We start from the raw sequence: 55,863 nt of genomic DNA, 5'->3' as shown, positions 1-55,863 counted from the left end.
AGCTTATGGCTTTGAGATTAAAAAAGACTTTTTTAAAAGTGCTAATGAAATTATGTTTAAACATATAGAAAGAAGTCTATTTGCTTAAGTAAAATTTTGATAAAATAATAAAAGAATAATTATTAAATAAAGAAAGAAATACATGTCAGAACAAACTTATGAGTTAAGATTTGAATATTTTAATGAAGAAAATGCTACATTATTTTTCCAAAAAATTACAGATTTTTTACTAAGTATTGATAAGTTGAATAATTCATTAGTATCTGTTTTTGGTATAGAAATTGATATAAATATTCAAATTAAATCTATAGAAAAAGGCTCTATAAGAATATGGATTGCTGAAAAACTTAACAAAATAAGCGATGATGATATAAAACATTATATTAGCAATCCGAGAGAATTACTTGCTGATTTACTTATAAAATCTAAAAAAATGATTTTAGAGAAAATACAAGATAAAAAATGCCAAGATATTCCAAAAGAATATAAAAACATTATAGAAAAAAGCGACTTAAAAGATTTTGGATACAACAATAATGAAACCAATCTATTAACCTGTGTATCAGATCTAACACATAAAGCAAAGGAGTTTAAACATAAACCTATGATAATATTTGAAGAAAAAGTATATGGAATAAGTGAAACATTTGATTATAACCCAAAAACAGCTGATGGGGTTAAGGAGCAAATAAGTAAAATGCGAGGTGCGTTTATAATAAAAAAGCCAGATTTAACCGGAGAAAGTAAATGGGAAATTATTAACGACAAGGTTATAAAAGTTAAAATCAATGATGAAAATTTTAAAAACAAACTCAAAGACAGAAGTATAAAACTATCTTACGGGGATAAGATAAAAGGCGTTTTAATTTCTAAAACCTATATTAGCAAAGATTTGGAAGTTTTAGAAAATGAATATTTTTTAGAAGATATCAAAGGCATTATTGAGCCAAGTTATACACAAGAAAAAAGTTTATTTAAATAAAGGAGAATTAATGGAAAACTTAGAAAAATATAGAAAAGAAATATTTAAAGATGATTGAAGTAATTATAGCAATACTTTTATTTTTGATACTTTTAGCTATTCTTGGATATAAAAGAGAAGCTGATAGTCTTTTAGGATGTTTGTTAATGATTCCTATTGGAATTATAAGTTTTTTGTTTGAAATATTATTGCACTTATTATTGAGCCCGATTTACATTATTGCTTTTTTTATGCCATCTAAAGAGAAAAAGGCATTAAGCAAATTAGAAATTATTAAAAAAGAAAACGAAGAACTAAGAATAGAAAATGAAGAATTGCTAAACAAAAGAGACTTATTGCTCAAAAAGATTAATAAAAGGCATAAGTATGAATAAAACATTACAAGAAATAGAGGAAGAGATAAAAGATTATGAAAATGAAAATAATAGACTAATAGAAGAAAACAACAAATTAAAACAAGAAATAGAAATTTACGAGGAAGAAAATGATAAATTATATTTTGAAGCTTTGGATAGAGAAAGGGAGTTATTAAAAAAGAAAAACAAATATGTATTTTTTATAAAAAATAATTACGATAGAATATACATGTGGTTGATTATAATAGCATTAGCTTTTATTATTTATAAATTTATTTAAAGAAAGGAGTAATATGGCAGAAGAGAAAGAAAGTAAGGGGAGTTATAATTTACAGATTAAAATTCCAAATGAGCTAAAAGACAAACTAGAAAAAAAAGCTGAAAAAGCTGGAGTGTCTTTAAACCAGTATATAATGTATCTTTTTATTGATGATATTAAAAACGAACGGATTTAAAATCCGAGCGTTAATCTAATTTCAATGCTACATCATTATTATTTTTATGAAAAAATAATTAAATAGTATTGACAAATCATTATTAATATAGTATTATTTCAATAATTAAACATTGAAAAAGGATTATATTATGAATGATTTAGTTTATTCTTTAAATGGCGGTTTAGTTACAGACCAAAATAAAATTTCTACAATATCTAAAGTAGATATAAATTCCATACAAAGACTTATAAGAAATTACAAGCAAGATTTAGAATGTTTTGGGGAACTAGGCTTTGAACTTCAAAAAATAGCAAAGACTAACAAAAAGATTTATTTCTTAAACGAACAACAAGCAACACTACTTTTAACTTATATGAAAAATAGCGAAAGTGTTAGAAATGCTAAAAAAGTTTTAGTTTTTGCTTTTTATCAAATGAAAGAAAAGCTTAAAAACCTAGAACAAGAGCAAATGCAAAAACTAGCATTTAGGCAAAGCCTAGGTTACAAGTCTCAACTTAAACAACAAAAGGAAAAATATGAAAACAAAATCAAAGCCCTTAAATACGACTTAGAAAAGAAAAAGCAGTTAAGCTTTAAAAGAAAGCTTAGTGAAAAAGAACTTTTGGAGCTTAGGAAAATACTAGCCAAGGATTATGGAATTCTTTGCATAAAAGAATGGGAAATGAGTTTAGTTGCCGAAAAAATAGGAAAAGATACTGTTTTTGAAGCTGTTTTAAATAAATTAGAAAAAGAGCTTAAGTATTGGCAAAATTATGAAAAATACGAAGAAAAATGGAAAAAAAGAATTAAGGAGTTAAAATGGGAATTTTAAAAAGACTTGATGAAACTATCATTATCGAAAATGATAGGAAAAGCGAAAAAGAATTAGTTGAGTGTTGTATTTTAGAAGGGATTTCTTTAAATAATGCAAACTTGGAAAATATAAATTTAAGTGAATTAGATTTTAATAATGCATTTATAAATGGTGCTAGTTTTAAAAACGCTAATTTAAATGATATTTCAAGCAAGAATGCATCTTTTATAGATTGTGATTTCAGCGGAGCAAGTTTTCATTTTTGTAATTTTCTAAGAACAGAATTTGAAAATTGTATATTTGAAAATGTAGATATTAGGGATTGTATAGGAGATATGAAAAATATCTTTAGCGTTGTCTTGGATACCTATGTTATGACTTTTACAAAAACTATGATGAATTTAGGTTGTGATACTAAAACAATAAAAGAATGGCGTAATTTAAGCGTTGATGATTTAGAAGATGAAGAACAGAAATGGCTTTGGAATTATTACAAGGATACTATTTTTGAAATTATAGATAAAAGATTAGGAGTTGAAAATGGTTAAAAAATATTTTAGAGAAAAAGAATTGAGCGAATATTTAGGAGTTAGTATAACATCATTATTTAAGTTAAGACAAGATGGTAAAATACCTTACATTCGCATAGGAAAATCCATAAGATATGAAATAAAAGAAATAGAAAAATGGCTTAAAGCTAAAAGACATTAAAAGCAAAACTCACAAAGAGAGTTTAAGTAATTTCCATACCATTGCATAAGTTTTACTCTTAAATCAATTGCCTTGGCTCTGTTGTAAGCCCTTTCTATTTCATTACCGCTTATATGATGTAATATCATTTCTGCTATATCTTTACTAATACCTTGCTGAATTAACTCATTGCTTTTATTAGTATAAACACTTCTAAAAGTAGAACGATATCCATGTATAGTGTGCTCTAAATTATAAAATTTAAAAAATCTTACAGCAAAATTCTCGCTAATAGTTCCATTATTATTAGCGAAAATATACTTTTTATCTCCATTTAAAATTCTTTGCATATCTAGTATCTTTAAAGCATATTTATTTAAAGGGATAATATTATCACCATTAGTTCTTACTTTCATTTCATCTGCTTTTATAATCCAAAGATTGTTTTCAAAGTCAATATCACTCCATTTAGCAAATCGAATATTTTTACTTCTTTGTGCTGTTAAAAGCGTAAAATAAATTGCATTAATTATAGTTGTATTTGTCCGTGGATGATTTTTATATTCTTTCATACATTCTAACATATTTTTTATTTCTTGTTCTTCTACTATAGCTTTAAAATGTTTAACTTTATTGTGATTTGCTTCATTATAAAATTTCTTTAAATCTTTCAATTGAAGTATTATATCTGTTTTTAAGTCACCTCTTTGCCTACTAATCTCAAATATCCTACATAGCAAAGATATATTTTTCTTTATTGTTTCGTATATTCCTTTTTTCTGCATTAAATCATAAATAGGTAGAAAATCATCTTTTTTCAATTCATTTATATCTTTTTGTCCCAAAGTGGGAATAATATATTTTTTAAAAATTGACTGTTCTTTTTTGATTGTAGCTGAATTTAATTTTTTAGATTTTATATCAACATAAAGAAAATTTGCTTTTTCAAGTGTCATAACCTTATCATTTTTACCGATAAATTTTCCATCATACATTGACTTTAAAAGATCTTTTGCTTTTTCTCTTGCATTTGTAACATTTAAAACACCTTTTTGGCATTCCCCTATTGTTATAAAATTTTTAAATTTTGAAGCTCTTAAATAAAAAACTTTTTTACCCGTTGGATTAACTCGGACATATAATTCTTTTGGTTCTCCTACGCTAATCATATACCTTTTATCTTTTATTTCTAAATTGTCTATATCTTTTTGAGTTAGCATTAAAAAACCTTTTTTTAGTATTTTTGTAGCCAGAATTAGCTTTTTTACTTTGGCTACATAAATGGCTACAGAATTATAAGAAAAAATAGAAAAAATTTCAATCATAATGAAAAATTTTAATGTAGAAAAGTTGTTAAAATAGTGTATTTTGTATCTTAATATTACTTAATGAATTACTACTTGGTGTCCACGGCGAGATTCGAACTCACGGCCTCAAAATTAGGAATTTTGCGCTCTATCCTGCTGAGCTACGAGGACAGAAAGCGGGAAAAATCCCGCTAACAATTTAACCGTTTCTTTTTTTGATGATTTCATCCGCAACATTTTTAGGAACTTCATCATAGTGATCAAATTCCATAGAATAAGTCGCACGACCTTGAGTTTGACTTCTAAGATCAGTAGAATAACCAAACATTTCAGCCAAAGGACAAAATGCTGTAATGATTTTATTTCCGCCACGCTCATCCATGCTATTTACTTGACCGCGGCGTTTGTTAAGATCGCCAATAACATCACCCATATAATCTTCAGGAGTTTCTACTTCAACTTTCATCATAGGCTCTAAGATTACAGCACCTGCTTTTCTAGCGCCTTCTTTAAAGCCCATAGAAGCAGCAAGCTTAAACGCCATCTCAGATGAATCCACCTCGTGATAACTTCCATCATAAACAGTTACTTTAACATCTTCCACAGGATAACCTGCTAAAACACCATTTTGTAATGCTTCTTGAACACCTTTATCAACTGCAGGAATGTATTCTTTTGGAATTACCCCACCTTTGATATCATTAACAAATTCATATCCACTACCTGGCTCAAGTGGTTCAAGGCGTAAGAATACATGTCCATACTGACCACGTCCACCTGATTGTTTAGCGTATTTGTATTCTTGTTCAACAGTTTTTCTAATAGTTTCGCGATAAGCAACTTGTGGTTGACCTACTTCAGCTTCAACTTTAAATTCACGAAGCATTCTATCAACGATAATTTCAAGGTGTAACTCACCCATACCTGAAATGATAGTTTGACCACTTTCTTCATCTGTAGAAACTCTAAAACTTGGATCTTCTTGTGCTAATTTATTTAAAGCAATAGACATTTTTTCTTGATCAGCTTTAGTTTTTGGCTCAACTGCAACAGAAATAACTGGATCTGGAAAATCCATTCTTTCAAGGATTACCTTATCTTTTTCACTTGCAAGAGTATCCCCTGTTAAAGTATCTTTAAGTCCTACAACAGCACCAATTTCGCCTGCGTAAAGCACTTTAATCTCTTCTCTTTTGTTAGAGTGCATTTTTAACAAACGACCAATTCTTTCTTTTTTATCTTTAGTTGAGTTATACGCATAAGAACCACTTTCCAAACAACCGCGATAAACACGCACGAAAGTAAGTTGTCCTACAAATGGATCTGTCATGATTTTAAATGCAAGTCCTGCAAACTCGCCATCATCAGTTGATTTTACAGAAACTTCTGTGCCATCTTCATATTCACCCTTGATATTTGCCACTTCATCAGGAGCTGGTAAATAAGCCACAACAGCATCAAGCAAAGGTTGAACCCCTTTATTTTTAAACGCTGTACCGCAAAGCATAGGAACGATAGAAAGACTTAAACATCCTGCTTTAATCCCTGTTTTAATCTCTTCAAGGCTTAATTCTTCTCCGCCTAAATATTTTTCCATCAACTCATCTGAAGTTTCAGAAACTGCTTCTATCATTTTTGTGCGATATTCTTCTGCCTTTTCTTTAAGTTCAGCTGGAATTTCTTTTTCTACATAATCCGTTGGCTTAGTATCATCTTCCCAAACTAAAGCTTTCATAGTTACAAGATCGATTACGCCTTTAAAATTATCCTCAGCACCAATTGGAATTTGAAGTGGAACTGGATTAGCTTTTAAACGGTTGCGAATTTGATCTTCTACATTGTAGAAATTTGCACCGATTCTATCCATTTTATTTACAAATACTATTCTTGGAACACCATATTTATTTGCTTGTCTCCAAACTGTTTCACTTTGAGGCTGCACCCCACCCACTGAACAAAATACCGCAACAGCACCATCAAGAACACGCATAGATCTTTCAACTTCAATTGTAAAATCAACGTGGCCTGGAGTGTCAATAAGGTTGATTTGATGGTCTTTCCAAAAACAAGTTGTAGCCGCAGAAGTGATAGTAATCCCACGCTCTTTCTCTTGCTCCATCCAGTCCATAGTTGCAGCACCATCATGAACTTCACCGATTTTATGACTCATGCCTGTAAAGAAAAGAATTCTTTCAGATGTAGTCGTTTTACCCGCATCGATGTGAGCAGCAATACCGATATTTCTAACTTTTTTTAAAGGAGTACTTCTTGACATACACACTCCTTCTTACCAACGATAGTGAGCAAATGCTTTATTTGCTTCAGCCATTTTATAAGTATCTTCTTTCTTCTTAAATGAAGCACCTTTGCTATTAGCAGCATCTAAAAGCTCAGCTGCAAGTTTATCAATCATAGTTCTTTCACTTCTTTTTCTTGCAAAAGAAATAATCCAACGAATCGCCAAAGCTTGTTGTCTAGCAGGGCGAACTTCTACTGGAACTTGATAGGTTGCGCCACCTACACGACGAGATTTCACCTCTAATAAAGGCTTGATATTTTCAATCGCATCATTAAAAATATCAATACCTTTTTTCTCGCCACCTTTTTTATCAATAGCTTCCAAAGCACCATACATAATTGTTGTAGCTGTGCTTTTTTTGCCATCATACATTAAAGAATTAATAAATTTTGTGATTACTTTATTACCATAAATCGGATCAGGCAAGACTTCTCTTACCGGAGCTTTTCTTCTTCTCATTATTTTTCCTTCAAATTTTAAATTTTACTCAAACAAAATCAAATCTAACGGATTTGTCTGTATGAATGATTATTTTGCAGCGCCTGCTTTAGGGCGTTTAGCACCATATTTAGAACGAGAAACTGTTCTTTTTGCAACACCTGCTGTATCAAGAGCACCACGAACGATGTGATATTTAACCCCTGGTAAGTCTTTTACCCTACCACCACGCACTAAAACAATGCTGTGTTCTTGCAAGTTATGACCTTCACCGCCGATATAGCTGATCACTTCAAAGCCACTAGTAAGTCTTACTTTGGCAACTTTTCTTAACGCTGAGTTTGGTTTTTTAGGTGTTGTAGTATAAACCCTAGTACAAACTCCCCTTCTTTGTGGACAATTTTTAAGCGCTGGAGATTTAGATTTTTCTAAAACTTTTTTGCGCTCTTTTCTAACCAATTGATTTATGGTAGGCACAATAATTCCTTTCTTTAAAAATGTAATAAACTTTGGATGATATCTAAATTTTGCTTATATTTTAGTTAAAAAGATTGAAAATGAAGAAATATAGCCCAGAAGGGCTATAAAATAGAGTTTTATTCTTGTTCTTTAAGTTTTAAATTTTGTTCACCATAAAGCCCTGTTCCAACAGGTATCATTCTACCTAGAATAACATTTTCTTTTAAATCTTCTAAGTAGTCAAATTTACCCGCTATACTTGCTTCGGTTAGAACTTTAGTAGTTTCTTGGAATGAAGCTGCAGAAATCACACTATCGCTTCCAATCGCTGCTCTTGTTACACCTAAAAGCACAGGCTCAGCAATAGCAGGTTCTCCACCCATTCTAATGATTCTTTCGTTTTCTTCACGGAATTTACGTCTTGAAACCAAATCACCCTCGATAAATTTCGTATGTCCACTATCTACAACTTTTACTTGTCTTAGCATTTGAGAAACGATAACTTCTATATGTTTATCAGAAATCACAACACCTTGTCCGCGATAAACTTGTTGAATTTCAGAAATCAAATAATAATGCAAGGCTTTTTCACCCAAAATTTTAAGCACATCATGACTTGAAACAACTCCATCTGTAAGTTTTTCACCTGCATGGATAAACTCGCCATCTCTTACTTGAATATGTTTTGATTTATCGATTAAATACTCAGCACTTGTTCCATCTTCTGCTTGGATAATGATTCTTTCTTTGGAACGCAAAGGTTTATCAAAACGAACAACACCATCAATTTCTGCAATCACAGCCGCATTTTTTGGTTTTCTTGCTTCAAAAAGTTCAGAAACTCTTGGAAGACCTCCTGTAATATCTTTTGATTTAGCTGCAGCTTTTGGAGTTTTTGCTAAAATATCTGCTTGAGCGATTTTATCACCATCATGAACAAAAATAACGGTTTTTGGTTCAAGCTGATAACGCGCAGCCTTATCACCTTTTCCTGCGATTACCAAAGTTGGTCTAACTCCGCTTGGCAAATACTCATTAATCACTAAAGAACGCTTACCTGTAGCTTCATCAATTTGCTCATCGGCACTATAACCTGCTTCAATATCTTCAAAGCTTACAACACCATCAATTTCTGCAATGATAGTATTATTATAAGCATCCCATTCTGCAATCACTTTTCTTTCTTTTTTAGGAGCACTTGCAATGATAGTATTTGCATCATCGATTTTTTCACTATCGTTAAATTCTATCTTAGATTCTCTTGGAATATAGTGTCTTTTTGCTTCTCTATCATTTTCATCAGCAATCACTACAAAGAATCCTTTTTCTTTAACAATATCACCTTTTTTAACATTTTTTACTCTATCTAAACCATCGCCTTTAAGGATATAAAATTTAAGCGTTCCTTTTTCGCCTGCTTTGATATTTTGTACCACGGGCTCGCCATCTTCTACTAAAATTTCACTCGCAAAAGGGATACGATTTGGTACATTCCAACCCTCTTTAATCACTTCTACGATACTTTCATTTTCTTCTACTTGCATACCGCTTTGATATGGCAAATAAAGTTTTCCATCTATACTGCCACTTACACCTGCTAATTCATTTGGTTTAGCAAGATCGTATTTTCTTAATATGTATTTTACTTCTTGTTTTTTATCTTTAATAGAAACAATCACATCTTCATGAATATTTTCTATATTAATCACACCTTTAAATGGAGTTTTGATTTTTGGCTCCACAAGCAAAATCGCCGCATTTCTACGATTTGCTACGATATTTTTACCTTCTTTGTTTTTATAAGTTTTAAGATTATAAAATCTTATAAAACCTTCTTTTTGTGCGCTTACTTGTCTATCTTGTAAATCCGTACTTGCAGTCCCCCCGCTGTGGAAAGTTCTTAGAGTTAGCTGCGTCCCTGGCTCGCCGATAGATTGAGCGGAAATAATTCCTACTGCTTCACCTGGTTTTACTAATTTACCTTCGCCAAGATTGATACCATAACATTTTGCACAAATTCCTTTTTTAGCTTTGCAGGTAATAGGAGTGCGAATATTGACACTTTTTATACCGCTTTCTCCAAGAATTTTTGCTTTTTCCTCATCCATTAAAGTACCTTCTGCAAAAAGCACAGAATTTGTAATAGGATCGATCACATCTTCAGCTAAAACCCTACCTAAAATTCTTTCTTCTAAAGTTTCTATAATAGAACTATCTGCGGTGATTTCATTGATTTCAACACCTTCATGCGTTCCACAATCTTCAATGGTAATTTTTACATTTTGTGCAACATCGATGAGTTTTCTTGTCAAATAACCCGCGTTTGCTGTTTTAAGAGCGGTATCTGCAAGACCTTTTCTAGCACCGTGGGTTGAAATAAAGTATTCAAGAACATTTAGCCCTTCACGGAAATTCGAAATAATAGGCGTTTCGATAATAGAACCATCAGGTTTAGTCATAAGTCCTCTCATCGCAGCAAGCTGAGAAATTTGAGCCGCACTACCCCTAGCACCAGAATCTGCCATCATATAAATAGAGTTAAAACCTTCTTTATCTTTTTCTACAAGCTTCATCATCTCTTTTGAAAGAACATTGTTTGTACTTTTCCAAATATCAATGATTTTATTGTATCTTTCCCCTGAAGTAATCAAACCGAGATTATAAGAATTTTGAATTTCTCTTACTTGTTTTTTTGCTTCATTGATAGCTTTTTGCTTGTCATTAGGAACAATAATATCTGCAATCGAAATTGAAATACCTGCTTTCGTTGCATACTCAAAACCTAAATTTTTAAGTCTATCCAAGAAACTTGCTGTAATCTCTAAACCACCTTGTTTATAAACATAATCCACAAGCGCGGCAATGTCTTTTTTCTTTAAGACTTTATTCCAACTATTTTCAGGCACAAAATCAGGTAAAATGGATTTAATAATCAATCTTCCTGCTGTAGTAGTAATCTTTCTACCATCTATCATAGTTTGTATGCTCGCATGAATATCCAAACACTTGCTTTCAAGCGCCATCATCACTTCATCAATGCCTGTACAAATTTTATGCGAACCTTTAGCACCTGCTTTTTCCAATGAAAGATAATAAATTCCTAAAACCATATCTTGCGATGGAACGGTTACAGACTTACCGCTTGCTGGCAAAAGAATATTCATTGATGAAAGCATAAGCACTTTACATTCTGCAATAGCCTCTTGAGAAAGCGGTACATGCACTGCCATTTGATCCCCATCAAAGTCCGCGTTAAATGCTGCACAAACCAAAGGATGAAGTTGTATAGCCTTACCTTCCACTAAAACAGGATGAAAAGCTTGGATAGAAAGTTTATGCAAAGTAGGCGCACGGTTTAACATAACAGGATGTCCTTTTACTACCTCTTCTAAACATTCCCAAACTTCATTGGTTTTGTTTTCTATCATTTTTTTAGCTTGTTTTACTGTAGTTGCATAACCTTTTTCTTCAAGCTTAGCTAAAAGATGTGGTTTAAAAAGCTCTAAAGCCATTTTTTTAGGTAAACCACATTGATCCATTCTAAGTTTTGGACCCACAACAATAACACTACGACCTGAGAAATCCACTCTCTTACCTAGTAGGTTTTGTCTAAAACGCCCTTGCTTTCCTTTGATAATTTCACTTAAAGATTTTAATGGGCGTTTATTTGCTCCTTTTACAGCATTGGCACGACGACCGTTGTCAAAAAGTGCATCAACAGCCTCTTGAAGCATTCTTTTTTCATTTCTGATAATGATTTCAGGTGCATCAAGCTCCATAAGTTTTTTAAGACGTGTATTTCTATTGATAACACGACGATATAAGTCATTCACATCAGAAACTGCAAATTTCCCACCATCTAAAGCCACTAAAGGACGCAAATCTGGCGGTAAAACTGGGAGATTTGTAATCATCATCCATTCAGGACGATTTGGTACAGCTTCATCGCTATCGGTATTGGCGTTTAAATTTGAATTTAAGAAATTTTCTACAACTTTTAAGCGCTTAATGATGGTTTTTTTCTTAGCCTCTGAATTTGTAGCCGCCATTTCTTCTTTAAGCTGATTTAAAAGCGCTACAAGATCTAAATTTGCAAGTAAATCACGAACAACTTCTCCACCCATTCTTGCTTTAAAGCCACTATTTTCATAGCGTTGCATTAAATTTTGATATTGCTCTTCGTTTAAAACATCACAATATTCTACTTTTTTAGTACTTTCGTTATCATAGGAAGCATCACCTGGATTTTCAACGATATAAGCTTCATAATAAAGCACACGCTCAAGATCTTTCATCTTAACACCCAAAAGCGTTCCTATACGACTCGGAAGAGAATTAACATACCAAATATGAGCCACAGGAGTTACAAGCTCAATATGTCCCATTCTAGAACGACGCACTTTTGAATTTGCTACTTCAACACCACATTTTTCGCACTTAACACCTTTAAAACGCATTTTTTTATACTTACCACAAAGACATTCATAATCTCTTATAGGTCCAAAAATCTTTGCACAAAAAAGCCCATCTCTTTCAGGCTTTAAGGTTCTATAATTGATAGTTTCTGGTTTTTTTACTTCTCCATAAGACCATGATTTGATTTTTTCAGGACTTGCAAGTCTTAGTTGAAACGCTTCAAAATCCCTAGGTCTTGCATCTTCTTTGATTTCTATTACTTTAAATTTACTCATTATCTTCATCCTTATCAAAAATCTCAACATCTAAAGCAAGAGATTTAAGCTCATTGGTTAATACAAAAAATGTTTCAGGGATTCCCGTTGCTGGAACATTTTCACCTTTTGTCAATGCTTTATAAGCGCTAAATCTACCTTCTACATCGTCTGATTTGATAGTTAACATTTCTCTTAAAGTATGAGCCGCTCCATAAGCTTCAAGTGCCCAAACTTCCATCTCCCCAAATCTTTGTCCCCCAAAGAGTGCTTTACCACCCACAGGCTGCTGGGTAACTAAGCTGTAAGGTCCTGTACTTCTTGCGTGAACTTTCTCATCAACCAAGTGGTGGAGTTTTAGCATATACATACATCCTACATGAACACGCTCTGCGATTTTCTCACCCGTGCGTCCATCATAAAGTTCTGTTTTGCCGTCCATATCTATCTTGGCCATTTCAAAAAGCTTGCTAAATTCTTCTATATTTACACCTTCAAAAACAGGAGTAGCAAATTTAACTCCTTTACTCCAGTCTCTAGCATAGTTTAAAAGCTCTTCATCGCTTAAGCTTTTAATAAATTCTTTTTCGCTTGCAAGTCTTGGAATAGAACAAATTTCAAGCATTTTTGCTCTTAATTCTTTAAGAAAATCTTTTTGCTTTCTGTCAAAAATTTCTTGAATCTGATCTCCAAGTCTAAGTCCAATTAAACCCAAATGGCTTTCTAAAATTTGGCCTATATTCATACGACTTGGAACGCCAAGTGGATTAAGTGCAATATCCACACTTTTACCATTTGGTAAATAAGGCATATCCACTTCAGGAACTATAGTTGAAACTATACCTTTGTTTCCGTGACGTCCTGCCATTTTATCACCGACTTTAAGCTTTCTCTTTGTAGCAATATAAACTTTAACAAGCTTAATTACCCCACTTGGTAAAATATCATCTTTTTCTAAAATTTCAAGCTTTTCATCGTGTTCTGCTTTTAATTTTTTCTTCTCATTTTGGAAATGATTTTTTAAATCATCGTATTCTTTTTGAATCTCTTTAGAATAAGCTTTAATCAAAGTTGTTAAAGTAAAACGATTGATTTTTTCAAGTTCGCTAATATCTGCGGTTTGTCCTTTTTTATAATTTTTATCTCCAATTTTTTGATCGCTATTTAAAGGGGCTTTGGAAAGAAGAGCACAAACACGAAGCATTTCTTCTCTATCCATCATCAAAAGTCTATCATGATGTTCTTTTTCTAAAGCCATTTTTTCCTTATCATAAGATTTTATTGCACGATCATCTTTTTCATAGCCTTTTTTAGTGAAAATTTTAACATCCACAACAACGCCCTCTAAAGAAGCGGTTGCATAAAGTGATTTATTCACAACATGTCCTGCTTTTTCTCCAAAAATCGCTCTTAAAAGTCTTTCTTCAGGAGTTGGTTTAACCTCACCTTTTGGAGAAACCTTACCCACCAAAATCATACCTGGTTTGATATGGGTACCAATTTTTGCAATACCGCTCTCATCAAGATGTGCAACATCTTCTTCTTTTACATTTGGGATATCTTTGGTAATTTCTTCTATACCATCTTTTAGTTCTCTTGCTTCAATTTCTTTTTCATAAATATGCACGCTTGTAAAGGTATCTTCACGAATAATTCTCTCACTTACAACTATAGCATCCTCATAGTTATAACCATTCCAAGGCATAAAAGCGATTAAAGCATTTTTACCTATAGCAAGTTCGCCTTGATCCATAGAAGGACCATCTGCGATAATTTGTCCTGCTTTTACTATATCACCTTTTTTAACAATAGGATGTTGAATATAATTTGTATTTTGATTGGTTCTTAAATTTTTCTCCATAGTGTAATGGTCAATAAATGGACCTTTATCATCTTCACCTAAAATGAAAATGCTTTTATTATCCACTTTCTCAACCACACCGCCACGCTTTGCTTTAACAGCTTCCCAAGCATCACGCGCAATAATTTGTTCCATACCTGTTCCTACTATCGGAGCTGAAGCAGTAAGAAGTGGCACAGCTTGACGTTGCATATTTGAACCCATTAGTGCTCTGTTTGCATCATCGTGCTCTAAAAACGGAATCAAAGAAGCTGCAACCCCAACAACCATACCTGAGCAAAGATCGATTAATTGCACTTCTTCGCGTCTTGCAAGTATAGTTTCACCATCTTGTCTAGCCTCAACAAATTCTTCTACTATATTGCCTTTAGCATCAACCTTAGTTGAAGCTGGTGCGATAAACAAGCCTTCTTCTTGTGTCGCTGTAAGATAAACAACTTCATTAGTCACTTTACCATTTACAACTTTTCTATATGGTGCTTCAACAAAGCCAAGTTCATTTACTTTTGCATAAGTAGAAAGAGTGTTAATCAAACCAATATTTTGACCTTCAGGTGTTTCAACTGGACAAATTCTACCATAATGCGTCGCGTGAACATCACGCACTTCAAAACCTGCTCTTTCTTTTACAAGTCCACCTTCACCAAGCGCTGATAAACGACGCTTATGAGTAACCTCGCTTAAAGGGTTGGTTTGATCCATAAATTGCGAAAGCTGACCTCCTGTAAAAAATTCAATGATAGTTGTAGTAATCATTTTAGGATTGATTAAATCATAAGGCATTACTTTATCAAGATCCGCATTTAAAGAAGTAAATTTATCTCTGATCGCCTTTTGCATTTTTGCAAGACCTAAATGAAGTTCATTGGCTAAAAGTTCACCTATAGAACGGATACGACGATTTCCTAAATGATCTCTATCATCAATATGTCCTTTACCATTTTTTACTTTAATTAAATATTTTGCAGTTTTAATAATATCTTCATTAGTCAAAACAGTAACATACTCAGGCACTTCAAGACCTAACTTATGGTTCATTTTCATACGACCTACCTTGGTAAGATCGTATCTTTCAGGATTGAAGAATAAATCATTTACAAAAGCCTTCGCTGCATCTTTTACCACAGGTTCACCTGGGCGCATAACTTTGTAAATTCTAATCGCAGCTAAATCATTTTCATCATCGATATTTTCACTTTGTTTAAGAAGTTTTAGAGTTTCTCCATCTTGAGCAAAGGAGTTAATAATCGCCGCATCAACGCCATTAGCCAAATCATTTGCTATATCAAAACTTTTTTGCTCTTTAATCTTAGCAAGCTTACTCTCATCTAACAAAGTTAAAGAATCAAATAAAACCTCTCCACTTTCTTTATCAATAATAGGATTTGCTAAATAACGATTAAGTAAAATTTCTACAGGATATTCTATCCATTTTAAACCGTCTTTAATAAGCTGTTCTGCTTTTTTCTTTGTAAGTCTTTTTCCAGCTTGATGAACGATTTTTCCTTTTTCATCTTTAATATCATATTCTATTCTATCCATAAAATCATTTGGATTAAATTCTGTTAAAAATTTATCTTTTTTCACATGTATAGTCTGAATAGGATAAAACAACTTAATAATATCTTGTTTTTTATACCCTAAAGCTCTAAAAAGCATAGTTACAGGAACTTTTCTACGCTTATTGATTCTTACATACAAAACATCTTTGGCATCGTATTCAAAATAAAGCCACGAACCACGATCAGGAATAATTTGTGCTGTATAAACAAGCTTATTTGCAACCGTTGAACTTTCTTCTTCTTTAAAAATAACACCAGGGCTTCTATGTAATTGATTTACAACCACTCTCTCAACCCCGTTAATGATAAAAGATACACGATCTGTCATTAAAGGAATTTCGCGGATATAAATTTCTTGTTCTTTAATATCTTTTACGCCAACTTTTTCCCCTGTTTTTTCATCTTTTTCATGCAGAGTAAGACGGATTTTCATTTTTAAATTTACAGAATAAGTCAAACCTCTTTCCATGCATTCGCGAATGGTATATTTTGGCTTGCCTATTTCACTACTAACATATTCAAGACTCAATCTATTTTGCGGATCATGAATAGGAAAAATTGATTTAAAAACTTTTTCTATACCACTTTCACCATTATCAAGATTTAAAAAATAATCAAAACTCTTTTTTTGTAATTGTAGAAGATTTGGGATTTCTATTTGTTTTGAAATGTTTGAGAAGTCTACTCTTAAACGATTTCCTAATTTATTATCTAACATATCGCACATACCTCATGGTAAATTTTGTAAATTTAAAAAAGAAGACCTAAAAATTAGGTAAAAATAAAAAAAGAAGACTTGCCTTGGCAAATCTTCTTCTAACTTTAAAGCTTAAAATTACTTAAGTTCTACTTTAGCACCAGCTTCTTCAAGTTGTTTTTTAGCTTCTTCAGCTTCAGCTTTAGCCACACCCTCTTTTAGAGTTGAAGGAGTTTGCTCAACTGCATCTTTTGCTTCTTTAAGACCAAGGCCTGTAAGAGCACGAACGATTTTAATAACTTCAATCTTTTTAGCACCGCCATCAGTTAAAACGATATCAAATTCAGTTTTTTCTTCAGCAGCAGCTGCAGCACCACCAGCTGCAGCACCACCAGCCACCATTACAGGAGCAGCAGACACACCAAATTTTTCTTCAAATTCTTTTACAAGTTCTGATAACTCAAGAACACTTAAATTTGAAATATATTCTAATACATCTTCTTTAGAAATTGCCATTTTTTATCCTTTTATTTAATTTATTCAGATTCTTTTTTATTTTTAAGCGCATTTAAACCTATTGTGAAATTGGTAATTGGCGCATTCCAAACTTGCAAAAGCATAGCAAGCAACTCATTGCGTGAAGGCATTTTAGCAAGAGCTTTAACCTTAGCAACATCTGCAACTTCGCCTTCAATATGAGCTGTTTTGATTTCAAATTTATCGTTATTTTCTTCAAATTTAGCAGCTACTTTTGAAACACTTAGCTGATCTTCGCCCCAAAGATAAATATTTGTATCTTTAAGAACTAGACCTGTTTTACCGGAATTGTTAAGAGCAATGTTAGCCAAAGTATTTTTAACAATTTGAACTTTTACATTGTTTTCTCTTGCATTATTTCTAAGCTCTTCTAGTTTTTTTGTGCTAAGACCTCTGTAATTACAAACTACAATAGCTTCACTAGCTTTAAAACCTTCTTCAAGTTTAGCAATAATCTCAACTTTTTCGCTTCTAGTCACATTTTCTCCTTTCCGATTGAGATTTCAAGTAGAGTGGAAATCCAATTAAGCTTACGCCTCGACTATCTTCAATCTAAAATAAACATCTCAAAAAATCAAAAATTTTTTCAAATGTTTATTTTAAAACAAAAGAGTTGCAAAAAAGCAACTCTTATTTCATATCAAGCAATTCTTGTGTTTCAAGCTTTACAGAAGGGCTCATTGTCAAAGATAAAGCCGCATTTTTAATATATCTACCTTTAGCTGCGGCAGGTTTGTGTTTGTTAATTGCCTTTACAAAAGTGCTAACATTGTCCCATAATTGTTCTTTGGAAAAACTTACTTTACCAAGACCTGCATGGATATTTCCTTGCTTATCAACACGGAAATTTACCTGACCACTTTTTGCATTATTAACTGCTTGAGCAACATCCATAGTCACTGTTCCGGTTTTAGGATTTGGCATTAAACCTTTTGGCCCTAAAATTCTACCAACTTTACCAACAAGTCCCATTAAATTTGGAGTAGCAATCAAAACATCAAAATTCATATTACCTTTTTGAATTTCTTCTACTAAATCATCGCTACCCACAATATCTGCACCAGCATTTTTCGCCTCATCAGCTTTTGCGTCTTTTGCAATTACAGCAACGCGAACTTTTTTACCCGTTCCAGCAGGTAAAACAACAGATCCTCTTACCATTTGATCTGCATGTCTTGGATCAACATTGAGTTTTAAAGCAATTTCTACAGTCTCATCAAATTTAGCAGACTTTAAAGTCTTTATTGTATCAATTGCATTGCTTAAAGCATACTCTTTATTTGAATCAATTTTTTGTGATAATTCTTTTAATCTTTTTGCTATCTTAGCCATTTATTTTCTCCGCATTTTAAAGTGCTACCGCCTTTTACCTTGGCGGTGAAAGGATTAATCTACGATTTCAACACCCATAGAACGAGCTGAACCTGCAATAATTTTAGCAGCTTGATCTCTATCTTTAGTATTTAAATCTGCAATTTTCTTATCTACTATTTCTAAAACTTGAGCACGGGTTAACTTGCCTACCTTATTTTTAAGTGGATTATCCGTACCTTTAGAAATTCCAGCTGCTTTTTTGATCAAATCCGTAGCTGGTGGTTGTTTTGTAATAAAAGTAAAACTTTTATCTGCATAAACAGTGATGACAACAGGGATATTAAAACCTGCCATATCTTTTGTTCTTTCATTAAAAGCCTTACAAAACTCCATAATATTAACACCTTGCTGACCCAAAGCAGGACCAACAGGTGGTGATGGGTTTGCTTTTGTGGCAGCAATTTGCAATTTAATTTCGCCTACGACTTTTTTAGCCATAACAAATCTCCTTACTTGATATAAATTAAATTATTTTCTCAACTTGAGAATATAAGATCTCCACTGGAGTTGAGCGTCCAAAAATAGAAACATTTAATTTTAATAAACCACGAACCATATCATACTCTTCTACAATTGCAGTAAAGTTTGCAAATGGCCCTTCTGTGATTCTCACATTTTCCCCTTCTTCAAAAGAAATCTTTGGTTTAGGCGCTGCACGATTGTGAACTTTTTCCAAAATCAAATTAATATCTTTTTCTGTTAAAGGGGTTGGCTTTTTGGATTCTCCAATAAAACGACCAACCTTTGGAAGAGATTGAATGCGATGCCAAAGCTCTGTATTTAAATCAAGAAGTGCAAAAACGTATCCTGAATACAAACTTCTTTCGCTAATCTTCTCCTTTCCATTCTTAAATTCAATAACATCTTCAGTTGGAACAACAATTTCTTTAAGTTGTTCTTCAATTCCGTTATCTTTTACTAAATTTTCAATGGCTCTTTTAACTGCCATTTCACTGCCAGCATAAGTTTGAATTGCATACCATTTATGAGTACTCATTTACTCTCCTTATACGATCGCAGAAACAATAGAGGACATAAGCCAATCCACTAACGCCAAAAACAAAGAAATTACCGCAACAACCACAAAAACTGTAATATAGGCATTTCTTACCTGTTCTTTTAAAGGAAAAATTACTTTCCTTAATTCGGCTTTTGATAATTTAAAATAAGTTATTAATTTTTCCATTTATTTAAACCTTAATTATGGCAGGGCAAGAGGGATTCGAACCCCCAACCATCGGATTTGGAATCCGGTGCTCTACCGTTGGAGCTATTGCCCTAAGGGCGCAAGCTTAACTTTTTAGCTTAACTTCTTTGTGAAGTGTATGTTTTTTTAATCTTGGGCAATATTTTTTTAATTCTAATTTTTCAGTAGTATTTTTACTATTTTTATAGGTGCTATAATTAATATCACCACATTCTTCACACTTTAAACCAACTTTAATTCTCATTTCAATTTTCCTTAAAAAATTAAAGCCAAGCTTTTAACTTGGCTTTATTAAATTATTTAATAATTTTAGAAACAACACCTGAACCAACAGTTTTACCACCTTCACGAATAGCAAAACGAGTTCCTTCTTCAAGTGCTACTGGAGCGATCAAGCTTACAGTAATTCTCACATTTTCACCTGGCATAACCATTTCAACACCATCAGCTAATTTAATCGAACCTGTAACATCAGTTGTTCTTACATAAAACTGTGGTCTATAGTTGTTAAAGAATGGAGTATGTCTACCACCTTCATCTTTATTTAAGATATAAACTTCAGCTTCGAAATCAGTGTGTGGAGTAATTGATTTTGGTTTAGCAAGAACCATACCACGGATAACTTCTTCTTTTTTAGTACCACGAAGAAGAACACCTACGTTATCTCCTGCTTCACCTTGATCCATTTCTTTTCTGAACATTTCAACACCTGTTACAGTTGTTGTTTGAGTATCTTTAATACCAACGATTTCGATAGTATCACCTACTTTTACAACACCTTTTTCAATTCTACCTGTAACAACAGTACCACGACCTGAAATTGAGAAAACGTCTTCAATTGGCATCAAGAAGTCTTTTTCAGTATCACGAGTTGGAGTTGGAATATAGCTATCAACTGCAGCCATAAGATCCATAATTTTTGCTGACCATTCACCATCTTGTCCAGCTTTAGCTTCTTCAAGAGCTTTTAAAGCAGAACCAGAAATAATAGGTGTATCATCGCCTGGGAAATCATAAGAGCTTAATAATTCTCTAATTTCCATTTCAACTAACTCTAGAAGTTCAGCATCATCAACCATATCTGCTTTATTCATAAAAACAACAATATATGGAACGCCTACTTGACGAGAAAGAAGAATGTGCTCTCTAGTTTGTGGCATAGGGCCATCTGCAGCAGAAACAACCAAGATCGCTCCATCCATTTGTGCAGCACCTGTAATCATGTTTTTAACATAATCTGCGTGACCTGGGCAGTCAACGTGTGCATAGTGACGATTGTCTGTTTCATATTCAATATGAGAAGTAGCAATAGTAATACCACGCTCTTTTTCTTCTGGAGCATTATCGATATTATCATAATCTTTAAGCTCTGCTAAACCTCTTCTAGAAAGAACAGCAGAAATAGCAGCTGTTAAAGTAGTTTTACCATGGTCAACGTGACCAATAGTACCAATATTTACGTGTGGCTTATTACGTGAAAATTTTTCTTTAGCCATTTTTTTCCTCCGTATAAAAAATAAATTGAGCAAAGCAAGTCTTATATCTATATAATTTTTTCAATTCATGGAGCTCATAGCGGGAATTGAACCCGCGACCTCTCCCTTACCAAGGGAGTGCTCTACCTCTGAGCCATACGAGCGCTCAGAAAAATTATACACAATAACAGACAACAAAAACTCTTAATGGGATATATACTGTAAGTTAAAGGTTTTAAAATACAGCTCCCAGTTCTTTTAAATTATTGGAGCGGGAAACGGGACTCGAACCCGCGACCCTCAGCTTGGAAGGCTGATGCTCTAGCCAACTGAGCTACTCCCGCAAAGCATGGTGGTGAGTCGTGGATTCGAACCACGGAAGGCGAAAGCCAGCAGATTTACAGTCTGCCCTCGTTGGCCACTTGAGTAACTCACCATAAAAATATTGCTTTTTCAATATTCTGGTCAAACACTGCTAAAATAAATGGAGCTGGTTAAGGGACTTGAACCCCCGACCTGCTGCTTACAAGGCAGCTGCTCTACCAACTGAGCTAAACCAGCAAAAATAAAAGTGAGATTATAACTCAAAAAAAAATTTTTGTCAAGACTTTTTTAGTTTTTCTATAAAATTTTAGTCTTGTAAAGTTTATTATCATAAACCAATATTATTTTTATCTATTTATGATAATCAAACAAATTTAAAAATTTCTTTGCTCTTTCGCTTTTTGGATTTTCAAAAAAACTTTTAGGATCATTTTCTTCGATGATTTTTCCTTCATCCATAAAAATAATTTTATCTGCTACAGCTTTAGCAAAACCCATTTCATGAGTAACAATAAGCATAGTCATACCCTCTTTTGCAAGATTTAACATCACTTCTAAAACTTCTCTAACAATCTCAGGATCCAGTGCTGCTGTAACCTCATCAAAAAGCATTAACTCAGGATTCATACATAAACTTCTTACTATGGCAATTCTTTGCTTTTGTCCTCCACTAAGCTCTCTTGGATAAGCATGAATTTTATGCAAAAGTCCCACCTTTTCAAGCCAAATTTTAGCCTCTTTTAAAACCTCATCTTTCTTTCTTTTTTGTACTTTCATGGGTCCTAAAAGTATATTTTCTTCAACACTTAAATGCTCAAAAAGTTCATAAGATTGAAAAACCATGCCAACTTTTTGACGCATTCTTGGCCATTCTTTAAAATCTTTATCTATTTTCTCATTATCAACATAAATATTACCACTTGCAATCTCTTCAAGCCCATTAATACAACGCAAAAGCGTAGATTTTCCACATCCGCTAGGACCTAAAATCACCACAACTTCTTTGGCTTTAACTTCTAAATTAATATCTTTTAAGGCGTGATGCGAACCATAATACTTTTGTAAATTTTCTATTTTTAGTATGCTCATTTTAGCTCCATTTTTTCTCTAATTTTCTTGAATATAAAGTGATAGGATAACAAAGTATAAAAAAGATAAAAAAAATCAAACCATAAATAATAAAAGGTGCAAAATCATTTTTATTATGAAATTCTATAATTTGTTGCCCTATCTTGACAAGCTCTACCGCTCCGATTAAATAAGCAAAGGTTGTACTTTTAATCATACGAGTAAGTAAATTCATGCTCATAGGAGTTAAACGACGCATAGCTTGTGGAATAATAATATAAACAAAACTTTGCACCGTATTTAAACCTAAAGATGATGCACTTTCATACTGATGCTTTGGAATACTCTGCAAGGAAACACGCACCAAATCCATCATCTCAAAACAACCCCAAATGCTAAAAACAATAATAGCTGCACTTACAGAACTCAAATCCCACCCAAACCATCTAGGAAAACCAAAATACACCACAAAAAGCCATACTAAAAGTGGCATAACACGTACAAATTCTAAACCCAAACGACAAAAAGCATAGATATAGGTATTTTTAAAACTCATTAAAATTCCCAAAAACAACCCACCTATCGAAGTAATAATAATGCTGATAAATGAAATTTCAAGAGTGACAAAAAGCCCTTGCCAGAGTCTTAAAAGCGTATCGGTATTTAAAAGTTCAAGCATGAAACAACCTTTTTTCAAACTTTAGCAAAATAAAAGACAAAGGCAAAATAATACACAAATATCCCATAAACAACAAAAACAATAGCTCATCTGTCTTATAGGTTAAAGAATTTAAACTCTTCATTAAATTCACCAAATCTGGCAAGGCAATAATACTAACCACTGAAGTTTCTTTGATTAAAAATATAATATTAGCACTAATACTTGGCATAGAAATAGCCAAAGCTTGCGGCAAAATCACATAACGCAAATTTCCAAATTTTGAAAAACCCAAAGAAAGTCCGGCTTCAAACTGCTGTTTTCTTATGGCTTCAAATCCCGCCCTTAAACTCTCAGCCATATAAGAACCCCCTAAAAAACTAAGTCCTACTATAGCACAAGCAAAAGAAGGTCTTAAAGTTTCTTCTACGCTTAAACAAATCAAATTAAGTGGTGGAATTTGCTCTAAATGTATATTAAATTTAGGCAAAGCATAATATAAGAAAAAAAGTTGAATTAATAAAGGCGTATTTCTTGAAAACTCTATATAAAGCTTGCAAATATTTTCTAAAATTTTTATTTTAAAATAACTCATTAAAATACAAAACAAACCTATTATCAAAGAAAAAATAATTCCAAAAAAGCTTAGTTTTATCGTAAGCCAAGCAGCCGTTAAAAAAGCGGGAGCTTGAGATAATATAAAATCAAAATCCATTCCCTACCTTAAATTTTTACCAAAGTTCTTTCATAATCATATCTTTATTTAAAATTTCAATTCTACCTTTTTTTGTATCAATAAGTTCTGAAATTTTAAGTTCTTTTAACACTCGAGATAAAGATTGTGCTCTAACATTTAAATCAATTGCAATTTGTTTTTGTGAAATTGTATCTAAATTTTTTTCATTTTCCAAAAGATACTTTAACAATCTCGTCCTTAAATCCAATGCATTTTGAGATAATTTCTTTTCTAAAATTTTGATTTTATCAAAAAGTGAACTGATGAGTAAAAAATTGAATTCTTTATTTTCACTGCATAAATTTTGAAAATTAACAAAATCAATTTCCAAAATTTCTCCATCTTCTTCAAAAATAGCATTAGCAGGATAATTTAATTTTTTAAAAGCAGGCATTTCTGCTATAAAATTTAGAGGATTAAAATAATGCAAAGTAATTTCTTTATCACTTGTTGTACTTTTATAAATACGTATTTTTCCCTTGAGTAAAATAAAAAATTTTTTAGCCTCTTCGCCCTCATAAAATAAAATACTATTTTTTTGAAATTTTTTTATTTTTCCTACACTAGATAAAAGCTCTAAATAATCTTTCATTATATACATTTTCCATTCTTAACTTATGTTAAATTTAATTTATCTTATTTTTGCTATATTAACGCCATAAAATTAACATTTAAGAAAGGCTTATATGAAATTTGAAACAATTAATCAAGAAAACATAGCAAAACTCATGGAAATATTTTATGAAAAAGTTAGAAAAGATAAGGATTTAGGTCCTATTTTTAACAATGCTATTGGAACAAACGATGAAGAATGGAAAGATCATAAAGCAAAAATAGGAAATTTTTGGGCAGGTATGCTTTTAGGCGAAGGTGATTATAATGGACAACCCTTAAAAAAGCACTTGGATCTACCTCCTTTTCCTCAAGAATTTTTTGAAGTTTGGCTAAAACTTTTTGAAGAAAGTTTAAATATAGTTTATAACGAGGAAATGAAAAATGTCATTTTACAGCGCGCACAAATGATAGCCTCACATTTTCAAAATATGCTTTATAAGTACGGTGGACATTAATTTGGCAATTTTTTTGCCAAATCTTTTTTTACCTTTTGTAAAATCTCCTCATCCTTGGAAAAATCAAAAAATTTAAACTCATTTCCATGCTGCATAAAACCATCGAGCAAATCTCCACTCAAACGATTTTTAAGATCAAGCTCTGCTATTTTAAACCCATCTAAAGTGCTAGCAAATTCTTTTAAACGACTCGGAATTTCTTTAAGCTTAGTATAAAGATAGCAAGTACTTTTAAGCCCTACACGACCTACACGACCACGAAGTTGATGCAAGGTAGCAAGTCCTAAACGCTCCGCTCCTACAATCACTATCATGCTCAATCTTGGCAAAGAAATACCCACTTCCACCACTGTAGTGCTTAATAAAATATTTCCCTCATCTCTAAAACGCTCTAAAATTTCATCTTTTTGCTTATCTTTTCCATGAGTTACAAAAACTTTTTCATAGTGACTCTGCCAATATTCTTTAGCCTGTTCTAAAGAAAGATAAGGAATATTATCACTAGCACTCACCAAAGGATAAATAATGATAATTTGATGATTTTTAGCAATTTCTTCCTTGATCTTCTCGCTAAGCTTAGAAAAACCTTCATTTTGTATACAATAAGTTGTAATATCTTTTTTAAAAGGCATTTGCTTAATAAAACTAAAATTTAAAAGTTCAGATTGTATCATGCTTAAAGTTCTTGGAATAGGCGTAGCCGAAAACTGTATAAAATGAGGGGTAAATTCTTGCTTATTTAAAGAATGAATTTTTTCACGCTGAGCTGACCCAAAACGATGTTGTTCATCTATCATTACAAGTACGGCATTATGACTTTCTAAATGAATTAAAGCGTGAGTACCTATGATAAGATTTGCTTTTTGGATATTTTGTTCTAAATCTTTTTCTTTTTTACCCCCTTTAATAAACAAAATATTCATAAAATCAGGTAAAAATTTCCTAGCCTCTTCATAAAGCTGATACGCTAAAATACTAGTAGGTGCCATTAAAATAGCCTGCTTAGGATAAACCATCAAAGCCGCACCAAGCAAAACCAAGGTTTTACCACACCCTACATCACCCATAATCACACGCCTTTTAGCTTCTTTTGAATGCAAATCTTTTTCTATATCTTTTAAGGCATTAAGCTGATCTTTAGTAAGAGAAAAAGGCAAATCTTTAAGCCAATTGGCTATATTAAAAACATTGATTTGATGAGCTTTAAAATGTGTTTTTTTAGCTTTTAAACGCTTTAAAAAATTATATATTTCTATGTATTTTAAATCTTTGCTAAAATTTTGCAAATTTTCAAACATAAAAAAACTTTTTTCATCATAGGCATGTAAATTTAAAAGAAAATGTATATATTTATCCTCTATGCCACTTTCTTTTAAATTTTCATAGTTAAGATATTTATGTATAAAAGCAGCAATTTTTGTATCTTTTAAGCCTAAAATTTGATACTTTGGACTAAAACCCTCAAAAGAAGTTAAAATTTTAGGATTGTTAAATTGCCAAGTGTGATTAAAACGTGAGAGTTTAGCATTAAAAATAAGCTCTTTTCCTACCTTACAAATCCCAAAATGCCAAGCTCTAGGATGAAAAAACACAAAAGAGATATTTTCTTGCCATTCTTCACAAAAACCCAAACCAAAAAGTTGATTTTTTCTTGAACTAACGCTTTTTATAGTGATTTTTTGGGTGCAAATTTCATTTTCTTTAGGATTTTTACTTGGATTTAAATTTTCAATTTTTTTAGGTAAAAGAAGGGCTAAATCAATAGCACTTCTAATTTTTAATTTTTTAAAAAATTCAAAATCACTTTCTTTAATTTTCATTTTGTATGCTTGCAAAACTTATATTTAAAAGCTCTTGATGTTTTTTAATATAAGCATTGATGGTTTCAAGTTTAACCTTTTCCATAAGTTTTAACTCTTCTTTATAATATCCCAAATTTAAACCTTGATAAAATTCATTAAAGGCCATAGATAAACGCTTGCTTAAGCTTTCATAACGCAAAGGAGTTGATCCTATGAGAAAATTTTTAGCTTGATCAAGTTCGTTTTGAGTAATACCATTTTTTATAAAATCTTCAAAAAGCTCTTTTACGATTTTTTTAGCTTCTTTAGCGCTTTCATTTTTAGTTTGTAAATATCCAAAAACTCTAGAAAAAGACATATTCATATCAAGCATAGCATAAGCTGAGTATGCAAGACCTCTTTTAACACGAATTTCTTCCATAATCCTTGAACCAAATCCTCCTTGCCCTAGAGCAAATAATGCAATTTTTGCAAGATATAAATCCTTATCTTTAAAATCAGCAAAAAAAGGTGTAGCAAAATAAATATAAGCTTGTTCACTTTCTGGGCGTAGCAAAATTTCATCTTTGATGTTTTTGCTTAACTCATATTTTTTTGGAGTATTTTTCTTACCTATTTGAAGTTTTGATAAGAGTTTTAAAAGATCTTCCTTGGCTTGTTTTTCTTCTAAATCTCCTCCTAAAATCACAACCAAATCACTAAGATGGATAAAATTTTTATAAAAATTTTGTAAATCTTTTAAAGACAAAGTTTCTATACTTTTTTCATCTCCATCATTTGGATTTTGAAATTCTTTACATTTAAAAATTTGAGCATTGAGTAAATTTTTTGCTAAATAATCAAAATCACTATTTTTACTCGCAAGTTCACCTAAAGCATTGATTTTTAATTTTTGCAAAATTTTTTCTTCCATTCTTGGTTTTAAAAGCAATTTTTCTAAACTCTTTAAAGCAAAATCAAAATTTTCTTTCAAGCAAGAAAGATTGATTTCCAAGCTTTCAAAACCACTACTTGCCTCTAAATTTATCGCTCTAAATTCTAAATCCTTAAAAAATTTATCATCCACGCCTTCATTTAAAATACGTGAAAACATCTTAGCCAAGCCTGCTATTTCATCATAACTTCTAGCGCAATTTCTAAAAACAAGCTTTAAAACAACAATGGGAAAATCAGAATTTTTTTCAAAAATAAAAGGGATTTTAACACCCCTACTCTCTAAATACTGCATTAAAACCTTTCTAAAATTTCATAAGCGGTATTGCGTTTAGCTGGATTTTCGCCTAAACTTCTAATCAGCCTTATCATCTCATCTTGATTCATTCTATAACTTGCTCCTGCAGCACTTACTACATTTTCTTCCATCATGGTTGAGCCTAAATCATTAGCCCCAAATTTTAAAGCAAGCTGGCCTATAAGTGAGCCTTGAGTTACCCAAGAACTTTGTAAATTTTTAAAATTATCTAAATAAAGTCTTGCTAAAGCTAAAAGTCTTAAATACTTGTTAGAACTTTGTTTCATAATCTCTGGATGTTTTTGGATTAAAGCAGTATTATCACTTTGAAAGCTCCATAAAATAAAAGCCCTAAATCCCCCTGTTTCATCTTGTAATTTTCTTAAATGTTCAAAATGATCGATGATTTCTTCATCATTTTCAACCGTTCCAAACATCATAGTAGCTGTACTTTTCATGCCGATTTTATGAGCTTGGCGATGTACTTCTAACCAAGTAACTGTATCACATTTATTGGGTGCGATAATATCACGCACCCTATCGCTTAGCACCTCAGCACCTGCTCCCGGTATAGAAAATAAACCCTTAGTTTGTAATCTTTTTAAAACTTCGGTGATGGAAATTTTAGATGCTTTTGCAATATAAGCGATTTCAACCGCTGAAAAACCATGCACAGTGATATTTGGATAATGTTCTTTTATCCAAGAAACTAATTCTTCATACCATTCTATTTTTAATTTTGGGTGCACCCCACCTTGAAAAAGAATTTGTGTACCCCCAATAGCTTCAAGCTCCTCTATCTTCTTGCCTATCTCTTCAAAGCTTAAAATATAAGCATCATCTTCTTTATGATGGCGATAAAAAGCACAAAAAGAACAATCAATACAACAAACATTGGTATAATTAATATTTCTATCCACAACAAAAGTGGTAATTTTTTCAGGATGAAGTTCTAATTTTCTTTTATAAGCCATTTCTCCAAGTTCAGTTAAACTCGCATGATGTAATAAATCTAAAGCTTCTTTTTTATCCAGTCTTTTCAAAATTTTTCCTTGTTTTTTACATAATTAAAATAATTATAGCATTTAAAATATAAATTATGCTATAGTTTCGCTTATGAATTACATTGAACTATTAAAAAATAATAAAAATATCAGAATATTAGCTTCGGTTCAGTTTATAGTATATTTTGGAGCATGGTTTTCTCAAACGGGGGTTTTTACCCTTTTGGTTGAGCTTAATGCTCCTACTTGGGCAACAGCTACAAGTGCTATGCTTGCTTTTTTACCTGGAGTTTTACTTGCTCCTATTAATGGCGTCATAGTAGAGAAAAATAAACCTAAAAAACTTTTACTCAGTATGATTAGCATAGAATTAATTTCTATTTTTTGTCTTATTTTTGTCACAAGTCTTAGCATACTTTGGCTTTTGTTTATTTTAATCTTCATAAGACTTTGCGTTGCTTCGATTTATTTTCAAGCTGAAATGAGTTTATTGGCGAAAATTTTAACCCCTCAAGAACTTAAACTCGCTAATGAAATGCACAGTGTCATTTGGGCGATTTCTTATACAGCAGGTATGGCAAGTGCGGGAATTTTTATTTATTTTCTAGGAGTTAAAACCGCTTTTTTATTTGACTGTGTACTTATACTCATAGGCATTTCTTTTTTAGTAAGATTAAGCATTCCTGATTTTCATCAAAAAACACAAAGTCGCTTTTTTACCATGATAAAAGAAGGATTTTTCTATGTTTTAAATAATAAAATAATTTTTCATCTTATCTTGCTTCACGCTTTTATAGGTTTAACTGCTTATGAAACCTTGGTTACGCTTTTAGCGCAACATCAATATAAAGAAGTTTTATCTGCTGCTTTAGTAATAGGGTTTTTAAATGCAGTACGTGCTTGTTCTTTAGCTATAGGACCTATGGTTTTAAGCAAATTTATTAATGATAAAAATTTATTTTACATGTATCTTGGTCAAGGCTTAGGTATTATACTTTGGGCTTTAACTCAATTTAATTTTTATATTTCTTTTTTAGGTTTAATTGGCGCAGGTTTTTTTACCTCAGCACTTTGGGCTTACACCTACACTATGATACAAAAAAATGCTGACAAAGAATATCATGGTAGAGTGATCGCTTATACAGATATGATTTATCTTAGTTTTAGCGCTATTATTTCAATGCTTATGGGCTTTTTATTTGAAATAGGCTTGAGTTTAGAACTAATTACAGGCTTATTGGGTATGATTTTTATCTTTGCGGCATTTTATTGGAAGTGGTTTTATAAAAAATATTTGTGAAAATTCACAAATATTTTAAATTTTAAATAAATCTTGAAGATTTTTCATTGCTTCTTCATTGCTGATGGCATTATTTAGCTGCGATGAGCTTAATTCATTGAGCTCTATTTCATAACCACTTAACATAGAAGCAAGGCGAATATTAATACCATTTTTTCCTATAGCTTTACTTTTTTGTTCGCTATTTAAACTTACAATAGCTTTTTTATCTTCAATTTTCACAGAATTTACAATAGCAGGAGCCAAGGCACGAGAAATTAAAATTTCACTCTCATTTGTAAATTCTATACAATCAATATTTTCATTATGAAGCTCTTTGCTTACTGCATTAATTCTTACACCTTTAACACCTACTGTAGCACCTACAGGATCGATATTTGCTCCATTGGCCTGAAGAATGATTTTTGCTCTTTCACCTGGAATTCTAGCACATCCTATAATATTGACATAACCATCTTTGATTTCTGGAACCTCAGCTTCAAGTAAACATTCTAAAAATTTAGGACTTGTACGACTAAGCTCGATTTTAATACCCTTATCTGTATAAACACGGCGTATCACAGCTTTTACCACATCACCTATTTTAAACTTTTCCCCTTTAATGCGATTTTTTCTTGGTAAAAAAGCTCTTAATTCATCTATTTCAATAAAAGTATTTTCTTCATTATCCACTCTAACAACTGTACCAAAAACCATTTGCCCTACTTTGTTTTTATATTTTTCAAAAATAGTTTGTTCTAATAATTTTTGTATATGATATTCAAGTTCTTTATGCAAGGTATTTACCGCAGTTCTTCCTAAATTTTCCAAAGAACATTCATAGGTTAATTCATCTCCTATTTCAACATCTGGAGCTTCTGATTTTGCCTTACTTAACGCGATAAAACTCTCACTTTTATTTTGTAATCTCTCGTCATTATCTGCTACTATGGTAATTTTTTGATAAAGATTTAAATTTTTAGGATCCACAAAAAACTCATATTCTTGTCCATAAATTCTTTTTGCAGTATTGATTAAAGCGGTAGCTACCTTTTCTCTTACATTCTCTAAGTTTAAATTTTTTTCATTAGCAATAGATTCGATAATATCTGCTATCTTTTCCATATTTTATAAAACCTTTTTTGTGGGAAATTTAAATAATGTAGGTAAAAATTATATCCTTAATAAGTTTAATTAAAAGTAAAATTTGCTAAAATTACAGATTAAAATGAAAATTCTTAAGGATTTAGCTATGGAATTAAAATTGGCAAGAACTTTGATTAATGAAAAACCTAAAAATATTAGCCTAGAAAAAATCGAAGAGGCTATAGAAAAAGAAGGACAAAAGTTTTTTTATTTTGATAAAGATAATACACACAAACAACTCATTGCCCTTGTAAATCATTTTGAAAAAAAAGGAGTAAGCATTTATCATAGAACCGTAAAATACGGACTTGATGATAATGATTTTATGTATGAGGTACATATTCTTTGAGTGCTAAAAAACTTTTTATCCAAACTTTAGGTTGTGCGATGAATGTCAGAGATTCTGAGCATATGATCGCAGAATTAACACAAAAAGAAAATTACGCACTAACAGAAGATATCAAAGAAGCAGATCTTATTCTTATTAATACTTGTTCAGTGCGTGAAAAACCTGTGCATAAACTTTTCTCAGAAGTGGGTGGCTTTGAAAAAGTTAAAAAAGAAGGTGCTAAAATAGGAGTTTGTGGATGCACTGCATCACATTTGGGAAATGAAATTTTCAAACGTGCTCCTTATGTGGATTTTGTTCTAGGGGCAAGAAATATTTCCAAAATCACTCAAGCTATAAAAACTCCAAAATTTATGGGGGTGGACATAGACTATGATGAAAGTGAATTTGCTTTTGCAGATTTTAGAAATAGTATTTATAAATCCTATATTAATATCTCCATAGGTTGTGATAAACACTGCACTTATTGTATAGTGCCACATACTAGAGGAGATGAAATTTCCATACCTTTTAACATCATCTACAAAGAAGCTCAAAAAGCCGTTGAAAAAGGCACTAAAGAGATTTTCTTGCTAGGACAAAATGTCAATAACTACGGCAAAAGATTTAGAAACGAACATAAAAAAATGGACTTTTCAGATCTTTTAGAAGAACTTAGCACTATAGAAGGTTTGGAACGCATTCGCTTTACAAGTCCACATCCTTTGCATATGGATGATAAATTTTTAGAAGTTTTTGCCAATAATCCAAAAGTTTGCAAATCCATGCACATGCCTTTACAAAGCGGCTCAAGTGAAATTTTAAAAGCTATGAAGCGTGGCTATACTAAAGAATGGTATTTAAATAGAGCTTTAAAACTTAGAGAACTTTGTCCAAATGTTAGCATTTCTACAGACATTATTGTAGCTTTTCCAGGGGAAAGTGAAAAAGATTTTGAAGAAACTATGGATGTTTTGGAAAAAGTGCGTTTTGAACAAATTTTTTCTTTTAAATACTCCAAACGCCCTTTAACAAAAGCCGCAACCATGCCTAATCAAATCGATGAAGAAACAGCTTCAAGAAGACTTAGCACCTTACAAAATCGTCATAGTGAAATTTTAGATGAAATTGTAAAAAAACAAGAAAATAAAACTTTTAAAGTTTTATTTGAAGAATTAAGAGCAGGCAATAGCATTGCTGGAAGAACAGATAATAATTTTTTAGTTCAAGTTGAAGGTAGCGAAGAACTTTTAGGGCAATTTAAAGAAGTAAAAATCACTAATGCAAAGCGTATGGTTTTATATGGGGAAATCGTTTAAAATCCATTGCTTAACATATATAATTTTCATCTTGCAATGGCTTATTTTTTTAAGCTGTAAAAAGCACTATAAAGGTGAAAAAGTTGACCGTAAAGCTGGTGTGATACTTTTTTGGCATGGAAAATTAGCACTCATGCCTTTTGCGTTTAGACATTATAGACAAAAAAATAAAAAAGCCTATGTCATGATCTCTCACCATAAAGATGGAGAACAAATTGCAAAAATCATCAAGCTTTTCGGTCTTGATACCGTAAGAGGAAGCACTTCAAGGGGTGCTAGCGGTGCACTTAGAGCTGCATTTAAAGTTTTAGAACAAAATGACGATATAGTTATCACGCCCGATGGTCCACGAGGGCCTTATCATAGTATTTCAGATGGTTCCATCATTTTAGCTCAAAAAAAAGGACTAAAGATAAGAATTTTAAACTATGAAGCAAATCGTTTTTGGGAATTTAAAAGTTGGGATAAGATGATCTTGCCAAAACCTTTTAGTAAGATTACTTATAGTCTAAGTGAACCTTTGGATATTTTATCTTTAGATAAAGAAAAAGCTAAAGAATTTCTAATGGAACAATTTGATAAAATTAGCTTAGCTGATCAATTTAAGGAATGAAATGTTGTTTTTACTTAAAAAAATATTTCCACAACTTTTTATTAGTATTATTTTAGAAGATAAAAAAAATATTGTGAAAGCTTCTATTTATAGAGGAAGTAAACTAATCAGTAGCAATGAAAAAACTTTTGATAAAAGTGAAAATTTATTAGAATACATAAAAAATTTAAGCAAACATTTCTTATTTTACCACACTGCTTTATTTTTAGACGCCAAAGAACAAGGATTAATACCTAGTACAAATATTCAAGATTGTGAGCACTTTAATATAGGAAAAATCAGCTTACAGCATATTTTGTTTAATAATGCCCTTGTTTATACAGCTACCGAACATGTGGAATATTATAGCGAGCTTTTTGAAGAATATAGAGGTTTAGATTTTTTATATTCCCCTTTTGCTCTTCTTTACTACAATATACAAAAAGAAAAACAGCCTGATGATCAAATCTTACTTTATGGATTTAAGCAAGGACATCTTTTGGCAATTATTGTTGCTAAAGGCAATACTATCTTATACGGTGATTTTAAAATATTTGAGCAAGAATTAGGTTTAGAGCTTGAACTTCCATCAGAAGATAATCAAGAAATTGAAAACAACAACGATGATACTGAAGTTACCTTAGATAACTTCAATGAAGCCTTAAATAATAAATTTGACCTACTTGATCAAGAAAATAATCTTGAAACTTTAGATAATAATGATAATTTTAATCTTGATGAATTAAATCAATTTAGCAATGATATGGAACTTTGCCGTTATATTATTACGAGCATTGAAAAATTTTATAATGATGATAAATATGCTGGGGTATTTATCAATGGTATTTTATTATATAGCGAATCAGATATTAACATAAGTGCTATTGATTTTTTAGAAAGTGAAACTTTTTTAGAGATAAAAACAAAACAAATCAACACCTTAGATCTTATGATAGAATTGATGCGAAAGGAGCTTAAATGAGTTATAGCTTCATACAGCCAAGAAAAAAACCTATTTTCACACTCTTTGATAAAATTTGGCTAGGACTTTTTGGTTTTAGTATATTATTTATCTTGCTAGTATATTTTACATATACAATAAAAATTGCATTAATCAATAGCTCTATCGATGATGAAAAACAACAAGTTATAGTGCTTCAAAATCAAACTAAGCAAAATGAAATGCTTTATGAAATTTTATTTGATCAAAGCCAAATAGCGAAAAATTTTAACACTCAAAATCAAATTATTAAAGAAAGCTTAAGAAATCTATTTGATATTATTGTAAAAACTGATAATATTACTCTTGAAAGTGTTGAACAAGACGAATATTCCTTAAAACTTATCGGAGTCACTCCTACAAGAGAAATGTTTACTCTACTTTTAGAAACCCCTTTAAAAAGCATCTTTGATCAAAGCTATACAACCTATTATCGCTTAGATAATGGGTGGTATCGTTTTGTTAGTATTAGTAAACAAATTCCAGGAGTTGCAGATGAAAGATAAAAGCCTAGAAGAAATTGATTTATTAAAGCTTATCATTTGCGCGTTAAGTTTTATAAGCGTTTGCACAGCCTTGATCTTATTTTTACTTTTACCGACATTAAAAAATTACAAACAAGCAAATCTTAGAGAAAACTCACAACTTGCTATCTTAAAAGCCGCTAAATCAAAATTTGACTTTAGTGAAGATAAAATATCAACTCTAAGAAGCGAAAACAACAAAAGTTTAGAGCAATTTGAGCAAAATTTTAATATAGGAAATTTTGATACTTTTTTACAAAAATATTTTCAAAATGTAAAAATTCAAGAAACTAAGCCCGAAAAACAAGAAAAATATCTAAAAAACCGCTTAGCCATTAAAGCGACAATGAACAATCCTAGAAGGCTTTATGATTTTATTGATGCTCTAAAAAACTATAATAACTTAATCAAGCTTGATTATCCACTTAATCTTAAAGCAGGAGAGCAAGGTATCTCTATAGATCTTACTCTCAAAGTTTATTCAAGCTAAACTCACATCTTCGCCTTTTAAAATTTGATTCATAGTATTCATTGCACACATTTTTCCACACATGGAACATGAGTTTAAATCATCAGGACGACGCTCATTAAACATTTTTTTGGCCTTTTCTCCATCAATAGCAAGTTTAAACATTTTCTCCCAATCTATCTCTTGCCTAGCCTTACTCATCTCATCATCTCTTGCTCTTTCTTTTGGAAGTTTAGCTATATCTCCCGCATGAGCTGCAATTTTAGTCGCAACTATACCCTCTCTAACATCTTCTAAATTTGGAAGTCTTAAGTGTTCAGCAGGTGTTACATAACACAGCATATCAGCACCGCTAGCTGCAGCCACAGCTCCTCCAATAGCACCACTAATATGATCATACCCTGCGCCAATATCTGTTACCAAAGGTCCTAAGACATAAAAAGGCGCTCCTTTGCATAAACGCTTTTCTAATTGCATATTTGCCTCTATTTCATTAATAGCCATATGCCCTGGACCTTCTATCATTACTTGAACCCCAACATCCCAAGCCCTTTGAGTAAGGAATGATAATTCTATAAGTTCTGAAATTTGCGCCCCATCACTTGCATCGTGAGTAGAGCCAGGACGCAAAGCATCGCCCAAAGATAAAGTTACATCGTATTTTAAACAAATGTCAAGCAAATCATCATAATACTCAAAAAAAGGATTTTCAGCATCTTTCATCATCATCCAAGCATAAAGCACAGAGCCTCCTCTTGAAACTATATTTGTAAGTCTTTTACTTTGTTTAAAAATATGCGCTGCGCGAGAATTAATACCTGCATGAATTGTCATAAAATCAACCCCACTTTTAGCATGATGATATACAACATCTAAAAAGTCTTTGGCATTAATTTGTTTTAAATCTTTTTCTAAAAATCCTACTGCATCATATACAGGAACTGTTCCTATCATAGCTTTTGAAACATTAACAAGCTCATCTCTAAAACGACTTGTTTTGCCATAATTGCTTAAGTCCATAATCGCTTCTATGTCAAATTTATGAGCAAGCTCTACTTTTTTCATTTCCTCGCTATAATCAACACAATCATTTGAAACTCCTAAATTTACATTAACCTTAGTACGCAATCCAAAACCTATACCATTTGGATCAAGACTATTATGATTAATATTTGCAGGGATAATAATTTTACCGCAAGCAATATTTTCAAGCAAAAAATCTTTACTTAAATTTTCTTTTTGTGCAACAATCTGCATTTCTTTAGTAAAAACACCTTCTTTGGCATAATTCATTTGAGTTTTCATAAATTTATCCTTTAAAAAATTTGGATAAATGAAGGGTGAGTATAAATTTTTAAAGTATTGAAATTTATAAATCTTCCCGACGCTGGCATTATCCAGATCCGGTTCGGTCTAAGCTTTTAGCTTACTCTCAGCCTGTTACACAAGCTCCCGTCATTTATGTTTTAATTATACACTTTAAATATTTATTTTTGCTTTATGCGTGCAGTTTTTGTAAAATTTATAAGTTCTTCTGTAGTTTTTATATGATAAGGAAGTTTTCCAAGGCAATATTTAAAAATTTCAGTAGCTGCCAAAGCATCATCTAAGGCCCTATGATGCGTATTTTCCACGCCAAGAAATTCTTTCAAAACCTCTAGTTTATATTTTGGACTTTCTATACAACATTGTGCAAATTCTATAGTGCAAATACGACGATTAAGCAAAATGCCAAAACCACACTCATTTAAAGCCTTAGAAATAAAACTATAATCAAAACGCACATTATGCGCTACAAAAATACTGTCTTTTAAAAAAAGCCTAAAATCACTTAAAACCTTTGCTAAACTTGGAGCATTTTCCACCATCTCATAAATAATACCCGTAAGTTCGGTTATATTTTCTGGAATTTCTTTTACTTTAATAAAACTTTGAAAGCGTCCAATTTCTTTAGAGTTTTGAATTTTAACCGCTCCAATTTCTAAAATTTCTCCCTTACTTACCCCACCAGTACTTTCTATATCTACTATACAAAAAATTTCATCTTTAATTTTTGTTGTGCGTGTTTTAAGGGTAAAAATATTATCTTTATTCAAAGTTAAGCCCAAACCCAAAAGCTCAAAAGTTTCTAAATCTAAATTAAAATTTTTTAATTCTTCAACTTTGGCAAACTCTTGCATCACCCAATCATAAGGCTTGCTTTGCTTATTTAATATAGAAATAATCTGATCAATTTGCTGTAAACTCAAAATTCAAGCTTTAAAGATGAAATTGCAGTTTTATAATCATTAGAAGAAAAAATATAACTTCCAGCCACCAAAATATCAGCTCCGGACTCTTCTAAATCGCTAGCATTTAAACCATTAACACCACCATCAACCTCTATAAAAACTTTAGCATTTTTTTTATCAATCATTTGGCGCAATTCTTTGATTTTTTCATATACTAAAGGTAAAAATTTTTGCCCACCAAACCCAGGATTAACACTCATTAAAAGTACCATATCTACAAATTCTAGCATGTGTTTAATAGAATCAATAGAAGTGTGTGGATTTAAAACAATAGCAGGATGGATTCCTTGACTTCTTATATATTCACAAAGTCTTATAGGATGAACTTCGCTTTCCATATGAAAAGAAATAAATTTTGGTTTCAAAGGGATAAAAAGATCTATAAATTTACTTACATCTTTAACCATCAAATGCACATCTAATGGCAACTTACTAATAGTTGAAATTTTTTCAATCACGCAAGGTCCGAAAGTCAAATTTGGAACAAAGTGTCCATCCATTACATCAATATGCAAAAGATCCGCACCTGCAGCTTCAATAGCTTTAACTTCTTCTTCTAATTTCAAAAAATTTGCAGACAATAAACTTGGAGCTACATACATGATCAAAACCTTAAACTATATATAAATGTGATAAATAATATTTTATCGACTTATATATTAAAAAAACTATAAATTATGGAATATTTTAAGCTTAATTTTGATAAAATCTCCATTTAAAAATTTTCATAAGGACAAGAAAATGGCAAGAGTATGTCAAATCACAGGCAAGGGTCCAATGGTGGGTAATAATGTCAGCCATGCTAACAATAAAACAAAAAGACGCTTTTTACCTAATCTCAGAACAGTTCGTGTAACTTTAGAAGATGGCACCACGAGAAAAATGAGAATTGCAGCTTCTACTCTGAGAACTCTAAAAAAACAAAATTCTAAATAATTTTGAGGATTTATTCCTCAATTTTAATATTTCAAATTTAAAAATAAAATTTAATAAATCACTTATATAACACACATTTAAAAATTATTATTAAGTTTATTATTTTTTAAGCCAAAAATATCTTTTAATAGTGTAAAATACCTTATTAAATGAATTTTAAATTTCACTAATACAAGGAGAGTTTATGCTACATGAATATAGAGAATTAATGTCAGAGCTAAAAGGTAAAGATGCTCATTTTGATAAACTATTTGATCGTCATAATGAACTTGATGACATGATTAAAGATGCAGAAGAAGGTAGAACTTCTCTTAGCAGCATGGAAATTTCAACCTTAAAAAAAGAAAAGCTTCATGTAAAAGATGAACTTAGCCAATATCTAGCAAATTATAAAAAATAAGGCAAAACAATGTTTGGAAGTAAAATAAACCATTCTGATCTTCAAAAACTTGAAGAAGAAAATAAAAATCTTGCACATAAAATTGAAAAATTTCAATCGGAAAATTTAGAATTAAAAAATAAAATTACATCATTAGAACAAGCGGCTTTAGAGTCTAAACTTAAAACAGATCTTTTAAATGTTTTATTAACTGGGGTTTTAAAAAATATTACTATTGTTCAAGGCGATATGTTAGAAAATGTAAATAAGGCAGAAGTTATCTCTAGCTATTCTAAAACTTCTCTTGCTGAAATGGATGAACTTAACCATATTGCTAATTCTATCAATGCTTCCTTAGGGGATATTACAGAATCAGCCAATAAAACAAGAGATGTTGCAGGAACATTACATAGAAGTGTGGATGAAATTACTAATGTAATTAATCTAATTAAAGATGTTTCTGATCAGACTAATCTTTTAGCCCTTAACGCTGCTATAGAAGCTGCACGCGCAGGTGAACATGGGCGTGGTTTTGCTGTTGTTGCCGATGAAGTAAGAAAACTAGCTGAAAAAACACAAAAAGCAACCACAGAAGTTGAAATGAATATCAACCTTCTAAAGCAAAATGCAAATGAAATGTATACTCAAAGTGAGCAAGTTGAAAAAATTTCTATAGATTCTAATGCTCATATTATGAGTTTTTCCGAAAAATTTACTCACTTAGTAAATGAAGCGCATTCTACCAATTCAAATGCAGTTGGTATCGCTTCAGAAGCTTTCGTATCTTTAGCAAAACTAGATCATATAGCTTTTAAATTAAATGGTTATAAAGAAATTTTTTCCAAATCAGGAAAGCAATTAGCCGATCATACATCTTGTCGCTTAGGAAAATGGCTTGCTAGCACAGGAAAAGAAAGATTTGGGCAAAATAAAAGCTTCTTAAAAATTAACGAGCCACATGAAAAAGTTCATGAAAATATGAATAATGCTATAACAATAGCAAATACAGAAGATATTAGCAAAGATATTACTCAACACAGCATAATTAATAAATGTGAAGTTGCTGAAAATGCATCGCTTGATCTTTTCAATGTATTTAAAGAAATGCTTGATGAGTCAGATCATTAAAATCCTAGGTTGAACCTTTTTAAGGTTTAACCTAAATAATCTTTAATTTTCCCCACTTTTCCTTTAAAAACCACATATAAGCAAAATCAAGCAAAGGCGTTCTTATCATATTTTTACATTTTTTTTCAAAATCCTGCACCTTAACATAAACAGCTTCAATCTCTTCATCACCAACTCCACCTCCAGAAGAAATTTTATCTTTTTCATCAACTTCTGCGAAATAAAAGCTTTGCTTGCTTACACCTGAACCAAACCCTGTATAAAAATCTCCTATTTTTTCTAAATTTCTAGGAGCATACCCTAGTTCTTCTATACATTCTTCTTTTGCTATTTCCTCTAAAGATAATTTTTTATCTACAAGTCCTGAACAAAGCTCTATAGTATAGCCCATATTATCATCTTTTACATAATCTTTATCATGCATTTGATGATACCAAAGTGGTATGCGAAATTGGCGTACAAAAATAAAACTTTCTAATTCTTTATGATACAAAAGCACTGAAACACTATCTTTAGATTCTATAAAATCCCAAGTACAAAACTTACCATTACTTTCATAAGCAAATCTCTTAGGCTTAATATAATTTGATTTTTCAAAAGAAAGTTCTTTTAAATTTTTAAACGCCATAATAAAACCTTTTATTTATTTTTCACATTGTACTTTATTTTTGCTTTTTTGAAAATATAAAGATGATTAAAGCTTAAAAAATTAAAAATCATATTTATAACTCAACCAAAAACTCCTTCCTTCTGTATAGTCTTGATAACGATTTGCATATCCAGCAGGATTAGCCCCATCCCATTTAGTAACTTGAGGATCGAAGAAATTTTTATCAAAAAGATTTTGCACTGCAAAACTTAAGCTAGATTGCTTATTAATTTTATAATTTATCCCTAAATCTACTATATAAAAAGGCTTATATTTTTGCCATGGCAGACTACCATTACCACCACCTTTTGCTTTAGCTATAGTATCAAGTCTTGCCCGTGTTTTAATATAGGAACTAAATTTACCTCGCTCATAGTTTAATTTTAACATTGCTATATGCCTTGGTAAATTTTCTATTCTATCACCACCAAACCAATTTTTTTGACCATCTTTGTAGCGATTATCCATAAAAGTATAACTTGAATTTAGGCTAAAGCCATTGTAAGTTTTGGTATTAAATGCAAATTCTATACCTTTAGTCTGTGTTTTTCCAAGATTAATAGGACGCGTACAAACAGTGCTATTGCCACAATCAATACCATTTTGCATACCTGTTAAATCTTCGCTACTGATTTGATTTGTAAAATCAGTAATAAATCCTGTAATAGAATAATGTGCAAAATCAAATATCCTAAAATCAACACCCAATTCATAATTTATACTTTCTTCTGGTTTTAAGTCAGGGTTTCCAAAATAAGCATTATTATTGGCATAATTATAATATCCATTTGTCAACTCCTTAACAGCAGGAGTTTTATAGCCTTTTGAAACACCTCCTTTAAAGGCTATATTATCATTTAAGTGATAAACCAAATAAATCCTAGGGGTAAATTCAGAATCAAACAAATTGCTATAAATATAACGCAAACCTGTAGTAAAAATCAAATCATCGGTTATAAAATACTCATTTTCCCCATAAAGCGCAACCGTGGTTTGATCAAGATTTTTACCTCTTATTTGACTACCTGCGCTTGCTTGATCATTTTTTAACATCTCATAATCAATCCTTGCACCAAAGGTATTTACTAAATTACCGTATTGACCTAAATTCCAAGGTAAAACAACCTTACCTTCTCCTACCCAAATTTGACTATGTAACTCCTTATCCTTAGTGCTACCATATTGTAAATATGAGCTAGTTGAACCAAAATCATAATTACCATCATGATTTAAAACAACATTATCTTTAAACAGTTGCCTTTCGCTTTTAATAGCCCTACTACTTGTAGAATTCACTGAAATTTCATTAATATATCGTTCTATATCAAAATATATATTATTTTTATCATTTACTGTCCAATTAAGCCTAGAACCAAAACCTAAACTAGTAAAAGCACCTGGACTATGACTAGCAATTTGATAATTATCAGGTCTTTGTTGACTACTATTCCAAACCGGTGTAGGCCATTTTAAATCAGAAGTTGCCTTATCATAATACTTCAACCTTGCAGAAATTGATAATGTATCTTCAATCAAAGGAGTTGCCACATAAGCATTAAATCCCCCAGCATTGCCATAGTGATTAGAGTGCTGTTGTAAAAGAGTGTTAAATTCTATATTTGCCTCAGTCTTATCAGGATTTTTCTTAGTGATAATATTTATCACACCACCTACAGCATCACTGCCATAAAGTGTAGAAGCTGGACCACGTATAACCTCAATACGCTCTATCATAGACAAAGGTGGTAGATATCCTGACTCACTGCCACTAAAACCATTATCATAAAACCCATTTGCAACACTTTGACGTTTTCCATCAATTAAAACTAGAGTATAAGAACTACCAAAACCTCGTATGCTAAAATCATAAGTGCCTGTTTTATTCATAGTCACATCTACACCTGGAATATCTCCTATAGCCTCCCCTATATCCTTAATTGGCTTTTTTTCAAGCTCTTCTTTTGTAATGATAGAAATACTAGCAGGCGCATCAACCAAATCTTGTTCAAAACCACTAGCACTAACCACAACATCATTAAGTTGATATTTTTCTTCTGCTTTTAACAAAGCTCCAGATAAAATTAAAAAACACAGTAAACTTTTTTTAAATTTCATATTTTTAATTTGAGTCAAATTAATTCCTTTAAAAATAATTATTTTGATATTTAAAATCATTTTTGAAGTATAAAAAAAGAATACTTTTAATTAACTTAATTTTGATAACAATTATAAATAATAAAATTATTTAAAAAAGCGAAGTAAAAGCCTAAGCCTCTTGATAGGCTCCAAGCTTTAAAATTTTCTGCATACGATTTGCAGAAAGTTCTCGTACGTCAATATTTTCAAGTTCATTTAGAGATTTTTTTACATAATCAGCAATAGCTACTGCTGCAGCTTCTTTATTACGATGTGCACCATTTGTAGGCTCATCTATAACATCATCAATTAAACCTTGAGATTTTAAATCATCAGCCGTTACCTTCATAGCCTTGGTTGCAGCTTCACTTTTTGCAGGATCATTCCAAAGTATTGCAGCACAACCTTCAGGAGAAATTACTGAAAAAACAGAATTTTTCATCATTGCAAGTCTATCTGCAACCCCTATAGCTAACGCCCCGCCACTACCACCTTCTCCGATAACTATAGCAATGGTCGGTATTTTCAAATCACTTAATTCATATAAATTTCTAGCGATAGCTTCACTTTGCCCTCTTTCTTCAGCACCTATTCCAGGATAAGCACCTGGAGTATCTATCAAAAATAAAATAGGAATTTGAAATTTCTCTGCAAGTCTTGCTACTCTTAAGGCTTTACGATATCCTTCAGGATGTGGCATCCCAAAATTTCTAGCGATTTTATCTTTTGTTCCACGTCCTTTTTGCTCACCAATTACAATTATTTTTTTCTCTCCTAAATAACCCATAAAACAAACAATAGCAGGATCATCTCTAAAGGTACGATCACCATGTATTTCGTGAGCGTCATTTAAAATAAGTTCAATATAGTCAAGAGCATAAGGGCGATCTGGATGACGCGCTAATTGTAAACGTTGAAAATCGCTTAAATTCTTATAAGTTTTAGAAATTTCTTTTTCAAGATTTTTCTTTAAAATCGATACAGCTTCAGTATCTCCTTTAATCTGAGCATTGATAATGTCCTCATCAATTTGCTGAATATTTTTTTCAAAATCTAAATAAGAAGCCATATTAATCTACTTTTTTAAATACAACACAGCCATTTGTGCCACCAAAACCAAAAGAATTACTCATCACCACTTTTAAATCTACTTTTCTTGATATATTTGGAACATAATCAAGATCACATTCATCATCTTTTACAAGCTGATTGATTGTAGGTGGAACTACCCCATCTCTTAAAGCCATAACACTAACAACTGCTTCAATTGCACCTGCAGCACCCAAGCAATGACCTGTTTGTCCTTTGGTGGAACTTATAAGCGGGATATTATTGCCAAAAAGCTCTTTAATTGCTGCTGTTTCATTTTTGTCATTTACAGGGGTTGAAGTTCCATGTGCATTGATATAATCTACCTTTGGATTCCCTGCCATATTTAAAGCTTTTTTCATAGCTCTTAAAGGCCCATCTAAAGTTGGTGAAGTAATATGATGCGCATCTGCACTTTCTCCAAATCCAATTAATTCAGCATAAATTGTAGCACCGCGTTTTTTAGCCTCTTCATATTCCTCAAAAACTAAAGCTCCAGCACCTTCTCCCATGACAAAACCATCTCTTTCTTTGTCAAATGGTCTTGAAGCATGCTGTGGATCTTCATTTCTAGTTGATAAAGCTTTCATTGAAGCAAAACCACCTATACCCACAGGACAAATCGCAGCTTCTGCACCTATGACTAACATCTTTTTAGCATTTCCCAAAGCTATACTTTTATAAGCTTCTCCTATAGCATGAGTTCCTGCTGCACAAGCTGTAACACAAGAAATATTTGGCCCTTTAAGTCCATGCTCTATAGAAATCAAACCTCCTAACATATTTACAAGTGCTGAAGGTATGAAAAAAGGGGAAATTTTACGCGGACCTCGCTCGGAACAAATAATGGAATTTTTTTCTATGTTAGGCAAACCTCCAATACCAGCAGCCGAAACAATGCCAAATTCTTCTTTGTCTAATTCTTCACTAAATCCAGCATCCTGCATTGCTTCTCTTGCTGCTTTAATTCCAAGTTGTATGAAACGGTCAATTTTTTTTACTTCTTTGCCATCAACAACCTCTAATGGATCAAAATTTTTAACTTCAGCTGCAATTTGAACAGGAAAGTCTGTGGCATCAAAAAGAGTAATTTTATTTACTCCACTTTCTCCATTGCAAATTGCTTTAAATGAACTTTCTTTATCTAAACCAAGGGCATTGATCATACCAATACCTGTAACTACAACTCTTTTCAAGAATAAGCTCCTTGCAAGAAAAAAATTATTTTTTTAGATTGGCAATATAATTTACAACATCTTCAATTTTAATTAATTTTTCAGCATCACTATCTGGAATTTCTACTTCAAATTTTTCTTCTAAAGCCATAATAAGCTCTACAACATCTAAAGAATCAGCACCTAAATCTTCAATAATTTTTGATTCCATTTTAACTGCATCTGCATCAATACTTAATTGCTCTACTACTACTGCTTTTACATCATCAAATGTTGCCATTTGTTCTCCTTCAAAAAATTAAAATAAAGCGTATTTTACTATAAAAAGCTTAAAATATTTATAGTTTTTCATTATACTTGAAAATAAAATATTAAAACATAAAGGAAAAATGATGCTTTTCTCTAATTTAATCAAAGAAAATCAAAAAATTTGGAATGCTTATCTACATCATGATTTTGTTAAAAAATTGGAAGATAAAAGCCTAAAGCAAGAAAATTTTCTTTTTTATCTCAAGCAAGATTATATTTATTTGCTTAATTACGCAAAATGTTATGCAAGATTAGCACTTAACTCAAATACCGCAAAAGAACTTCGTTTTGCTATAAAATTTCAAAATTATATAGTTGAAGGAGAAATGGAGCTTCATCGTGCAATTTTATCTCTTGGCATTAATGCAGATGAACTTGATATAAAAGATGAAAGTTTAGTCAATATAGCTTATTCGCGTTATATGTTAAGCGTAGGTGAAAATGGAGATTTTTTAGATATGTTAGTTGCTCTTAGTGCTTGCGCTATAGGCTATGCAAAAATAGGTGCTGAAATTATAAATCGTTTAAAAAATGAAAATTTAAAAGATCATCCTTACAAGGAATGGATTTTGACCTATGGAAGTGAAAATTTTCAAAATGAAGCTAAAGAATTTGAAGATTTTGTTAATTCTTATACTTCAAGTGTTAGTGCGCAAAAATTCCAAAAACTCAGCGAAATTTTTCATACTGTAACACGCTTGGAAGTGGCTTTTTGGGAGCATTCTTTAAGAATGGAATTAAATCTTTAAACATGGGCTTTTTACCCATGTTTTTATGCAATTTTACTTGCATCAATAATATTATAATCTAAACCAACCATTTCTTTAGAAAGTCCTAATGCAAGCCCTACTAATTGTGATAAATGAATAATAGGCAATCTTGCTTTAGAATTAGTATAATCTTGAAATCTTTCTTGATAGATATCAAGCTGCATTTGACAAAGTGGACAAGGTGTTACAACACAATCGGTTTGATTTGAACTTGCATTATTGACAATTTGACTAGACATTTTTTTCACAGATTTTTCTGCAGGATAAGAAGCATGAAAACCACAACAATCAAGGCGTTTTTCAAAAGGAACTATTTTAGCCCCTAAAACTTCTACTACACTTTCAAAACTTTTTGGATTGGTTGAACTTTCTTTTTTACCGAAAGCATCTTCAGGTCTTAAACTATGACAACCATAAAATAAAGCTACTTTTAAATTTGAAAGCGGCTTTTTCACCTTGCTTTTTAAATTATCCAAATCCTCATAAAGCTCCCACAAAAGACTTGTAATAGGCGTTGAACCTTGATATTTCATTCCACCTTGTGCTAAAAAAGTATTTATGCGTTCTTTTGCACCCTTATCAAGAGTATTTTTTGCTTTAGTTAAAGTTAGCATACAAGTACTACAAGTTGTAAGCATTGGCATTTTCATCTCTTCTGCTAAAGCAATATTTCTTGCATTAGCTACCAAAGTCGCAATAGGATCAACACACTGCGCTTGAGAAGCCCCACAACAACTCCATCCCTTAATTTCATTCAACTTCCAACCCAAAATAGGTGCAATAGCTTCAAGTGAAATTTTAGATTCTTTTGCAGCTTGAGATAAAACACAACCTGGAAAAAAAGCGTATTCTTTTTGCATATTTTACTCCTTAACAGCAGCTTCTTGTGCCGCCTTTATCATTTTAACCAAATCTTTATGCCCTTCTATTTCATCCTCGCCAAAAACATGCATAGGATTCATTTTTCCTGCGCGCATAAGTTTAAAAGCTATATCTGTTTTGCCCATAGAACCTATAACACCCTCAGAACGCAAAGCAAGATAAATTTCATTCAAACGTCCTGAACCTTCAACTAAATCTTTATAAAAAGCTTCAGCATGATCAGGCCCTAAGCCTTCATTTAAACCTTTTTTAATCGCCATCACTCTTAAATTTGCTATATCACTTACTGAACTTATACCCTTTGGACAACGATCAGCGCACTCTTGACAATGAACACAAAGCCAAAGTCCATTCATTACACTAGGTTTTACATGCAACATAGGATCCTTACCTCGAGAGTCTGCCGCTGCACGCCAAGCATGAGTAAAAACAAAAGGTTGCATATAATCGCTACTATCTGCTTCTAATTTATTACACTCTGAAGCACAGCTACCACATAAAATACAATCCCATTGCTTGCTAATACGATCAAATTCTTCTTGACTTTGTTTACAGCCCTTTTCCGCTGAAAATTCATTTTTTGCCACCATGGCAGGACGAATTTTTCTTAAATTTTCTATAGAAGGCTCCCAATCCACAATTAAATCAGAAATTACTCTAAAATTTCCAAGCGGAGAAATGCGTATACTTGAAGGATTATCATATTCTTTTAACAAATCTTGCATTTTAGTATCACAAGCAAGATAAGAATGCCCATTCACACGAACTGCACAAGCCCCACAAATCGCAGATTGACAAGATGCGGTAAAATTTAGAGTAATATCTTTTGTTTTTTTAATAAAAAGCAAAAGAGAGAGTAGAGTTTTTCCCTGTATATCCTTATCATCAATATCATAACTTTGTTCATATTTTTCCTTGCCATTAAAACGATCTATGATGATTTTCATTGTACTCTCCTTCCATCAAGTGAAAACTCAGTTACCACGACATCTTTATAACTAAGCTTTAATTCATCATTTTCTAAATTTACAATGCTATGTTTTAAGAAATTTTTATCATCTCGCTTTGGATAATCTTCTCTAGTATGAGCCCCACGACTTTCAAGTCTATTTCTAGCTGCTAAACAAGCACAGCGAGAAAGTAAAATCAAATTGCCAAGCTCTACATAATCTGTAAAAGCAGTATTCATCACTTCATTAGGATTTGGAATACGAATTTTTTCATATCTTGCTTGTATATCTTCTAAATTTTTTGCTAGAAGATCGAGTTTTTCTTGAGTTCTAAAAATCCCCATATTATCCCAATTTTGACTTCCTAGCTCTTCTCGCAATTCATACATTTCTTGACCATTTCCGCCATTATTTGTAATTTCTTTAAATCTAGCCTGCCATTTTTGAGCAAGTTCATGAGTTTTTACCCCTTTTCCAAAACTTGCATCTTTGGCATAATTTGTCGCACCAATACCTGCTAAATGCCCCGTTACAACTGCATCGGCTAAAGAATTTCCCCCTAGTCTATTAGCTCCATGTATAGAAATACAAGAAGCTTCTCCACCTACATAAATTCCAGCAATTTTAGTACTCATATCTTCAAATTTAGCCACTTCAATTCCACCCATAGAATAATGCGCCGTTGGACGGATAGGTACAGGAGTATCTACTAAATCAATATTTTCAAAAAGCATTGCAGTGTGACGAATTTTTGGTAAATCTTTTAAAATTTTTTCTTTTCCTAAGTGGCGTACATCGCACAAAACATAAGCTCCAAGTCCCTCACCATAACCTCTACCTTCACGAATTTCTGTTTCTATAGCACGCGCAACCACATCTCGCGGTGCAAGCTCCATTTTTTCATGGTAATTTTTCATAAAACGCTCACCACGATTATTTAAAAGATATCCCCCTTCACCGCGCGCCGCTTCTGTAATAAGAGTTCCACCATTTGCAACTCCTGTTGGGTGAAATTGTATCATCTCAGGATCTTCAAAACCAAGTCCTGCTCTAAGAGCAGCTGCCACACCATCTCCTGTGGCAATAAAAGGAGTTGAAGTTCTATTATAAAATATCCTTGTGTATCCCCCTGTAGCAATTACCAAAGCTTTACATAACACAGGATAAATTCCACCGCTTTGTATATCTCTTAAAACGACACCTTCACATTTTCCATCCACAACACCTATATCCAAAAGCTCATGATCCATTAAAAATTTCACACCGCTACTAATAGCATCATCTAAACAAGAATGCATTAAAATATGACCTGTTTTATCTGCAGAATAGTTACAGCGTTTTTTAGAAGCTCCTCCCATTAAACGCTGAGCTACTCCACCTTGCTCATTTCTTGAAAACAAGGTTCCTATAAAATCCATATTAAAAATAGCCTTTCCAGCTAATTCACAAAATTTTAAAGCTGCATCTTGATCTACCAAGTAAGCTCCACCTTTGATAGTATCATAAGCATGTAATTTATAAGAATCTCCATTAGAAAAATCAGTAACTCCATTAATTCCACCCTCTGCCATACAAGTTGCGTTACGCGATGGCATCATCTTTGTAGCTACTACAACGCTTAATTTTGGATTTTCTTTTCTCACTGCGGCTGCAGCACGCAAACCTGCTCCACCTGATCCAATTACCAAAACATCGCAAGAAGGTAAATTTGTATCTTTATCCATCTTAGATGAATCATCTAAAGCATAAACTCCACTTGAACTTGCAGCTAAAGCTCCTACACTAATACAGGCTGTTTTTATAAAATCTCTTCTAGAAAATTCACCCATATCATTCTCCTTATTTAAAAAAATTAATAATAATTTTTTAATGTAAGTCAATCTTACATAACCGCATGCCAAAAATCCAAAAACAAACTCTCCTTTCAATATAAAATGGATTAAAAACAAATTTATAATTTAGTAAATATAAAAAAGCATAAGATAAGTAATCAAAGAAGATAGATGAATATAATAAAATAAATATTAAAAAATTTTTGCAATATATCATAATCTATTCCTTGCAAATTAAACGGAATGATTATACCTTAAAAAAATAACAAAAAGTTAATATTAATTAAGATAATATTTATCTTAATTAATATATAGTTAATAAAATTATCAAATCATTAAGCCTTAAAAAGCTTAAATTCTCCATTCATAAATTGCATTCTAGCACTTAGATTATCAAGATAAAAAACTTCAAATTTTGGATTTTGCGGAGTTTCATAAAGATTTACAAGATAAGGATATTTTTTAAACATCATTTTTTTAACTTCTAAATTTGGTTCAAAAACCGCATTAGCTCTAAGTCTTAAGAAAGTCCCATCTTTTGCACAAGAACAAAATTCAATACCATTATAATTTTTTATATGTTTAAAAAGTCCTTTTGTATTTGCTGTGCAAAAATAAATTTTATCTCCCATAAGCAATGGACTTTGTATAGGACGCACTCTAGGATTTCCACAAGTTCCTAAAGTGGCTAAAAATGCCGGTGCATTATCATCTAAAAATTGTGCTATTTCTTTTAAATCCATCATTTTTCCTTACATATATAAACCACCATTAATCTTAAGCACATCACCTGTCACATAAGAGGCATAATCACTAAGTAAAAACGCTACACAATTAGCCACTTCTTCAGGTTCTGCAAAGCGTTTTAAAGGGATATTATCTTGATAAGCTTGTTTGATTTCATCGCTTAAAACTTCAGTCATATCGCTTTTTATAAAACCTGGAGTTACGCAGTTAAAACGCAAATTTCTACTTGCTCCTTCTTTAGCAAAAGATTTAGTCATAGCTATCATTCCACCTTTACTAGCAGAATAATTTACTTGTCCAGCATTACCCATTTCTCCGACAATAGAAGCGATATTCACAACAGCACCAAAGCGTTTTTTACTCATGGTTTTTAAAGCTTCTCTACAACCTAAAAAAGCTGAGCTTAAATTCGTATCCACAACGCCACTAAAGTCCTCTAATTTCATTCTTAAAGCAAGTTTATCATTTGTAACGCCTGCGTTATTTACAAGATAACTTAACTCTCCATCGCTCTCCACTATGGTTTTTACACCATTTTCAAACTCATCTTCTTTGCTTGCATCAAATTTAATCACAGCAGCAACGCCACCACTTGCAATAATTTCATCTTTTAAAGCATCTGCAAGTTCAGGTTTTGAACGATAATTAATCCAAACTTTAAGTCCAAAACCCGCCAAAGTTTTTGCGATAGAAGCACCTATTCCCTTACTTGCTCCAGTAATTAAAACATTTTTTCCACTAAATTTCATTATCTATCCTTAATAAGTTTAATTTTAAAAATTGCAATCTTAACAAATTTCTTATAAAAAAAGGCAAACAAACTAAAATAAAGCCTCATTCATTTCTTTTGGAATTTCTAAGTCTAAAATTTTAAGCACGCTTGCAGCGATATTACTAAGCCCCATATTATCTTTAATCTTTGAAACTCCCTTTGCTTGCACAAAAACAAAAACATCAAAAGTGGTATGATTGGTGAGCAAATTTCCTTTTTCATCTTGCATAGCCTCGCAATTTCCATGATCACTTGTAATGATAAAAGCATAATCATGCTTTTTTGCACATTCTACAATCTCGCCCAAACAAATATCCACCGCTTCAACAGCCTTTATAGCAGCATTAAAATTACCTGTATGTCCAACCATATCTCCATTTGCAAAATTTACCACTATAAAATCCTCACCCTTTTCTATGCCTTTTTTCACTACATCACACACTTCAAAAGCACTCATTTGGGGTTTTTCATCATAAGTTTTTACCTTAGGACTTGGGATTAAAACCCTTGTTTCATTTTCCAAAAGCTCTTCTTTCCCGCCATTAAAAAAGAAAGTTACATGAGCATATTTTTCGGTTTCTGCGGTATGAAGCTGACTAAGCCCTGCTTTAGAAATCACTTGAGCTAAAGTATTTTCAATTTTTTCTTTTTCAAAAAGCACAGGGAGTTTAAATTTATCATCATAAACACTCATAGTAAGTAAATTTTCAAAGATTTTTTCGCGTTCAAACTCTTTAAAATCCTTGGAATTTAACACTTCAACAAGTTGTTTCATTCTATCATTTCTAAAGTTGATAAAGATAATACCATCTTCTTCTCTCATGCCCTTGTAATTCTCATTTTGAGCTGCTTTAATAAACTCATCAGTAATATTTTCATCGTAAGATTTTTGTAGGTATTCTAATAAATTTGGCACTTTATAAGCCTTACCTAACAAGCACTCATAATATTCTTTCACCCTATCCCAACGCTTATCTCTATCCATAGCATAAAAACGCCCACAAAGCGTAGCAAAATGCACGCCTAAATTTTCACAAAATTCTTTTAAATCTTTTATGAAATTTAAGCCACTTTTTGGACTTACATCACGCCCATCAGTGATTGCGTGAGCAAAAACTTCATTGCCATTTTTCGCACAAATTTCAAGCATGGCTTTAAAATGCGTATCCATAGAATGCACCCCGCCATCGCTATAAAGCCCTATAATATGCACTCTTTTACATTTTGCTAAAAGTTTTTGTAAATTCTCATTTTTTTCAAGTTCTTTGTTTTCAATGGTTTTATTAATACGCACTAAATTTTGATAAATAACACGCCCACTTCCTATACACATATGCCCTACTTCACTATTTCCCATCTGCCCTTCTGGCAAACCTACAGCTAAACCACTCGTTTTTAGTAAAGAATTTGGGACTTCCTTAAAAAGCTTTTCATAACTTGGTTTTTTAGCTGCTTCAAAAGCATTAAACTTACTATTCTTATTATACCCTATTCCATCTGTAATAATTAAAACGCATTTTTGCTTCATTTTTCTCTCTTTTATAAGAATTTTTTTGGTTAGATTTTACTAAAATTAAACTTTTAAAAACCAAAAAGAAGGCTAGGTTTTGTATTATCTTTCAGATTTAAGTCATTATGCTTTTTTTACTTATATTAGTGTGCGTGCAGGATTTGCATTTTTTATCGCTTTATGTTTGTCTTTATTTTTAATGCCTAAATTTATTACTTGGGCAAAAGCTAAAAATGCTAGTCAACCTATTTACGAATACGCCCCAAAAACTCATAAAACCAAATGCCATACTCCAACCATGGGTGGGCTTATTTTCATCAGTTCTGCAGTAATTGCAAGTTTATTTTGTATCAAATTTGATAATATTTTTGCTATAAGTGCTTTACTTTGTTTGATACTTTTTTGTTTGATAGGTCTCATAGATGATTTAGGCAAAGTTCTAAAAAAAGATAATCATTCAGGACTTAGTCCAAGAATGAAGCTTTTAGCACAAATCATCGCTGGACTTATTTGCATCTTACCTTTATATTTTAGTTCAGAGCTTAGCACGGAACTTTTTATACCTTTTTATAAACACCCTCTTTTTGATATGGAAATTTTTGCCATTGCTTTTTGGATTTTGGTTTTAATTTCTAGCTCTAATGCTGTAAATTTAACCGATGGACTTGATGGCTTAGCTACAGTTCCAAGTATTTTTTCTTTATCTACTTTAGGGATATTCTTATATTTGAGCGGAAATTTAAATTATAGTGAATATTTACTTTTGCCAAAAATTCAAGGACTTGGTGAAGTGGTGATTATTTGCGCTGCATTAATCGGTGCTTTAATGGGATTTTTATGGTACAACTGTTATCCTGCGCAGGTTTTTATGGGGGATAGCGGAAGTTTAGCTTTAGGTGGATTCATAGGATTTTTAGCTATCATTAGCAAAAATGAAATTTTACTTTTACTCATAGGTTTTGTTTTTGTTCTTGAAACTGTTTCTGTAATTTTACAAGTTGGAAGTTTTAAAATTTTTAATAAAAGAGTCTTTAAAATGGCACCTATTCATCATCATTTTGAAAAAGTTGGCTGGGTAGAAAATAAAATTATAGTGCGTTTTTGGATGATAGCCCTACTTTCAAATTTACTTGCACTTGCATCAATAAAGCTAAGATAATGAAAATTTCACTTTTTGGATACGGAAAAACCACACGTGCTATTGCTGAAAATTTGGTAGATAAATTTGGGCCTTTTGATATCTATGATGATCATTTTACAGAAACAAAAAAAGATACACTAGGAAATTTACTTTTAAATCCTAATGATTTTGATGATAATTTAAGCGATATTGAAATTCCTAGTCCAGGTTTTCCACCAAAGCACAAACTCATTCAAAAAGCAAAAAATTTACAAAGCGAATATGACTTTTTTTATGATATCATGCCAAAATCCGTTTGGATAAGCGGAACCAATGGCAAAACTACTACCACTCAAATGGCTACACATTTATTATCACACATTGGTGCTGTTATGGGTGGAAATGTTGGAACTCCTTTAGCAGAGCTTGATCCTTATGCAAAACTTTGGATACTTGAAACTTCATCTTTCACCCTACACTACACTCATAAAGCTAAACCTGAAATTTATGCACTTTTACCTATAAGTCCTGATCATCTTTCTTGGCATGGAAGTTTTGATAATTATGTTCAAGATAAGCTAAGCGTTTTAAAAAGAATGAATGAATGTGATGTAGCAATACTGCCTAAAATTTATGCAAATACTCCAACAAAAGCTCATAAAATAAGCTATGAAGATGAAAAAGATCTAGCTGTTAAATTTGGCATTGATACGGAAAAAATTTCCTTTAAAAGTCCTTTTTTACTCGATGCTATCATGGCTTTAGCTATAGAAAAAATTCTACTTGATACTTTAAGCTATGAGCTTTTAAATAGCTTTGTAATGGAAAAAAATAAACTCGAAGAGCTTAAAGACAGTCAAAATAGGCTTTGGGTAAATGACACTAAAGCTACAAATGAAAGTGCGGTAATGGCTGCACTTAGTCGCTATAAAGATAAAAAAATTCATCTCATCATAGGGGGAGATGATAAGGGTGTAGATCTTAGCAATTTATTTGATTTTATGAAAGGATTTGATATAGAACTCTATGCTATAGGTATTAGTACCGAAAAAATGCTTGATTATGCAAAAAAAGCGAATTTGAAAGCCTATAAATGTGAAGTTTTATCTAAAGCTGTAAATGAAATTTCAAATCACTTAAAAGACAATGAAGTGGCTCTTTTAAGTCCCGCTTGTGCAAGTTTAGATCAGTTCAACTCTTACGCAGAGCGTGGAAAAGTCTTTAAAGAATGTGTGAATAAAATTTAATTTATTTTACAATCCATACAAATATACTTAACTTTCCAAACCCCTAAAAACACCCTATTCTCTTAAAAACCTTAACCAGCAACAAACTCTTTTTTAAACACGATTCTAAGCACCATCTAAAACAACAATAAAAATAAACATAGGATTTATATATAAAGTAAGCAATGAAGACATTTAACAAGTCCGCAATGAGCTACTTTCCCCCTGCCAGTAAGGCGTAGTATCA

56 protein-coding genes, 6 tRNA genes, 4 pseudogenes and 1 riboswitch are annotated in these 55,863 nt (G+C 31.8%); of the genes and pseudogenes, 23 read left to right on the top strand and 43 right to left on the bottom strand.

All coding sequences use genetic code 11. The annotated features are described in order from the left end of the window. From AJ939_RS10745 to AJ939_RS04425, 8 genes and pseudogenes are all read left to right on the top strand, one after another. Window positions 1-88 (top strand): annotated as a pseudogene (locus AJ939_RS10745) (site-specific DNA-methyltransferase); the annotation flags it as partial. Between the two features lie 54 nt (window positions 89-142). Further along, window positions 143-982, top strand: a complete 840-nt coding sequence (locus tag AJ939_RS04450) for a hypothetical protein (protein WP_070276175.1) — start codon at window positions 143-145, stop codon at window positions 980-982. 50 nt (window positions 983-1,032) lie between these two features. Continuing rightward, on the top strand, window positions 1,033-1,356 hold the full coding sequence (locus tag AJ939_RS04445) for a hypothetical protein (protein ID WP_070276173.1): 324 nt from the start codon (window positions 1,033-1,035) through the stop codon (window positions 1,354-1,356). Then, complete coding sequence (locus AJ939_RS04440) at window positions 1,349-1,618, top strand: hypothetical protein (protein WP_002861638.1); 270 nt, start codon at window positions 1,349-1,351, stop codon at window positions 1,616-1,618. The genes AJ939_RS04445 and AJ939_RS04440 overlap by 8 nt, the downstream gene beginning before the upstream one ends. 13 nt (window positions 1,619-1,631) lie before the next feature. Further along, the gene (locus AJ939_RS10575; protein ID WP_002810092.1) at window positions 1,632-1,793 is read left to right on the top strand and encodes a YlcI/YnfO family protein; all 162 of its coding nucleotides are present in this window, start codon (window positions 1,632-1,634) and stop codon (window positions 1,791-1,793) included. Between the two features lie 130 nt (window positions 1,794-1,923). Continuing rightward, a complete protein-coding gene (locus tag AJ939_RS04435; protein WP_070276171.1) occupies window positions 1,924-2,607 on the top strand; it encodes a Rha family transcriptional regulator in 684 nt (227 codons plus the stop codon). Then, on the top strand, window positions 2,595-3,137 hold the full coding sequence (locus tag AJ939_RS04430; RefSeq protein WP_070276169.1) for a pentapeptide repeat-containing protein: 543 nt from the start codon (window positions 2,595-2,597) through the stop codon (window positions 3,135-3,137). The genes AJ939_RS04435 and AJ939_RS04430 overlap by 13 nt, the downstream gene beginning before the upstream one ends. After that, complete coding sequence (locus tag AJ939_RS04425; RefSeq protein ID WP_002864902.1) at window positions 3,130-3,300, top strand: helix-turn-helix transcriptional regulator; 171 nt, start codon at window positions 3,130-3,132, stop codon at window positions 3,298-3,300. The genes AJ939_RS04430 and AJ939_RS04425 overlap by 8 nt, the downstream gene beginning before the upstream one ends. Here AJ939_RS04425 and AJ939_RS04420 read toward each other — a convergent pair. The 24 genes and pseudogenes from AJ939_RS04420 to nssR form a co-directional block, all read right to left on the bottom strand. Next, on the bottom strand, window positions 3,297-4,499 hold the full coding sequence (locus AJ939_RS04420) for a tyrosine-type recombinase/integrase (protein ID WP_044261620.1): 1,203 nt from the start codon (window positions 4,497-4,499) through the stop codon (window positions 3,297-3,299). The two genes, AJ939_RS04425 and AJ939_RS04420, sit on opposite strands and share 4 nt — an antisense overlap. Before the next feature lie 181 nt (window positions 4,500-4,680). Next, a tRNA-Arg gene (locus AJ939_RS04415) sits at window positions 4,681-4,757 on the bottom strand. A 28-nt stretch (window positions 4,758-4,785) separates the two neighbouring features. Then, complete coding sequence (fusA, locus tag AJ939_RS04410; protein WP_002779472.1) at window positions 4,786-6,861, bottom strand: elongation factor G; 2,076 nt, start codon at window positions 6,859-6,861, stop codon at window positions 4,786-4,788. Between the two features lie 12 nt (window positions 6,862-6,873). Next, window positions 6,874-7,344 carry a 30S ribosomal protein S7 gene (gene rpsG / locus AJ939_RS04405; RefSeq protein ID WP_002779471.1) on the bottom strand — a complete coding sequence of 157 codons (471 nt, stop codon included), beginning with the start codon at window positions 7,342-7,344 and terminating at the stop codon, window positions 6,874-6,876. A 69-nt stretch (window positions 7,345-7,413) separates the two neighbouring features. Continuing rightward, on the bottom strand, window positions 7,414-7,800 hold the full coding sequence (rpsL, locus tag AJ939_RS04400) for a 30S ribosomal protein S12 (RefSeq protein WP_002782934.1): 387 nt from the start codon (window positions 7,798-7,800) through the stop codon (window positions 7,414-7,416). 119 nt (window positions 7,801-7,919) lie between these two features. Further along, on the bottom strand, window positions 7,920-12,473 hold the full coding sequence (gene rpoC / locus AJ939_RS04395; protein WP_070233381.1) for a DNA-directed RNA polymerase subunit beta': 4,554 nt from the start codon (window positions 12,471-12,473) through the stop codon (window positions 7,920-7,922). Then, entirely contained in the window at window positions 12,466-16,602 is a 4,137-nt protein-coding gene (rpoB, locus tag AJ939_RS04390) for a DNA-directed RNA polymerase subunit beta (RefSeq protein ID WP_072225851.1), read from the bottom strand. Before rpoB ends, rpoC begins: the two co-directional genes overlap by 8 nt. Window positions 16,603-16,710: 108 nt before the next feature. Next, window positions 16,711-17,088, bottom strand: a complete 378-nt coding sequence (rplL, locus tag AJ939_RS04385) for a 50S ribosomal protein L7/L12 (RefSeq protein WP_002854820.1) — start codon at window positions 17,086-17,088, stop codon at window positions 16,711-16,713. 20 nt (window positions 17,089-17,108) lie between these two features. Continuing rightward, window positions 17,109-17,588, bottom strand: coding sequence for a 50S ribosomal protein L10 (rplJ, locus tag AJ939_RS04380; protein ID WP_002858610.1), 480 nt, complete (start codon window positions 17,586-17,588; stop codon window positions 17,109-17,111). 151 nt (window positions 17,589-17,739) lie between these two features. After that, window positions 17,740-18,441 (bottom strand): 50S ribosomal protein L1, encoded by a 702-nt coding sequence (gene rplA, locus AJ939_RS04375; protein ID WP_070233380.1) that lies wholly within the window; start codon window positions 18,439-18,441, stop codon window positions 17,740-17,742. Between the two features lie 54 nt (window positions 18,442-18,495). Then, window positions 18,496-18,921 carry a 50S ribosomal protein L11 gene (rplK, locus tag AJ939_RS04370; RefSeq protein ID WP_002779452.1) on the bottom strand — a complete coding sequence of 142 codons (426 nt, stop codon included), beginning with the start codon at window positions 18,919-18,921 and terminating at the stop codon, window positions 18,496-18,498. A gap of 25 nt (window positions 18,922-18,946) precedes the next feature. Continuing rightward, window positions 18,947-19,480: a transcription termination/antitermination protein NusG gene (gene nusG / locus AJ939_RS04365; protein WP_002851098.1), complete on the bottom strand. Its 534-nt coding sequence runs from the start codon at window positions 19,478-19,480 to the stop codon at window positions 18,947-18,949. 9 nt (window positions 19,481-19,489) lie between these two features. Beyond that, window positions 19,490-19,669: a preprotein translocase subunit SecE gene (secE, locus tag AJ939_RS04360; protein ID WP_002854985.1), complete on the bottom strand. Its 180-nt coding sequence runs from the start codon at window positions 19,667-19,669 to the stop codon at window positions 19,490-19,492. 18 nt (window positions 19,670-19,687) lie between these two features. Then, window positions 19,688-19,763, bottom strand: a tRNA-Trp gene (locus AJ939_RS04355). A 12-nt stretch (window positions 19,764-19,775) separates the two neighbouring features. After that, complete coding sequence (gene rpmG / locus AJ939_RS04350) at window positions 19,776-19,934, bottom strand: 50S ribosomal protein L33 (protein WP_002793551.1); 159 nt, start codon at window positions 19,932-19,934, stop codon at window positions 19,776-19,778. Window positions 19,935-19,986: 52 nt separating this feature from the next. Beyond that, complete coding sequence (tuf, locus tag AJ939_RS04345; protein ID WP_002855271.1) at window positions 19,987-21,186, bottom strand: elongation factor Tu; 1,200 nt, start codon at window positions 21,184-21,186, stop codon at window positions 19,987-19,989. Between the two features lie 68 nt (window positions 21,187-21,254). Then, a tRNA-Thr gene (locus AJ939_RS04340) sits at window positions 21,255-21,329 on the bottom strand. Between the two features lie 103 nt (window positions 21,330-21,432). Then, window positions 21,433-21,509: transfer RNA gene (locus AJ939_RS04335), tRNA-Gly, on the bottom strand. A gap of 6 nt (window positions 21,510-21,515) precedes the next feature. Next, window positions 21,516-21,601: transfer RNA gene (locus AJ939_RS04330), tRNA-Tyr, on the bottom strand. Window positions 21,602-21,650: 49 nt separating this feature from the next. After that, window positions 21,651-21,726, bottom strand: a tRNA-Thr gene (locus AJ939_RS04325). A 91-nt stretch (window positions 21,727-21,817) separates the two neighbouring features. Beyond that, window positions 21,818-22,578: pseudogene (locus AJ939_RS04320) on the bottom strand (amino acid ABC transporter ATP-binding protein). 1 nt (window position 22,579) lies between these two features. Continuing rightward, window positions 22,580-23,236, bottom strand: coding sequence for an amino acid ABC transporter permease (locus AJ939_RS04315; protein WP_070233379.1), 657 nt, complete (start codon window positions 23,234-23,236; stop codon window positions 22,580-22,582). Next, window positions 23,229-23,930: an amino acid ABC transporter permease gene (locus tag AJ939_RS04310; protein WP_070276167.1), complete on the bottom strand. Its 702-nt coding sequence runs from the start codon at window positions 23,928-23,930 to the stop codon at window positions 23,229-23,231. The genes AJ939_RS04315 and AJ939_RS04310 overlap by 8 nt, the downstream gene beginning before the upstream one ends. Before the next feature lie 16 nt (window positions 23,931-23,946). Beyond that, on the bottom strand, window positions 23,947-24,543 hold the full coding sequence (nssR, locus tag AJ939_RS04305) for a nitrosative stress-sensitive transcriptional regulator NssR (RefSeq protein ID WP_070276177.1): 597 nt from the start codon (window positions 24,541-24,543) through the stop codon (window positions 23,947-23,949). A 94-nt stretch (window positions 24,544-24,637) separates the two neighbouring features. Between nssR and ctb the strand changes: the two genes are divergently transcribed. Beyond that, window positions 24,638-25,021, top strand: a complete 384-nt coding sequence (ctb, locus tag AJ939_RS04300) for a truncated hemoglobin Ctb (protein WP_070276165.1) — start codon at window positions 24,638-24,640, stop codon at window positions 25,019-25,021. Here ctb and recG read toward each other — a convergent pair. The 3 genes from recG to AJ939_RS04285 are packed head-to-tail and all read right to left on the bottom strand — an operon-like array spanning window position 25,018 to window position 29,097. Continuing rightward, the gene (gene recG, locus AJ939_RS04295) at window positions 25,018-26,841 is read right to left on the bottom strand and encodes an ATP-dependent DNA helicase RecG (protein ID WP_070276163.1); all 1,824 of its coding nucleotides are present in this window, start codon (window positions 26,839-26,841) and stop codon (window positions 25,018-25,020) included. The genes ctb and recG overlap by 4 nt on opposite strands. Continuing rightward, window positions 26,831-28,051 (bottom strand): M16 family metallopeptidase, encoded by a 1,221-nt coding sequence (locus tag AJ939_RS04290; RefSeq protein ID WP_070276162.1) that lies wholly within the window; start codon window positions 28,049-28,051, stop codon window positions 26,831-26,833. The genes recG and AJ939_RS04290 overlap by 11 nt, the downstream gene beginning before the upstream one ends. Next, the gene (locus AJ939_RS04285; protein ID WP_070233375.1) at window positions 28,051-29,097 is read right to left on the bottom strand and encodes a dehypoxanthine futalosine cyclase; all 1,047 of its coding nucleotides are present in this window, start codon (window positions 29,095-29,097) and stop codon (window positions 28,051-28,053) included. The genes AJ939_RS04290 and AJ939_RS04285 overlap by 1 nt, the downstream gene beginning before the upstream one ends. Before the next feature lie 73 nt (window positions 29,098-29,170). On the opposite strand from AJ939_RS04285, the gene AJ939_RS04280 reads away from it, so the two are divergent. Next, the gene (locus AJ939_RS04280; RefSeq protein ID WP_070233374.1) at window positions 29,171-30,358 is read left to right on the top strand and encodes an MFS transporter; all 1,188 of its coding nucleotides are present in this window, start codon (window positions 29,171-29,173) and stop codon (window positions 30,356-30,358) included. Between the two features lie 15 nt (window positions 30,359-30,373). Here the strand turns inward: AJ939_RS04280 and nusA are convergent, their stop codons facing one another. Further along, window positions 30,374-31,462, bottom strand: coding sequence for a transcription termination factor NusA (gene nusA / locus AJ939_RS04275; protein ID WP_002859895.1), 1,089 nt, complete (start codon window positions 31,460-31,462; stop codon window positions 30,374-30,376). Window positions 31,463-31,589: 127 nt separating this feature from the next. Between nusA and AJ939_RS04270 the strand changes: the two genes are divergently transcribed. The 6 genes from AJ939_RS04270 to AJ939_RS04245 are packed head-to-tail and all read left to right on the top strand — an operon-like array spanning window position 31,590 to window position 35,736. Beyond that, on the top strand, window positions 31,590-31,832 hold the full coding sequence (locus AJ939_RS04270; protein ID WP_002851103.1) for an HP0268 family nuclease: 243 nt from the start codon (window positions 31,590-31,592) through the stop codon (window positions 31,830-31,832). Next, window positions 31,829-33,130: a tRNA (N6-isopentenyl adenosine(37)-C2)-methylthiotransferase MiaB gene (gene miaB / locus AJ939_RS04265; protein ID WP_044778820.1), complete on the top strand. Its 1,302-nt coding sequence runs from the start codon at window positions 31,829-31,831 to the stop codon at window positions 33,128-33,130. Before AJ939_RS04270 ends, miaB begins: the two co-directional genes overlap by 4 nt. Continuing rightward, a complete protein-coding gene (locus tag AJ939_RS04260; RefSeq protein WP_044778821.1) occupies window positions 33,114-33,743 on the top strand; it encodes a lysophospholipid acyltransferase family protein in 630 nt (209 codons plus the stop codon). The genes miaB and AJ939_RS04260 overlap by 17 nt, the downstream gene beginning before the upstream one ends. A gap of 1 nt (window position 33,744) precedes the next feature. Further along, window positions 33,745-34,704, top strand: coding sequence for a hypothetical protein (locus AJ939_RS04255; protein WP_044778822.1), 960 nt, complete (start codon window positions 33,745-33,747; stop codon window positions 34,702-34,704). Beyond that, complete coding sequence (locus tag AJ939_RS04250) at window positions 34,701-35,228, top strand: hypothetical protein (RefSeq protein WP_070233373.1); 528 nt, start codon at window positions 34,701-34,703, stop codon at window positions 35,226-35,228. The genes AJ939_RS04255 and AJ939_RS04250 overlap by 4 nt, the downstream gene beginning before the upstream one ends. After that, window positions 35,218-35,736 (top strand): hypothetical protein, encoded by a 519-nt coding sequence (locus tag AJ939_RS04245; protein ID WP_044779804.1) that lies wholly within the window; start codon window positions 35,218-35,220, stop codon window positions 35,734-35,736. Before AJ939_RS04250 ends, AJ939_RS04245 begins: the two co-directional genes overlap by 11 nt. On the opposite strand, the gene thiC is transcribed toward AJ939_RS04245, so the two are convergent. The 3 genes from thiC to rpe form a co-directional block, all read right to left on the bottom strand. Then, window positions 35,728-37,020 (bottom strand): phosphomethylpyrimidine synthase ThiC, encoded by a 1,293-nt coding sequence (gene thiC / locus AJ939_RS04240; RefSeq protein ID WP_070233372.1) that lies wholly within the window; start codon window positions 37,018-37,020, stop codon window positions 35,728-35,730. The two genes, AJ939_RS04245 and thiC, sit on opposite strands and share 9 nt — an antisense overlap. 56 nt (window positions 37,021-37,076) lie before the next feature. After that, window positions 37,077-37,181, bottom strand: a riboswitch (TPP riboswitch). Between the two features lie 21 nt (window positions 37,182-37,202). Then, window positions 37,203-37,964: a 3'-5' exonuclease gene (locus AJ939_RS04235; RefSeq protein ID WP_070233371.1), complete on the bottom strand. Its 762-nt coding sequence runs from the start codon at window positions 37,962-37,964 to the stop codon at window positions 37,203-37,205. Next, window positions 37,961-38,608, bottom strand: coding sequence for a ribulose-phosphate 3-epimerase (gene rpe, locus AJ939_RS04230; RefSeq protein WP_070276160.1), 648 nt, complete (start codon window positions 38,606-38,608; stop codon window positions 37,961-37,963). The genes AJ939_RS04235 and rpe overlap by 4 nt, the downstream gene beginning before the upstream one ends. Window positions 38,609-38,747: 139 nt before the next feature. Between rpe and rpmB the strand changes: the two genes are divergently transcribed. From rpmB to AJ939_RS11360, 4 genes and pseudogenes are all read left to right on the top strand, one after another. Next, window positions 38,748-38,942 (top strand): 50S ribosomal protein L28, encoded by a 195-nt coding sequence (gene rpmB, locus AJ939_RS04225; RefSeq protein ID WP_002854974.1) that lies wholly within the window; start codon window positions 38,748-38,750, stop codon window positions 38,940-38,942. Between the two features lie 184 nt (window positions 38,943-39,126). Then, window positions 39,127-39,342: a YdcH family protein gene (locus AJ939_RS04220; RefSeq protein WP_002855201.1), complete on the top strand. Its 216-nt coding sequence runs from the start codon at window positions 39,127-39,129 to the stop codon at window positions 39,340-39,342. A 420-nt stretch (window positions 39,343-39,762) separates the two neighbouring features. Next, window positions 39,763-40,011, top strand: a pseudogene (locus tag AJ939_RS11365) (methyl-accepting chemotaxis protein); the annotation flags it as partial. 3 nt (window positions 40,012-40,014) lie between these two features. Beyond that, a complete protein-coding gene (locus AJ939_RS11360; protein WP_370651196.1) occupies window positions 40,015-40,449 on the top strand; it encodes a CZB domain-containing protein in 435 nt (144 codons plus the stop codon). A gap of 31 nt (window positions 40,450-40,480) precedes the next feature. Here AJ939_RS11360 and AJ939_RS04210 read toward each other — a convergent pair whose 3' ends face one another. From AJ939_RS04210 to acpP, 5 genes are all read right to left on the bottom strand, one after another. Further along, window positions 40,481-41,077 (bottom strand): NUDIX domain-containing protein, encoded by a 597-nt coding sequence (locus AJ939_RS04210; RefSeq protein WP_044778825.1) that lies wholly within the window; start codon window positions 41,075-41,077, stop codon window positions 40,481-40,483. An 81-nt stretch (window positions 41,078-41,158) separates the two neighbouring features. Further along, window positions 41,159-43,213, bottom strand: a complete 2,055-nt coding sequence (locus tag AJ939_RS04205) for a TonB-dependent receptor domain-containing protein (RefSeq protein ID WP_070274016.1) — start codon at window positions 43,211-43,213, stop codon at window positions 41,159-41,161. A 151-nt stretch (window positions 43,214-43,364) separates the two neighbouring features. After that, window positions 43,365-44,303: an acetyl-CoA carboxylase carboxyltransferase subunit alpha gene (locus AJ939_RS04200; RefSeq protein WP_070276158.1), complete on the bottom strand. Its 939-nt coding sequence runs from the start codon at window positions 44,301-44,303 to the stop codon at window positions 43,365-43,367. 1 nt (window position 44,304) lies between these two features. Beyond that, window positions 44,305-45,519 carry a beta-ketoacyl-ACP synthase II gene (locus tag AJ939_RS04195; RefSeq protein ID WP_002882383.1) on the bottom strand — a complete coding sequence of 405 codons (1,215 nt, stop codon included), beginning with the start codon at window positions 45,517-45,519 and terminating at the stop codon, window positions 44,305-44,307. Between the two features lie 25 nt (window positions 45,520-45,544). Next, on the bottom strand, window positions 45,545-45,778 hold the full coding sequence (acpP, locus tag AJ939_RS04190; protein WP_070276156.1) for an acyl carrier protein: 234 nt from the start codon (window positions 45,776-45,778) through the stop codon (window positions 45,545-45,547). 109 nt (window positions 45,779-45,887) lie between these two features. Between acpP and tenA the strand changes: the two genes are divergently transcribed. Then, a complete protein-coding gene (gene tenA / locus AJ939_RS04185; protein ID WP_074470179.1) occupies window positions 45,888-46,556 on the top strand; it encodes a thiaminase II in 669 nt (222 codons plus the stop codon). A 23-nt stretch (window positions 46,557-46,579) separates the two neighbouring features. Here tenA and sdhE read toward each other — a convergent pair whose 3' ends face one another. The 7 genes and pseudogenes from sdhE to gpmI form a co-directional block, all read right to left on the bottom strand. Beyond that, window positions 46,580-47,437: an 8-methylmenaquinol:fumarate reductase membrane anchor subunit gene (gene sdhE, locus AJ939_RS04180; RefSeq protein WP_070276153.1), complete on the bottom strand. Its 858-nt coding sequence runs from the start codon at window positions 47,435-47,437 to the stop codon at window positions 46,580-46,582. Window positions 47,438-47,440: 3 nt separating this feature from the next. After that, window positions 47,441-48,406: an 8-methylmenaquinol:fumarate reductase iron-sulfur subunit gene (gene sdhB / locus AJ939_RS04175; RefSeq protein ID WP_002854950.1), complete on the bottom strand. Its 966-nt coding sequence runs from the start codon at window positions 48,404-48,406 to the stop codon at window positions 47,441-47,443. Further along, window positions 48,403-50,238: an 8-methylmenaquinol:fumarate reductase flavoprotein subunit gene (gene sdhA / locus AJ939_RS04170; RefSeq protein WP_070276152.1), complete on the bottom strand. Its 1,836-nt coding sequence runs from the start codon at window positions 50,236-50,238 to the stop codon at window positions 48,403-48,405. The genes sdhB and sdhA overlap by 4 nt, the downstream gene beginning before the upstream one ends. A gap of 338 nt (window positions 50,239-50,576) precedes the next feature. Then, entirely contained in the window at window positions 50,577-50,987 is a 411-nt protein-coding gene (locus AJ939_RS04165; RefSeq protein ID WP_074470178.1) for a pyridoxamine 5'-phosphate oxidase family protein, read from the bottom strand. A 6-nt stretch (window positions 50,988-50,993) separates the two neighbouring features. Then, entirely contained in the window at window positions 50,994-51,737 is a 744-nt protein-coding gene (gene fabG, locus AJ939_RS04160) for a 3-oxoacyl-ACP reductase FabG (protein WP_002934631.1), read from the bottom strand. Continuing rightward, window positions 51,727-51,826 (bottom strand): annotated as a pseudogene (locus tag AJ939_RS11300) (3-ketoacyl-ACP reductase). The gene fabG and the pseudogene AJ939_RS11300 overlap by 11 nt, the downstream one beginning before the upstream one ends. After that, window positions 51,810-53,288, bottom strand: a complete 1,479-nt coding sequence (gene gpmI / locus AJ939_RS04155) for a 2,3-bisphosphoglycerate-independent phosphoglycerate mutase (RefSeq protein WP_070276151.1) — start codon at window positions 53,286-53,288, stop codon at window positions 51,810-51,812. Before gpmI ends, AJ939_RS11300 begins: the two are co-directional and overlap by 17 nt. Before the next feature lie 79 nt (window positions 53,289-53,367). Here gpmI and mraY point away from each other — a divergent pair, with 79 nt between their 5' ends. Further along, window positions 53,368-54,429: a phospho-N-acetylmuramoyl-pentapeptide-transferase gene (mraY, locus tag AJ939_RS04150; RefSeq protein WP_070233365.1), complete on the top strand. Its 1,062-nt coding sequence runs from the start codon at window positions 53,368-53,370 to the stop codon at window positions 54,427-54,429. Next, a complete protein-coding gene (gene murD / locus AJ939_RS04145; RefSeq protein ID WP_070233364.1) occupies window positions 54,429-55,637 on the top strand; it encodes a UDP-N-acetylmuramoyl-L-alanine--D-glutamate ligase in 1,209 nt (402 codons plus the stop codon). The genes mraY and murD overlap by 1 nt, the downstream gene beginning before the upstream one ends. The last annotated feature ends 226 nt before the right edge of the window (window positions 55,638-55,863 follow it).

This window comes from Campylobacter sp. BCW_6889 (assembly GCF_001762535.1).
Lineage (GTDB): Bacteria > Campylobacterota > Campylobacteria > Campylobacterales > Campylobacteraceae > Campylobacter_D > Campylobacter_D jejuni.
The sequence above is the reverse complement of the archived record's forward strand: the minus strand, read 5'-3'. Positions and strand labels throughout refer to the sequence as shown.

What these genes read in the sequence shown, in the direction of transcription:
- nssR (WP_070276177.1), bottom strand. Translation starts at nt 24,543, where the DNA reads ATGAAAGATTATTTAGAGCTTTTATCTAGTGTAGGAAAAATAAAAAAA.
- recG (WP_070276163.1), bottom strand. Translation starts at nt 26,841, where the DNA reads ATGAAAATTAAAGAAAGTGATTTTGAATTTTTTAAAAAATTAAAAATT.
- AJ939_RS04440 (WP_002861638.1), top strand. Translation starts at nt 1,349, where the DNA reads ATGAATAAAACATTACAAGAAATAGAGGAAGAGATAAAAGATTATGAA.
- AJ939_RS04165 (WP_074470178.1), bottom strand. Translation starts at nt 50,987, where the DNA reads ATGATGGATTTAAAAGAAATAGCACAATTTTTAGATGATAATGCACCG.
- tuf (WP_002855271.1), bottom strand. Translation starts at nt 21,186, where the DNA reads ATGGCTAAAGAAAAATTTTCACGTAATAAGCCACACGTAAATATTGGT.
- rpmG (WP_002793551.1), bottom strand. Translation starts at nt 19,934, where the DNA reads ATGAGAATTAAAGTTGGTTTAAAGTGTGAAGAATGTGGTGATATTAAT.
- rplA (WP_070233380.1), bottom strand. Translation starts at nt 18,441, where the DNA reads ATGGCTAAGATAGCAAAAAGATTAAAAGAATTATCACAAAAAATTGAT.
- rpoC (WP_070233381.1), bottom strand. Translation starts at nt 12,473, where the DNA reads ATGAGTAAATTTAAAGTAATAGAAATCAAAGAAGATGCAAGACCTAGG.
- AJ939_RS04435 (WP_070276171.1), top strand. Translation starts at nt 1,924, where the DNA reads ATGAATGATTTAGTTTATTCTTTAAATGGCGGTTTAGTTACAGACCAA.
- AJ939_RS04250 (WP_070233373.1), top strand. Translation starts at nt 34,701, where the DNA reads ATGAGTTATAGCTTCATACAGCCAAGAAAAAAACCTATTTTCACACTC.
- secE (WP_002854985.1), bottom strand. Translation starts at nt 19,669, where the DNA reads ATGGAAAAATTAATAACTTATTTTAAATTATCAAAAGCCGAATTAAGG.
- AJ939_RS04210 (WP_044778825.1), bottom strand. Translation starts at nt 41,077, where the DNA reads ATGGCGTTTAAAAATTTAAAAGAACTTTCTTTTGAAAAATCAAATTAT.
- sdhE (WP_070276153.1), bottom strand. Translation starts at nt 47,437, where the DNA reads ATGCAAAAAGAATACGCTTTTTTTCCAGGTTGTGTTTTATCTCAAGCT.
- AJ939_RS04205 (WP_070274016.1), bottom strand. Translation starts at nt 43,213, where the DNA reads ATGAAATTTAAAAAAAGTTTACTGTGTTTTTTAATTTTATCTGGAGCT.
- AJ939_RS11360 (WP_370651196.1), top strand. Translation starts at nt 40,015, where the DNA reads ATGAGTTTTTCCGAAAAATTTACTCACTTAGTAAATGAAGCGCATTCT.
- AJ939_RS04220 (WP_002855201.1), top strand. Translation starts at nt 39,127, where the DNA reads ATGCTACATGAATATAGAGAATTAATGTCAGAGCTAAAAGGTAAAGAT.
- nusG (WP_002851098.1), bottom strand. Translation starts at nt 19,480, where the DNA reads ATGAGTACTCATAAATGGTATGCAATTCAAACTTATGCTGGCAGTGAA.
- acpP (WP_070276156.1), bottom strand. Translation starts at nt 45,778, where the DNA reads ATGGCAACATTTGATGATGTAAAAGCAGTAGTAGTAGAGCAATTAAGT.
- rpsG (WP_002779471.1), bottom strand. Translation starts at nt 7,344, where the DNA reads ATGAGAAGAAGAAAAGCTCCGGTAAGAGAAGTCTTGCCTGATCCGATT.
- AJ939_RS04200 (WP_070276158.1), bottom strand. Translation starts at nt 44,303, where the DNA reads ATGGCTTCTTATTTAGATTTTGAAAAAAATATTCAGCAAATTGATGAG.
- fusA (WP_002779472.1), bottom strand. Translation starts at nt 6,861, where the DNA reads ATGTCAAGAAGTACTCCTTTAAAAAAAGTTAGAAATATCGGTATTGCT.
- AJ939_RS04310 (WP_070276167.1), bottom strand. Translation starts at nt 23,930, where the DNA reads ATGGATTTTGATTTTATATTATCTCAAGCTCCCGCTTTTTTAACGGCT.
- nusA (WP_002859895.1), bottom strand. Translation starts at nt 31,462, where the DNA reads ATGGAAAAGATAGCAGATATTATCGAATCTATTGCTAATGAAAAAAAT.
- fabG (WP_002934631.1), bottom strand. Translation starts at nt 51,737, where the DNA reads ATGAAATTTAGTGGAAAAAATGTTTTAATTACTGGAGCAAGTAAGGGA.
- AJ939_RS04420 (WP_044261620.1), bottom strand. Translation starts at nt 4,499, where the DNA reads ATGCTAACTCAAAAAGATATAGACAATTTAGAAATAAAAGATAAAAGG.
- AJ939_RS04450 (WP_070276175.1), top strand. Translation starts at nt 143, where the DNA reads ATGTCAGAACAAACTTATGAGTTAAGATTTGAATATTTTAATGAAGAA.
- murD (WP_070233364.1), top strand. Translation starts at nt 54,429, where the DNA reads ATGAAAATTTCACTTTTTGGATACGGAAAAACCACACGTGCTATTGCT.
- rpmB (WP_002854974.1), top strand. Translation starts at nt 38,748, where the DNA reads ATGGCAAGAGTATGTCAAATCACAGGCAAGGGTCCAATGGTGGGTAAT.
- AJ939_RS04255 (WP_044778822.1), top strand. Translation starts at nt 33,745, where the DNA reads ATGTTGTTTTTACTTAAAAAAATATTTCCACAACTTTTTATTAGTATT.
- AJ939_RS04430 (WP_070276169.1), top strand. Translation starts at nt 2,595, where the DNA reads ATGGGAATTTTAAAAAGACTTGATGAAACTATCATTATCGAAAATGAT.
- gpmI (WP_070276151.1), bottom strand. Translation starts at nt 53,288, where the DNA reads ATGAAGCAAAAATGCGTTTTAATTATTACAGATGGAATAGGGTATAAT.
- rplK (WP_002779452.1), bottom strand. Translation starts at nt 18,921, where the DNA reads ATGGCTAAAAAAGTCGTAGGCGAAATTAAATTGCAAATTGCTGCCACA.
- AJ939_RS04445 (WP_070276173.1), top strand. Translation starts at nt 1,033, where the DNA reads ATGATTGAAGTAATTATAGCAATACTTTTATTTTTGATACTTTTAGCT.
- rpoB (WP_072225851.1), bottom strand. Translation starts at nt 16,602, where the DNA reads ATGTGCGATATGTTAGATAATAAATTAGGAAATCGTTTAAGAGTAGAC.
- sdhB (WP_002854950.1), bottom strand. Translation starts at nt 48,406, where the DNA reads ATGAAAATCATCATAGATCGTTTTAATGGCAAGGAAAAATATGAACAA.
- AJ939_RS04245 (WP_044779804.1), top strand. Translation starts at nt 35,218, where the DNA reads ATGAAAGATAAAAGCCTAGAAGAAATTGATTTATTAAAGCTTATCATT.
- sdhA (WP_070276152.1), bottom strand. Translation starts at nt 50,238, where the DNA reads ATGGGTGAATTTTCTAGAAGAGATTTTATAAAAACAGCCTGTATTAGT.
- AJ939_RS04280 (WP_070233374.1), top strand. Translation starts at nt 29,171, where the DNA reads ATGAATTACATTGAACTATTAAAAAATAATAAAAATATCAGAATATTA.
- thiC (WP_070233372.1), bottom strand. Translation starts at nt 37,020, where the DNA reads ATGAAAACTCAAATGAATTATGCCAAAGAAGGTGTTTTTACTAAAGAA.
- AJ939_RS04270 (WP_002851103.1), top strand. Translation starts at nt 31,590, where the DNA reads ATGGAATTAAAATTGGCAAGAACTTTGATTAATGAAAAACCTAAAAAT.
- AJ939_RS10575 (WP_002810092.1), top strand. Translation starts at nt 1,632, where the DNA reads ATGGCAGAAGAGAAAGAAAGTAAGGGGAGTTATAATTTACAGATTAAA.
- rpe (WP_070276160.1), bottom strand. Translation starts at nt 38,608, where the DNA reads ATGTATGTAGCTCCAAGTTTATTGTCTGCAAATTTTTTGAAATTAGAA.
- AJ939_RS04260 (WP_044778821.1), top strand. Translation starts at nt 33,114, where the DNA reads ATGGGGAAATCGTTTAAAATCCATTGCTTAACATATATAATTTTCATC.
- tenA (WP_074470179.1), top strand. Translation starts at nt 45,888, where the DNA reads ATGATGCTTTTCTCTAATTTAATCAAAGAAAATCAAAAAATTTGGAAT.
- AJ939_RS04290 (WP_070276162.1), bottom strand. Translation starts at nt 28,051, where the DNA reads ATGCAGTATTTAGAGAGTAGGGGTGTTAAAATCCCTTTTATTTTTGAA.
- AJ939_RS04315 (WP_070233379.1), bottom strand. Translation starts at nt 23,236, where the DNA reads ATGCTTGAACTTTTAAATACCGATACGCTTTTAAGACTCTGGCAAGGG.
- AJ939_RS04425 (WP_002864902.1), top strand. Translation starts at nt 3,130, where the DNA reads ATGGTTAAAAAATATTTTAGAGAAAAAGAATTGAGCGAATATTTAGGA.
- ctb (WP_070276165.1), top strand. Translation starts at nt 24,638, where the DNA reads ATGAAATTTGAAACAATTAATCAAGAAAACATAGCAAAACTCATGGAA.
- rplL (WP_002854820.1), bottom strand. Translation starts at nt 17,088, where the DNA reads ATGGCAATTTCTAAAGAAGATGTATTAGAATATATTTCAAATTTAAGT.